Genomic DNA, 57,671 nt, shown 5'->3' with positions numbered 1-57,671 from the left:
TCGCGTCGAGTACTTCGTCCTCGAGTCGCCCGCGCGCGCCCTGGTCCCGGTCCACACCGTCGTCGAGCCGGCCCACGAGGGCAAGGGCATCGCCGGCTCCCTGGCCCGCGAGCTGTACGCCGTCGCCGAGCGCGAGGGCATCCCGGTCGCCCCGCTGTGCCCGTACGTCGTGAAGTGGGCCGAGCGCCATCCCGAGGCCGCCCCGCCGGCCGACCCGGAACTGCTCGCCGCCGCCAAGGACTGGCTGCGGGCCCACCCCGGCCGGTTCTAGGGCGGGCGGACCGGACCACAGAGGCTCTGATTCCACGATGCTCGCGCTTCTGCACACCTCACCCGTGCACGTCCCGGTCTTCGACGCCCTGCGCGACACCCACCACCCGGGCCTGGAGCTACGGCACTTCGTCGACGCGGAGTTGCTGGAGCGGGCCCGGCGGGACGGGCCCGAGGCGGTCGGCGGCGACGTACGCCAGGCCCTCGGCCGCGCCGTGGGCGCCGGGGCGCGGGCGGTGCTGTGCACCTGCTCCACCATCGGCGGCGTCGCGGAGGCCCAGGCGGCCGCGGCCGGTGTGCCGGTGCTGCGGGTCGACCGGCCCATGGCGGCCGCCGCCGTGGCCGCGGGCCCGCGTGTCACCGTCCTCGCCGCCCTGCGCAGCACCCTCGGTCCCACCGCCGATCTTGTCGAGGAGGAGGCGCGCCGGGCCGGCCGCCCCGTCTCCGTCCGCACCGTGCTGGTCGACGGGGTCTGGGACCACTTCACGGCCGGAGCCACCGAGGCGTACGTACAGCGGGTCGCGGCCGCCGCCGACGCGGTCACCGGTACCGATGTGATCGTCCTCGCCCAGGCCTCCATGGCCCCGGCGCAGCGGCTGACCTCGACGGCGGTTCCGGTGCTGTCCAGCCCCCGGCCAGGACTGGCCGCCGGGGCCGCGGCTGTCGCGGCGGCGGCGGTGGTGCGAGAGCGCGCGGCGCCGGGGCAGCGGTTACCGCAGTTGTGGTGCGGGACCGCTGAGCACGGGGCTCCGCCAGGACAGAGGCTGTCGTCGCGGCGGCGGTGCGGGACCGCTGAGCGCGGTGCGGCGCCGGGGCAGCGGCTGCCGCGGCCGTGGTGCGGGACCGGCTGGGCGCGGTGCGGTGCCCCGCGCCTCCACCTGGGCGCGTTCCGTGCCGCCGTCGGGTGAGTGGCCGGGCGGGCCTCGGGTAGGCGGGGGAGTAGTCCAGAGGCGACGACGTACAGCGACCGCCGGAGGCCATCCATGACGAGCCCGCACCCCGACCCCGTACCTCCCGGCCCGACCCCGGGGCCGGGTCCCACCCCGCCGGATCCCTACCCGAGTCCGGTCCCGCCCCCCGCGCCGGGGCCCGAGCCGACGCCGCCGGGCCCGGGACCCGGTCCCACACCGCCTCCGGCGCCACCGGCTCCCGGGCCGCCGGCTCCCGGGCCGCCGGAGCCCTCACCGTCCCCGATCCCCCCGGGCCCTGAGCCGACCCCCAGCCCGGAACCCGGCCCGCCCCTCACGACCGGGACCTGAAGGAACTCAGAGCCCGAGGGACTCGGGACCTGAGAGGGGCGTACCAGGGGCGTAGATGTGGGGCGGGGGACGGCGCGCGCCCGTGGCGCCACCGTCCCCCGCCCCACAGGCGCGGAGCGCTACGCGCCGACCTCCGACCGGTCCCCGCCCCACAGCGTGTGGAACGAGCCGTCCTGGTCTACCCGCCGATAGGTGTGCGCTCCGAAGAAGTCCCGCTGCCCCTGCGTCAGGGCCGCCGGCAGGCGCTCCGCGCGCAGCGCGTCGTAGTAGGCGAGTGCCGCCGCGAAGCCGGGCGTCGGCACGCCCTGCCGGGTGGCCGCGATGATCACCTCGCGCCAGTCGTCCTGCGCCTCGGCGATCTCCCGCGCGAACGTCTCGTCCGACAGCAGGCTGGGCAGGTCGGGCCGGGCGTCGTACGCGGCGCGGATGCGGTCGAGGAAGGCCGCGCGGATGATGCAGCCGCCGCGCCAGATCGCCGAGACCGCGCCGAGATCGATGTCCCAGTCGTACTCCTCGCTGCCCGCGGCGATCTCGTGGAAGCCCTGCGTGTACGACACGATCTTGGACGCGTACAGCGCCTGCTCCACCCGGTCCGCGAAGGCGGCGGCCTCCGCCTCGCCGAGCGGCGACGGCTTCGGCCCGGCCAGACCCCGGGACGCCTCGCGCAGCGCCGCGTGACCGGACAGGGACCGGGCGAACACCGCCTCGGCGATGCCCGACACCGGCACGCCCAGGTCCAGCGCGATCTGCACGGTCCAGCGGCCGGTGCCCTTCTGCTCGGCCTGGTCCACGACCACGTCCACGAACGGCTTGCCGGTGGCCGGGTCCACGTGGGACAGCACCTCGGCCGTGATCTCGATCAGGTACGAGTCCAGGCGCCCGGTGTTCCAGGTGCGGAAGATCTCCGCGATCTGCGCGGGGGAGTACCCGGCGACATCGCGCAGCAGCTGGTAGGCCTCGCCGATGAGCTGCATGTCGGCGTACTCGATGCCGTTGTGGACCATCTTCACGAAGTGACCGGCGCCGTCGGGGCCGACGTGCGTCACACAGGGCGTCCCGTCCTTCGCCTTCGCGGAGATCTTCTCCAGCATCGGGCCCAGCGAGTCATAGGACTCCTTCGGGCCGCCCGGCATGATGCTCGGCCCGTGCAGCGCGCCCTCCTCGCCGCCGGAGACGCCCATGCCCACGAAGTGGATGCCCTGCTCGCGCAGCGCCTTCTCCCGGCGCCGGGTGTCCGCGAAGTGCGCGTTGCCACCGTCGATGATCATGTCACCGGGCTCCAGCAGCGGCGCGAACTCCTCGATCACCGCGTCCGTCGGCTCACCGGCCTTGACCATCACGACCAGCCGGCGCGGGCGCTCCAGCGCCGCCACGAACTCCTTGGCCGTCTCGGCCGCGATGAAGTCGCCCTCGTCCCCGAACTCCTTCACCAGCGCGTGCGTCCGCGACGACGTACGGTTGTGCACGGCGACCGTGTAGCCGTTGCGCGCGAAGTTCCGGGCGAGATTGCGGCCCATGACCGCGAGCCCGGTGACGCCGATCTGCGCTGAAGTGCTCATACCGCCTGCTCCCTAGCTGCCTCGTGACTACGGCTCCGTCGATGCGGACCCTCGCCCATCCTGACGTGCCGCTTCGGCGATCGCACATCCGACCCGCCACGCTTGTTTACGCACAGGACGCGCCGGTCGGCTCACCGTGGTTGCCGATGCCGTCAAGGAGGGTCCGTTCCCGGCCACTTGAGGCGGACAGGAGGCCGATTTCCCGTCTTGTCATGGCCTGTTCGCAGCGTTTACTTTTGCCGCTCCTGACGCATGCCGAGGGGATTTCGGACATGGCCGTACGCGGCCGGCATCGCCGGTACCAGCCGAACAGGATCAACCGCGCCTCACTCACCGTCACGGCGGGGGGCGCCGGACTCGCGATCCCGCTGGTCGCCGCGGGTACCGCCGACGCGGCCGACGCGGCCACCTGGAACAAGGTCGCCGCCTGCGAGTCCAGCGGGAACTGGCACATCAACACCGGCAACGGCTACTACGGCGGACTGCAGTTCACCCAGTCCACCTGGGAGGCCTACGGCGGCGCCCGGTACGCGCCGCGCGACCTCGGCACCAGGGACCAGCAGATCGCCGTCGCCGAACACGTCCTCGACGGCCAGGGGCCCGGCGCGTGGCCGGTGTGCTCGGTACGGGCCGGGCTGAACCAGGGCGGCGCCGCCCCGGACGTGCGCACGGACGGTGCCGCGAGCCGCCCGGCGAAGACCGGGCCGACGCGGGACACCCGGGACGTCCGGGACGTGAAGCCGCAGACGACACCGCAGTCCCGCGCGGGCCGGGCCGAGATGTACACGGTGGTGCGGGGCGACACCCTGTCCGGCATCGCGGGCGAGCACCACGTCCGGGGCGGCTGGCGGCAGCTCTACGAGGGCAACCGGGCCGTCATCGGCTCCGACCCCGACCTGATCATGCCGGGCCAGCGGCTCGGTCTGCGCGCCACCGCCCCACCGGCGTCCGACACCCGCCCGCACCCCGGCACCACGCCCGGGTCCAAGTCCCCGAAGAAGAAGGAACCTTCGAGGAAGAGACCCGCGGAGCAGAAGCCTGCCGAGCAGCGCGAACACCCGGGCAGGTCCGAGCACGCGGAGAAGAAGACCTCCCGGCATCCGGCGCCGGCCGGCGGGCACTCGCTCGTCGCCCCGGTGCACGCCGGTATCGGCACCGGCTACCGCGTGGCCGGGTCGCACTGGTCGAAGGGCTATCACACCGGCGTCGACTTCCTGGTGCCGACCGGCACCAGCGTCGAGGCGGCGGGGGCCGGGCAGGTGGTGTCCGCGGGCTGGGGCGGCTCCTACGGCTATCAGGTGGTGATCCGGCACGCGGACGGGCATTACACCCAGTACGCCCACCTGTCGGCGATCTCCGTGCGGGCCGGGCAGAGCGTCGCCATGGGCCGGCGCATCGGCCGGTCCGGCTCGACCGGGAACGTCACGGGCCCGCATCTGCACTTCGAGGTGCGCACCGGGCCCGGCTTCGGCTCCGACGTCGACCCGATCGCCTATCTCCGGGCCGGTGGTGTCAGGATGTGACCCGCGAGCGGTACGCGTTCAGGACGGGCAGCGGGGCGTAGATGTTCGCGCACAGCGGGACGTACGGCGTGCCGTCGAAGGCGGCGCCCTCGGGCACCCGTACGTCTTCCAGGGCGGCCGGCGTCAAGTCGCCCTCCGGCAGACCCGCGTGAGCTGAGTCCACGTGAGCCGGGCCCGCCTGCGCCGGGCCCGCCCGCGTCAGGCCCGCCTGCCTCAGGCCCTCCTCGTCCAGGCCCGTCTCCGCCGGCCCGGCGCCGGCGGCGGCCGGGGTGTGCTCCAGCCGCTCGGTGGTGAGCAGGATCAGGCCACCCGCGGCCACCACCGCGCAGCCGAGCGCCAGCACGGTGCCGGTGCTGCCGTGGCGGAACGTCTCGCCGAACATCAGGATGCCGACCGCCGCGGCCAGCATCGGATTCACCACGGTGGCCGTGGCCAGCGGCGCGGCGAGGCCGCCGCCCCGGTAGGAGGCCTGGGACAGCAGGACCCCGGCGGTCGCGAACACGCCGATCACGGCGAGGGAAGGCAGATCGCCGAGGTCGATCCCGTCGCTCCAGTCGACCGCGACGGTCTTGGTGAACACCGACGACATGCCGAACGCCGTGCCGGAGGCGGTGGCGAGCAGCACGCTCCGCACGGCAGGGTTCCGGTGCACGGCCAGACCCGCGCACGTCAGCGCCACGACCCCCCCACCGGTGACCAGCGCCACGGCCACCCGCTGGGCCGAGTCGAGAGACCGCGCGTCCGCCGAGCCGACCAGGGACAGCAGGCCCGCGAGGCCCACCGTGGCCATGACCGCGCCCCGCCAGGCGGCCGCCCCGGCCCTGCGGCCGACGAACAGCGCCGCCATGGGCAGGGCGAAGACGATGGTCAGCGCGCCCAGCGGCTGCACCAGGCTGAGCGGGCCGCAGGCCAGCGCCACGACGTGCAGCAGGCCGCCGAGGCCGTTCAGCGCCAGCGCCGCCCACCAGCCGGCCCGGCGCAGCGGCATGTACGACCCGTCCGGGCACGACACCGCGACCTGCTCCTGCACGATGGCTCCGCCCGCGTACGCGACGGCGGAGACGAACGACAGCAGCACGGACAGCGCGAGGGCGCTCATCTTCGGCTCCTTCGCGCGGGGCGGGCCCCCTGGGCCCGGCGCGGCGTACGTTCGGCGGTCATGGCGAACACTCTGCCCGCCCGGGCCCGTCCCCGTCGTCGTACCTGAGCACGCAATGGGTCCTACTGCCGATGGAGTACACCACCGCCCCGATCATCCCCAAGACGGGTGTGAACGGGGGGCGGACCCGGGCTCCGGAGCGGCGTCCGGGGCTGGTAGTAGTGCTGTCCGTGGACCTCGACGCCGATCTCGCCGCACTCCGCCCGCTGGGCGGCTTCTTCGTCCTGCGCACCCGCGCGGACCCGGCCGGGCCGGCACCGGAGGCCCTCGCGACCCTCGCGGAGACGTACGCGGCGTCGGCGCCGGAGGTTCACCGCGACGCGCTGGCCCTCCGCGTCGCGAACGTCGCCGGCCGGCTGCGCGCCGCTGAGCCGCGGGTTTCCGCCTCCATCAGCCAGCAGGGCCTGGCCGCCCGGCTGTGGTCCGTGGCCCTCGCCTGTGCCGCGCTGTACGGCCGGCTGCCCGGCCTCGACCCGCGGCTGCTGCGCTGGGACCCCGTCGCCACCGCCCCCGACGACCTGTGGCTGACCGAGGTGCGCCCGCTGCCCGGGGACGCGGCCACGCTCGCGGACACCGTGCTGCACGGCCATCTGGAACCCCTAGGGGTGGCCCTGAGAGCCCGTTACGGGATCGCGGCCGGACTGCTGCGGGGCAACGCCGGCTCGGCGCTCGCCGGCGCGGCACGGGAACTGGACCGCTGGGCCGGGGCCAACGGCCGTACCGACGTGGCGGAGCGGGCCCGCGCCCTCACCGGCGAGCTCTTCGCCCATCCCCTCCTGCGCGGCACCGGCACCCGCACGGCGACGGCCTTCCGCCGCCGGAGCTGCTGCCTGTACTACAGGGTGCCCGGCGGCGGAGTCTGCGGCGACTGCTGCTTCACCCGGCCGCCGCGCTCTTCCCCGCGCGCCGTATCTGGGTGACCATGAAGTCAACGTACGGACGAGACCAGGGGGTTGTCGGGTGCGAGTGGGACTGCTGACCCGGGAGTACCCCCCGGACGTGTACGGCGGCGCGGGCGTCCATGTGGAGTTCCTCGCCCGCGAACTGGCCTCGCTGGTGGACCTCGAGGTGCACTGCTGGGGCGAGGGCCGCGGCGTGGGCGTCGTACGGCACCGACCCTGGTCCGCGCTCGACGGCTCCAACGACGCGCTGCGCACCTTCTCCGTGGACCTCTCCATCGCCGCCGCCCTCGAGGGCCGCGAACTCGTGCACTCCCACACCTGGTACGCCAATCTCGCCGGGCACCTCGCCAAGCTCCAGTACGGCGTCCCGCACGTGGTCACCGCGCACTCGCTGGAGCCCCTGCGCCCCTGGAAGGCCGAGCAACTGGGCGGCGGGTACGCGCTGTCGAGCTGGACCGAGCGCACCGCGATCGAGGCCGCCGACGCGGTGATCGCCGTGTCCGGGGCCATGCGCGAGGACATCCTCGCCTGCTACCCCGCGCTCGACCCGGCCCGGGTGCACGTCGTGCACAACGGCATCGACACCGCCCTGTACCGCCCGGACCACGGCATCGACGCCCTGCTCCGGCACGGTGTCGACCCCACCCGCCCGTACGTCCTGTTCGTCGGCCGGATCACCCGCCAGAAGGGCGTGCCCCATCTGCTGCGGGCGGTACGGGACATCGACCCCGGCACCCAGGTGGTGCTGTGCGCGGGCGCGCCCGACACCCCGGAGATCGACCGGGAGTTCCGGGAGCTGTACCAGGAGCTGAGCCGGGTCCGTGCGGGCGTGCTCTGGATCCCGCAGATGCTGCCGCGCCCCGAGGTGATCCAACTCCTCACGCGGGCCGCGGTGTTCGTCTGCCCCTCGGTGTACGAACCACTCGGCATCGTCAACCTGGAGGCGATGGCCTGCGGAACGCCGGTCGTGGCCTCCCGGGTCGGCGGCATCCCGGAGGTGGTGGACGACGGCCGCACCGGCCTGCTGGTCGACGTCGACGACGACTTCGAGGCCGGCCTCGCCCGGGCGCTGGACACCGTACTCGGCGACCCGGAGGCCGCCGAGCGGATGGGAGAGGCCGGACGGCTGCGCGCGGTGGGCGAGTTCGGCTGGGACGCGGTGGCCCGGCGGACCGCCGGACTCTACGAGGAGATCCTCAAGCAGGCTTAGTCCGGCCCCCTCGGGGCATCCATGGTGGAACCAGGGTGAGGGGAGCCGTCATGAGGCGATGGGGGTACCCCCGTTCGAGCGAAGTCGAGAACGGGGGAGGGCCTTCGGTACTCGGGATCGTGCTGGCGGGCGGGGAGGGCAAACGCCTGATGCCGCTCACCGCCGACCGCGCCAAACCGGCGGTAACCTTCGGCGGCACCTACCGGCTCGTCGACTTCGTCCTGTCCAACCTCGTCAACGCCGACGTCCTGCGCATCTGCGTGCTGACCCAGTACAAGTCGCACTCGCTGGACCGGCACATCACCACCACCTGGCGGATGTCCAGCCTGCTCGGGAACTACGTCACGCCGGTCCCCGCCCAGCAGCGCCTCGGCCCGCGCTGGTACCTGGGCAGCGCCGACGCGATCCTGCAGTCGCTGAACCTCGTGTACGACGAACAGCCCGAGTACGTGGCCGTGTTCGGCGCCGACCACGTCTACCGGATGGACCCGCGGCAGATGCTCCGCCAGCACATCGAGGGCGGCGCGGGCGTGACGGTGGCCGGCATCCGGGTGCCGCGCTCGGAGTCCTCCTCCTTCGGGGTGATCACGCCGGGCTCGGACGGCCGCACCGTGCGGCGCTTCCTGGAGAAGCCGGCCGACCCGCCCGGCCTCGCCGACGACCCCGAGTGCGTGTTCGCATCCATGGGCAACTACGTCTTCACCACCAAGGCCCTCATCGAGGCGCTGCAACGGGACGCCGAGGACAGCCAGTCCGTGCACGACATGGGCGGCTCGATCCTGCCCCAGCTCACCGTCCGCGGCGAGGCGCAGCTCTACGACTTCAGCGAGAACCACGTCCCCGGCGAGACCACCCGGGACCAGGGCTACTGGCGGGACGTCGGCACGCTCGACGCCTACTACGAGGCCCACATGGACCTGATAGCCGAGCGCCCCGCCTTCAACCTCTACAACCGCCAGTGGCCCATCTACACCCACTCGGGCCAGCTCTCCCCGGCGCGCTTCAACGCGGGCGGCATCGCGAGCGAGTCCATCATCAGCGCCGGGTGCCTGATCCGCGGTCAGGTCACCCGCTCCGTGCTGTCGCCCGGGGTGCGCGTCGACCCGGGAGCGGTCGTACAGGGCTCGGTGCTGCACGACAACGTGCGCGTCGGCCGGGGCGCGGTGGTGCGCGGCGCCGTCCTCGACAAGAACGTCGAGGTCCCGCCCGGCGCGACGATCGGCGTCAACCCCGAGCGGGACGCCGAGCTGTACACCGTCTCCCAGGGCGGCGTGATCGCCCTGGGCAAGGGGCAGCGGGTCGACTGACCGACGCCCCGTCAGGCCGCCCGTCGCCGCGACGCGTTCCGTATCACCCTCCCGGAATGCCCGGGTTCGCCTCGTTCGCCCGCCACGATGCAGGCAACGATGTCGAACCTTCGGAGGTCATCCGACATGAGAGGGACCCGGCGCACACGGCTGTGCCTGGCCGGAGTGATGGCAGCGTCCACGCTGATCGCCACCCCCGCCGCACGCGCCGCCGAGCGGACCGACGGCCACCTCGCCGACCTGGTCAACCCCTTCATCGGGACCCAGGACGAGGGCAACACCTTCCCCGGCGCCGCCGTGCCCTTCGGCATGGTGCAGCTCTCCCCGGACACCGGGCACAACACCGGCTACGACTACACGCAGGACCGCGTCCGCGGTTTCTCGCTGGTCCACCTCTCCGGCGTCGGCTGCCGGATCGGCGGCGACCTGCCCGTACTGCCCACCACCGGCGACGTCACGCGGACGGACTACACCAAGTACGCCGCGGGGTTCCGGCACGCGGACGAGGAGGCGACCCCGGGCTACTACCGCGTCGGCCTCGGCTCCGGCATCCGCGCCGAACTCACCGCGACCACGCGCACCGGGGTGCAGCGCTACACCTTCCCCGCCACCGGCCGGGCCAACGTCCTGCTGAACGCCGCCCAGGCGCTGCACCGGCCGGGCGGCAGCAAGGTCGAGATCCTCGACGACCGCACCGTGCGCACGGAGATCACCGGCCACGGATTCTGCCGGGACACCGGCCCGTACACCGTCCACACCATCACCCGCTTCAGCCGCCCGTTCACGGCCTACGGCACCTGGGACGGACCGACGGTCACCGCCGGCGCGCGCACCGGCCGCGGCGGCGCCTACGTCCGCTTCGACACGACGCGGGACCGTACCGTCGAGGCGACCACCGCCCTGTCGTACGTCGACGCGGACGGAGCCGCCGCCAACCTGCGGGCCGAGGGCGGCCGGTCCTTCGACGCCGTGCGGCACCGGGCCCGCGAGGAGTGGGAGCGGCGGCTCGCCACCGTCCGTGTCCAGGGCGGCGCCCCGGTGCTGCGCCGCACCTTCTACTCCTCGCTCTACCGCTCGTTCCTCGCGCCGAACGTCGGCAGCGACGCCGACGGCCGCTACCTCGGCTGGGACCGCCGCGTCCACCGCGCGCGGGGCTTCACCTACTACCAGAACTGGTCCCTGTGGGACACCTACCGCACCCAGGCCCAGCTCCTCGCCCTGCTCGCGCCCCGCGAGGCACGCGACATGGCCCGGTCGGTGGTGCAGGTGGACGAGGACGGCGGCTGGCTGCCCAAGTGGGGCTACGGGCCGGTCGAGACGAACGTCATGAGCGGCGACCCGGTCACCCCGTTCCTGACCACCGCGTACCAGATGGGCCTGCTCAAGGGCTTCGAGGAGCGGGCCTACCGGGCGCTCAGGAAGAACGCCGACGGCGTGCCGCCCGCCGGCTATCCGGGCATCGGCCGGGAGGCGAACGCCGAGTACATCGCGCACGGCTTCGCGCCCTACGTCTGGAACCGCCCGCTCGCCAAGATGGGCGACTCCGACTACCACCACGGCGCCTCCGTCACCCTCGAGTACGCCCTCGCCGACGCCGTGCTCGCGCAGATGGCCCGCGGCCTCGGACACCGGGCGGACGCCGCCCGCTACGCCGCCCGCGCCCGGAACTACCGGACCGTCTTCGACCCCGCGACCGGCTTCTTCCGCCCCCGCGACGCCTCCGGCGCCTTCACCGGTACGCTCGACCCGGCCCGCGCCCCCGGCTTCCACGAGGGCACGGCCTGGCAGTACCAGTGGCTGGTCCCGCACGACCTGCCCGGCGTGGTCGGCCTGATCGGCGGCGAGCGCGCGGCCAACGACCGCCTGGACGCCTTCTTCGCCTACGACCGACTGCTGGCCGACCCCGGGCGCACCGCCCGCGAGGTGTGGGTGCACGGCGACGCGTACGCCTACTACAACGCCGACAAGTACAACCCGATGAACGAGCCCGACCTCATCGCGCCCTACACGTACCTGTCCACCGGACAGCCCTGGAAGACCACGGACGTGGTGCACGCGGCGCTGACCCTGTTCACCGACGGACCCACCGGCATGACCGGCAACGACGACCTGGGCACCATGTCCGCCTGGAACGTCCTGTCCTCCATCGGGCTCTTCCCGATCCAGCCCGGCTACGACACCTGGGGCCTGTCCACCCCGGTGTTCGACCGGGTCGACCTCACCCTGGACCGCCGCTACTGGCCCGGCGGGCGGCTCACCGTGACCGCTCCCGGCACCTCGGCCGCCGACCACTACATCCAGGGCGTCCGCACGGACGGGACACCGCACGCGCGGACCTATCTGCGCACGGATGCGCTGCGCTCCCTGCGCACGCTCGCGTTCACGGTCGGCCCGCGCCCGTCGGAGTGGGGTACGGCGCCCTCGGCCGCGCCCCCCGTCCTGAGATGACCTCGGCCGACCTCGGCCGTCTCATGAGTCCCGCCCCTCTCGGCGAGCGGGACTTAATCCGCCGTTAACTGTCCGTAGCACGATCGTACTTGACCGTAATCACCTCTCGGGGATTGACTTCTGGTTCACCCCGTCGTCGACGTGCGAGGCAAGCCTTGACCTCCGACCCGCTCGCTCCCCTCGACCTGGCCTTCTGGAACATCGAGTCCGAACGGCACCCGATGCACCTGGGAGCGCTCGGCGTGTTCGCCGCGCACTCGCCCACCGCGGGCGCGCACGCGGCCGACCTGCTGGCCGCCCGCGCCGCCGCCGTGCCCGGCCTGCGCATGCGCATCCGGGACACCTGGCAGCCGCTCGCGTTCGGCGGCGCCACCCGCGAACCCGCCCCGGACTTCGACCCGCTGGACCACGTACGCCTGCACGCGCCGACCGCCGACTTCCACGCGGTCGCGGGCCGGCTGATGGAACGGCCGCTGGAGCGCGACCGCCCGCCGTGGGAGGCACATGTGCTGCCCGGCGAGGACGGCGTCTCCTTCGCCGTGCTGTTCAAGTTCCACCACGCCCTCGCCGACGGGCTGCGCGCGCTGAAGCTGGCCGCCGGTGTGCTCGACCCGGTCGACCTGCCCGAGCGCGCCCCGCGGGCCGTCGAGCCGCCGCGCGGCCCGCTCTCCGACGTCCTGTCCGACGTGCGCAGACTGCCCGGCATGATGCCCGGTCTGGTCAGAGGCGCGCTGTCCGACGTGGGCCGGGCCCTGGACATCGGCGCCTCGCTCGCCCGCTCCACCCTCGGCATGCGCCCCTCGTCCGCGCTGACCTCGGCGCCCAGCGGCACCCGCCGCACGGCCGGGGTCGTCCTCGACATCGACGACGTGCACCGGGTCCGCAAGAGCGCCGGCGGCACCGTCAACGACGTGCTCATCGCCGTGGTCGCCGGTGCGCTGCGCCGCTGGCTGGACGCGCGCGGAGAGGACACCGAGGGGGTGGCGCCGCGCGCCCTCATCCCGGTCTCGCGGCGCCGTCCGCGCACCGCGCAACCACAGGGCAACCGGCTCTCCGGGTACCTGACACGGCTTCCGGTCGACGACCCCGATCCGCTGCGCCGGCTCGACACCGTCCGCGCCGCGATGGTCCGCAACAAGGACGCGGGGCCGAACCGGGGCGCCGGCGCGGTCGCGCTGCTCGCCGACCACGTACCGGCCCTCGGCCACCGGCTCGGCGGGCCGCTGGTCGGCCAGGCCGCGCGGCTGTGGTTCGACATCCTGGTCACCAGCGTGCCGCTGCCGGGGTTCGGGCTGCGGCTGGGCGGTCAGGAGCTGACGGAGGTGTATCCGCTGGCCCCGCTCGCGCCCGGGCAGTCGCTGGCGGTCGCGATCTCGACGTACCGCGGGCACGTGCACTACGGGCTGGTGGCCGACGCCCAGGCCGTCCCTGACCTGGACGTGTTCGCCCGCGCGGTGTCGGAGGAGGTGCGGGACCTGCTCACGGTGTGCGAGGCCTGAGGACCGGCCTCCGGCCGGGCCCCGGGTTCGGCTTCGCCTCCGGGTTCGTACCGGCCGTGCGGCCGAGCCCCGCCCCGGCCCGCCTCCGCGGCGGGCCGGGGCGCAGCCGTGCCGGGATCGGTCGTCGGTGGGGCCCGCGGCGGAGACGGTCGTCGGTGCGGTCGGACCGCGGGGCGGGCGAAGGGGCGTTGTCGCACTTCAGCGGCTTGGGGCGGTGGGCGAGGGCGGGGGCCGGGGGAGCGGTTTGGTCGTAGGGTGTGCCGCTACGTAAAATTCCCCGTTCGATAGCGGGCGCGAGTCGGAGCGCTGCGCGGGTGATCAGGGAAGCGGCAGCGCGATGACGGTGACAGAGGACGGTTCCGTGTCCATGGAGGCAGCCATGGCCGTCCCCACGGACGCATCCATGGAAGAGGTGGTCCACGGACCCGGTATCGACCCCGAGCGGCTGGCCGTCTGCCTGAGCGTGCTCGAGGAGCTCGACCGGCTCGACGTCGACCACCCCGACGCGATCACGGTGCGCCGGGCCACTTCGCAGATCTACCGCACGGTCAAGCAGCGCCGCCGCCAGGAGCGCCGCGCCGCCAAGACCGCGCACGACCGCTTCGTCACCGAGGCCACCGCCACCGGCTCCGCAGAGCGCATCGACGACGAGACCGAGGGCATCCTGCCCTCCTCCAAGATCGACGAGGGCAGGATCGCGGGTATTCTGCAGCGCCCCCGCTCCTGCTACGTCTGCAAGCAGCGGTACGTCGAGGTCGACTACTTCTACCACCAGCTCTGCCAGAAGTGCGCCGACGAGAACCGGGCCAAGCGGGACGCCCGCGCCGACCTCACCGGCAAGCGCGCCCTGCTCACCGGCGGCCGCGCCAAGATCGGCATGTACATCGCGCTCCGGCTGCTGCGGGACGGCGCGCACACGACCGTCACCACCCGCTTCCCCAAGGACGCCATCCGCCGCTTCAAGGCGATGGAGGACTCGGCGGACTGGCTGCACCGGCTGGAGGTCGTCGGCATCGACCTGCGCGACCCGGCGCAGGCCGTGGCCCTGGCCGAGCAGGTCGCCGAGGCGGGCCCGCTCGACATCCTGATCAACAACGCCACGCAGACCGTGCGCCGGCTGCCCTCCGCGTACGCAGCCCTGGTGGACGGCGAGAGCGCGCCGCTGCCCGCCGGTGAACTGCCCTCCCACCACGTCATCGGCGCCTTCAACTCCGGTGCCGTCGACGGCATGGCCGCGCTGTCCGTCGGCAGCAGCGGCCTGGACGCGCAGAAGGTCGCCGACCTCGCCCTCGTCGCGGGCAACGCCAGCGTCGCCCGGCACCTCGAGGGCACGGCCATCGACGCGGGCGGCCTCGTCCCCGACGTGGTCGACAGCAACACCTGGGTGCAGACCATCGAGCAGATCTCCCCGGTGGAGCTGCTGGAGACCCAGCTCTGCAACTACACGGCGCCGTTCATCCTCATCAGCAAGCTGCGCCCGGCCATGGCGGAGGCGGCGCGGCGGGCGGGCCGCGGGCGTGCCTACGTCGTCAACGTCTCCGCGATGGAGGGCGTCTTCAGCCGCGGCTACAAGGGCGCCGGGCACCCGAACACCAACGCCGCGAAAGCGGCCATGAACATGGTGACGCGGACCAGCGCCCAGGAGATGTTCGACACCGACGGCATCCTCATGACCGCCGTCGACACCGGCTGGATCACCGACGAGCGTCCGCACTACGAGAAGCTGCGGCTGGCCGAGGCCGGCTTCCACGCACCCCTCGACCTGGTCGACGGCGCGGCCCGTGTATACGACCCGATCGTGCGCGGCGAGGCGGGCGAGGACCTGTACGGCGTCTTCATGAAGGACTACGCGCCCGGCAAGTGGTGAGCCTGCGCGCTCGGCAACCGAAGAGCCCACTCGGATTCGAAGGCGTGTTCGCCTGGTAGGCCGAGTGGGTGATTCGTTTGGGTCATCGAGTGATGCGCTTTGTGGCAAATAGCTGCATATTGAGAGGCATTGGGGGGTCGGGCGACTCCCGATAGTTACACCTTGTTTGCACTCCCTATCGAGCGGCTGCCCGCTCATTTGGTTAATCTGGAGGGCGCGGACAGCAGTACCGGGTCCCACCCACACCCATCGTCCGTACCGGCGCCACCGCGTCCGAACTGGCCTTCCATCCAGACCCGAGCGGGCACGAGTGCCGGAGCGCAGCTGTGCGGTATGCCCCGAGGGTGAGCCCGACACATAAGGAGTGCGCGGTGACACCGGAGAAGACGAATCTCGACGAACGCCCCAAGGAACGCGGCGAGCGAGCCGGCCGGCGGCACGGTGAGCTCGGCAGCCTCGACGTGTGGGCCCGGTCCGCCCCCATCCGCCTCGCGGGGTACGAGGAAGACCTCGCCGAACCCCACATCCTGCCCAGCGTGGACTGACCGCCGGGCCGGACCAGCCAGGTCACCGCCGGTATGGGCGTGACAGGCTCACGCCCATACCGGCGCTGAGGAGCAGACCCCGGCCGCACCCCGTACGGCTCGATCAGACCCCGTCCGCCGAGTCCGGCAGCGGTGCCGTCCGGGACCACGGGCGCAGCGTCTCCAGCTCCTCCGCCAGCGCCAGCAGATCCGCCTCCCGGCCCGGCCGCGCCACGAGCTGTACGGCGCAGGGGGCGCCCGAGGGCAGCGTGCCGAAGGGGACCGACATCGCCGGCCAGCCGGTCAGGTTCCACGGCGGGGTGAACGGTGAGTAGGCGGTGTTCGCCAGGATGTTGCGCAGCCAGCCGCGCTCGTGCCAGGGGCCGGCCTTGGGGGAGCGGCGGGCGAGGGCCGGGGTCAGCAGCACGTCGTGCTCGGTGAGGAACGGGGTCAGCCGGGCGCGCAGGCGTTCACGCCGGTCCCCGGAGCGGACCGACCGGACGAAGCGACGGCCCACGGCCGCGTGCACCCGGGTCCGCCGGGCCAGCAGCGCCGGGTCCAGGCCCTCCGCGTCCACCGCCGTACCCGCCGTCCAGTGCCGCAGCGTGGTCACGCCGAGGGAGAGCGGATAGGGCGCCTCCGCGCGCCGGACCCGGTGTCCGGCCCCGGCCAGCACTCCGGCCGCATCCCGGACCGCGGTCGTGTAAGGCCTGCTCACGCTCACCCCGGCGAGCGGGCTGCGCAGAGCGACGGCGATGCTGAGCGGCGCCCGTTCCGCGTGCCCCGCGAACCCGGCGTCCGCGAGGACCGACAGCATCAGCCGCAGATCCCCGACCGTGGTGGCCAGCGGGCCGTTCTCCGACATGCCGAACCAGTCGCCGTTGCCGATCCCGGCCGGCACCACCCCGTGCCCCGCCTTCAGCGTGACCAGCCCGCAGTTGGCCGCCGGGATGCGCAGCGAGCCCATGCCGTCGTTGCCGAGCGCGAGCGGCACCAGGCCCGCGGCCACCGCTGCCGCGCTGCCGCCGGAGGAGCCGCCCGCCGTGCGGGAGGGGTCCCAGGGGTTGCGGGCGGTGCCGTGGACGCCCTCCGTGGTGCCAAAGACACACAGCTCGGGCACGTTCGTCAGGCCCACGACCACGGCGCCGGCCGCCCTCAGCCGGGCCACCGTCACATGGTCCTCGGCGGCCGGTTCGTCCGGCGTCGCGGCGGAGCCGTTGCGGTGCGACTCGCCGCGCACCGCCAGGTTGTCCTTCACCGCCACCGGCACCCCCGCCAGCGGCAGCCCGGCCAGATCGGCCCGCGCCCCCACCTCGTCCGCCTCCGCCAGCGCCGCCTCGGCCCGTACGGCGCGGAAGGCCCCGATCCGGCCGTCGAGCCGCTCGATCCGCGCGAGATGCTCCGCCACCACCTGCCGCGGCGTGACGTTCTTCTCGCGTACGGCCGCTGCGATGTCGGCGGCGGTCCGGCCGGCCCAGCTGGTCACGGGCACTCCCTGGCTACTCGTCGGTATGAATCAAGCGCGCAGGGAGAACTGTGCACGCTCGGGCGCGGCGCGTCGAGAGGCCGGAGGGGGCCGTCGCCGCGGCGGCCGGTGAGCGGCTACGGAACGACCGGCCGCTCGAAGAAGGTCTCCAGGGCGACGGTGGCCTGGGTACCGCTCACGCCGGGGATCGCGTAGACGCGGCGGAGCACGTCCTGGAGCTGCTCCGTCGTCGTGGTCCTGACCTTGACCAGTACCGAAGCGCTGCCCGCGATGACATGGGCCTCCTGGATCTCCGGGATCGCGGCGAACGCGTCGCCGCTCTCCCCCATCCACCGTGTCGACGTGACCGTGACGAAGGCGAGCACGCCCCGTCCCACCGCCGCGGGGTCCACCTCCACGGAGGTACGCCGGATGACTCCCCGCTCCCGCAGCTTGCGGACCCGCTCATGGGTCGCTCCGGCGGACAGTCCGACCGCCTCCCCGAGCGCCGCGTACGACCTCGACGCGTCCTCCTGCAGGAGGACGAGCAACCGCCGGTCTGTGTCGTCCAATGGATCTCCTTCGGCAATGAGGTTGATGGACCGAATGACATTCTGCATAGTGAGGTTCTGCTGAATCAACTTCGGAACCACAGTGGGGGTTGGCGACATGCCAGAAGAGCGACCGCAGTTGTACGAGATCCTTGACGACCGCTTCCGCACCGGCAAGTGCCACGTGGGCGACTCGAAGCCGGAGATCCTCCACGAGGGCTGCCGCTGGGCCGAGGGCCCGCTGTACGTCCCGGCCGGGCGGTACCTGGTGTGGAGCGACATCCCCAACGACCGCATGCTGCGCTGGGACGAAACCACCGGGCAGGTCGGCGTCTTCCGCTCGCCCGCCGGTCACCCCAACGGCAACACCCTGGACAACGAGGGCCGCCTGATCACCTGTGAACAGGGTAACCGCCGGGTGACCCGCACCGAGCACGACGGTTCGATCACCGTCATCGCCGACCGGTTCGAGGGCAAGCGGCTGAACAGTCCGAACGACGCGGCCGTGCGGTCCGACGGCTCGATCTGGTTCTCCGACCCCGACTTCGGGATCACCAGCGACTACGAGGGCCACCGCGCCGAGAGCGAGATCGGCACCACCAACGTCTACCGGGTGGACCCGGGCACCGGGGAGGTCCGGCTGGTCGCCGACGGCTTCGGCGGCCCCAACGGCCTGGTCTTCTCCCTCGACGAGAGCCGGCTCTACGTCTCGGACAGCAGGGTCAACCACATCCGGGTCTTCGACGTCCAGGACGACGGCACCCTCACCTCCGACCGGGTCTTCGCCGAGTGCAAGGCCGGCAGATTCGACAACATCCGCTTCGACGACGGAGGCCGGCTCTGGGCCGCTGCGATGGACGGCGGAGTGCACTGCTACGACCCGGACGGCACACTCCTCGGCCGCCTCCTGATCCCCGGCGTCGTCGCCAACATCCGTTTCGGAGGCGCCAAGAGGAACCGGCTGTTCATCGCCGCCGACACCACGCTCTACTCCCTCGTCATGGGCGTCACCGGCCCTCCGCCCCTGCCGGGAGTACACCGCACCCGCTGACTTGCGCGGTGCCGGGGGCGAGCCGGTCGACGAGGCCGCCTCCGCCGCCATCGTCCGCCGCGCCGCGACACGGAACACCGGCGGCAGCCGCCGGCCGCCCCCTGATCCTGCCTCGCCGTCTCAAGTCGTCGGTACAGGAGACGAGTCGGGAGTCGAGGCGGGGCGGGAGGCGGACGCCGCCCCCGTACTGCCGCGTCCGGTGAGCCGGGGCACCGGCACCCCCACCGACCGCGCCGGCTCGCCGTCCAGCAGTGCCATCAGCTCCCGTGCGGCGGTCCGGCCGAACTCGGCGCTGTCGCGGGACAGGGCGGACAGCCGCGGCGTGACCATGCGGCACAGGGCCGAGTCCTCCCACGACACCACCGACACGTCCCGCGGGACACGGAAGCCCAGTTCGGCCGCCGCGGCCAGACCCGCCACGGCCATCACGTCGTTGTCGTAGATCAGCGCGGTCGGGGGCGGTGAACCGCCGAGGACCCGGCGGGTCACCGCGGCGCCCTCCGCGTCGGAGTAGTCGGTGGTCACCGAGCGGACCCCGGTGAGGCCACGGCGCTCCGCCTCCGCGCGCAGGGTCGCGATCCGGCGCTGGGTGTGCGCCAGGCCGGGCAGCCCCGCGATGTGCACGATCCGGCGGTGCCCGAGCGCCGCCAGCTCCTCCACCACCGACGCCATCGCGCCGGCGTCGTCCGCCCAGACCGTGGACAGGCCGGGGTGCCGTACGTCGGGCGCGCCGCCGATGACCACGGCGGGCAGGCCGAGTTCGTCCAGAAGATCGGGGCGCGGGTCCTCGGCCCGCGGGTCGACCACCAGGACGCCGTCCACCCGGTGCTCCGCCCACCAGCGCCGGTACGCCGCGCACTCGTCGGCCACGTCCGGGGCCACCTGGAAGAGCAGGCCCAGGTGACGCTCGGCCAGCACCTCCTGGATGCCGGAGACGAGGTGCAGGAAGAAGGAGTCGACGCCCAGCGTGTCCGCCGGCCTGGCCAGCACGAAACCGACCGTGGCCACCCCCTCGCCGGTCAGGGCGCGGGCCGCCGTGCTGGGACGCCAGCCCAGTTGCTCGGCGACCCGGCCAACCCGGGCGCGGGTGGTCTCCGAGACCCCGGGGCGGCCGTTGAGCGCGAACGAGACGGCGCTCTCGGAGACTCCGGCGCGGCGCGCGATGTCCTTCATCGTCGGCCGGCGCGCGGGTGATCGCTTCTCCGGCAAGGCTGCGCCCCTTCCCTCGACGGCCCGGTCCCGGCCAACTACTAATGCGCTTGAGTCCGCTTACCCTAAAGCGCATTAGTGATCGGCGGCAATAGGTTGCAAGCGCCGCTCTGAACAGGGGTTTTAAGTCACTAATGACTTTAGCGGAGTCGAATCCATTGACGCGTCCCACAAACGTTGTGCACAGTCTGGCCCGGCACCTTCTGCCACATCCCCCCTGCAAAGGAGCCCAGCCGCCGTGCGCATCTCCCGCAGAACCTTCGCCGCCGCCGCCGTCGCCCTCCTCCTGCCGCTGAGTGCCTGCGGCTCGGGCGGGGACGAGGGCGGCTCGACCGACGCATCGGGCAAGGTCGAGGGCGACATCACCTTCCAGACCTGGAACCTGCGCGCCAACTTCAAGCAGTACTTCGACGGCCTGATCGCGGACTTCGAGAAGAAGCATCCCGGTACCCATGTGAAGTGGATCGACCAGCCCGCCGAGGGCTACGCCGACAAGATCAGCGCCGACGCCGCCGGCGGCACCCTGCCCGACGTCGTCAACGTCTCCCCGGACCTGGTCGCCCCGCTCGCCAAGGCCGGTCTCGCCCTCGACCTCGACAAGTCCGCGGGCAAGTACGAGTCCGAGTACCTGCCCGCGGCCTGGGCCGGCCACCGGGTGCCGGGCCTCGACGGAACGTACGCCTTCCCCTGGTACCTGAACACCGGGCCGCTCTTCTACAACAAGGCCCTGTTCAGTAAGGCCGGACTCGACCCCAGCGCACCGCCGAAGACGTACGACGACCTCTTCACCGACGCCCGGCGGATCGCCGAGAAGACCGACGGCAAGGTCGCCACCCTCGCCAACGTGCCCACCATCGAGGACTTCGGCCGGTACGGCGTGCCGCTGATGAACAGGGAGGGGACCGGCTTCGCCTTCGACGACGCCAGGGGGGTCGAACTGCTCACCGAGTACAAGCGGCTCTACGACGCCAAGGCGCTCGACCCGCAGGCGCTGACCGCCACCCCGGAGTCCTCCGGGAAGAAGTTCCTCACCCAGGCGGTCGCCATGAACCCCGGCAGCGCCCTGGACCTCGGCAACTTCAAGAAGCAGGCGCCCGGCCTCTACAAGAACATCGGGATCACCGACCAGATCACCAGCACCGGGCACGCCAACATGTACGTGATGGGCGTGATGGTCAACTCCCGTACGAAGCACACCCCGGCCGCGGTCGCCTTCGCGCACTTCGTCACCGACGCGCGCAACCAGATGTCCTTCGCCAAGAAGGTCGCCATTTTCCCGAGCACCGCCGGCTCCCTCGACGACCCGTACTTCACCAAGGAGGACGGCACCGACGAGACCCGGGTGCGCGTCGCCGCCGCCAAGTCGCTGAAGAACGCCGTCAACTACACGCCGGTGCTGTTCAGCGAGCAGATGAAGACCGCGCTGCGCAACGAGGTCGCCAAGGCGCTGCAGGGCAAGGAGAGCCCCGAGGCGGCTCTCGACAACGCTGTCATGGCCTGCGACCAGCTTCTGAAGCAGCAGGGCTGAGCAGCATGGCCGCACCCACCACCACCTCCCGGATACGGCGGCAACTGCCCAGCAGCCCCTGGCTGTTCGCCGCCCCCGGGCTGCTGATCGCCGGGGCCTTCGTGCTCTACCCGTTCGTGTCGACCGTCGTGAACTCCTTCACCGACCGGCGCACCCTGATCCCCGGGCGCTTCGTGGGCCTCGCCAACTTCCGCGAGCTCCTCCACGACGACATGTTCTGGACCGGCCTGCGCAACAGCTTCCTGTACATCGTCGGAGTCGTACCCGCCCTGGTGGTCCTGCCGCTGCTGCTCGCGCTGCTGGTGCAGCGCAACATCCCCGGCATCACCTTCTTCCGGTCCGCCTTCTACACCCCGGTGGTCGCCTCCATCGTGGTCGTCGGGCTGATCTGGGTGTGGCTGCTGGACGAACGCGGCCTGGTGAACTCCCTGCTGGAGACCGTCGGCATCGGGCGGGTCGGCTTCCTCAGCGACCAGTGGCTGCTCCTGCTCAGCGCCATGGCGGTGACGGTGTGGAAGGGCCTCGGCTACTACATGGTCATTTACCTGGCGGCGCTCGCCAACGTCCCGCGCGAACTGCACGAGGCCGCCGCCGTGGACGGCGCGGGACCGGTCCGCCGCTTCCTCGAAGTCACGGTGCCCGCCGTGCGTTCCACCATGGTGCTGGTCGCCGCGCTCTCCTCTGTCGCCGCGTTCAAGGTGTTCTCCGAGGTGTACCTGATGGCCGGCCCCAGCGGCGGCCCGGCCGGCGAGGACACCACCCTCGTCATGCTCGTCCAGCGCACCGGCACCGGGCTGACCGGCCGGGTCGGCTACGCCTCCGCCCTCTCCGTCGTGGTGTTCGCCGTCACCGTCGCGTTGATGCTCCTCGTGCTGCGCGCCGACCGGAGGGAGGAGACATGAGCGTCCTGGAGAAGGCGGCGCGCACGCCCCGCACGGCCCGCACGGCCACGGCCCGCCCGGCCGTCACCCGGGCACCCCGGGTCACCGACGAGCACGGCCGCCGGGTACGGCCCGCCGAGCTGGTCCTGCGCTACGCGCTGCTGCTCGCCGTCCTCGCCCTCACCGTCGGACCCTTCCTGTGGCAGCTGTCCACGTCCCTCAAAGGCCCCACCGAGGACATCTTCAGCTCACCGCCGAAGTTCCTGCCCGGCCATCCCACCCTGCACAACTACACGCGGGTCGCCCACACCATCCCCGTCTGGGACTACGCCCTCAACTCGCTCAAGGTCGCCGCCGCGAGCGTCGTCACCAACTGCGCCGGTTCGGCACTCGCCGGATACGCCCTGGCCCGCCTGCGCTACCGCGGCCGGAAGGCGGCGACCCTGGTCTTCGTGCTGGCGATGCTGGTGCCCGTGGAGGGCATCATCATCGCCCAGTTCACCACCATGCGGGAACTCGGCCTGAACAACACGCTCATCGGCGTCGTGCTGCCCGGGGCGGTCGCGGCGATGAACGTACTGCTGATGCGCAACGCCTTCCGCAACCTGCCGTACGAGATCGAGGAGGCCGCCTACGTCGACGGCGCCAACGTCTGGCAGCGGTTCTGTCGCATCGCGCTGCCGGCGGTGAAGGGCACCCTCGCCGTCGTCGCGATCTTCGCCTTCATGGGCGCCTGGGACGACTTCCTGTGGCCGCTCGTCGTGCTCAGCGACCCCGACAGGTTCACCCTGACCATCGGCCTCAACTACCTGCACGGCACCTTCGCGAACGACGAACGGCTGGTCGCCGCCGGCACCGTCATCGCCGTGGCCCCGCTCATCGCCCTCTTCGCCTGCCTGCAGCGGTACTTCTTCCGCGGGGTCGGCGAGGGCGCCGTCAAAGGCTGACCACACCGCCGAAGGACCGCCGCCCCGTACCCCACCGCAAGGACACCGTATGCCCCCTGCCGTGCGCTTCGGCGTCAACTACACCCCGAGCGAAGGATGGTTCCACCACTGGCTCGACTTCGACCTGGACGCCGTGCGTGCCGACCTGGACGCGATCGCGGCCCTCGGCCTCGACCACATCCGCGTCTTCCCGCTGTGGCCCTACTTCCAGCCCAACCGCACCCTGATCCGCCCCCGCGCCGTGGCGCAACTGGTGGCGCTCGCCGACGCGGCCGCCGAACGCGGCCTGGACGTCAACGTGGACGGTCTGCAGGGCCACTTGAGCAGCTTCGACTTCCTGCCCGCCTGGACCCGCACCTGGCACCGGCGCAACCTCTTCACCGACCCGGACGTGGTCGAAGGCCAGGCCGACTACCTGCGCACCCTGGCCACCGCCCTGGCCGGCCGGCCCAACTTCATCGGCATGACGATCGGCAACGAGGTCAACCAGTTCGCCGCCGGACCCCACCCCGACCCCGACCGGATCACGGCGCAGGAGGCCGAACGGTGGCTGAGCACGCTGCTCGCCGCCTGCGCCGAGGGCGCCCCCGACCGGCTCCATCTGCACGCCTCGTACGACGCCGCCTGGTACCAGGACGACCAGCCCTTCACGCCCGGGCACTCGGCCCGGCTCGGAGCCGTCACCGCCGTCCACTCCTGGGTGTTCAACGGCACCGCGCAGCGCCACGGCCGCACCTCCGTACCCGCCGAGCACCACGCCGCCTACCTGGTCGAGCTGAGCAAGGCCTGGGCCGAGGAGCCGCACCGGCCGGTCTGGCTGCAGGAGGTCGGGGCGCCGGCGCCCCTGGTGCCCGCCGAGCACGCCGCCGCCTTCGCCGAGGCCACCGTGGCCGGCGCGCTGGACTGCCCGGACCTGTGGGGCATCACCTGGTGGTGCTCGTACGACGTCTCGCGCGACCTCGCCGACTTCCCCGAACTCGAATACGGGCTCGGCCTGTTCACCAACGACCGCAGGCCCAAGGACATCGCCCGCGTGCTGGCCGAGGCCGCCCGCCGGCCCCGCACCCACCCGGCGGCGCGCACCACGGCCCTCGTCGTACCCGCCGACCCGGACCGCCGCTCCCGATGCGCACCCGGCGGACCCGTCTTCGACGCCTTCTTCCGGCTCGTCGCCGACGGGGCCCGCCCCACCACCGTCCTCGACACCCGCGCGGACGACAAGGAACACCTCGCCGCGCGCGGCATCACCGAAGTCGTCACTCCCGACCAGGTACTCCCCATCCCACAAGGAGGCACTTGCTCGTGCACCCCACCAGACGCACCGTCCTGATCGCCGGCGCCGCCGCGGCCGTGCTCCCGGCCGCCCCCGCCCTGGCCGCCCCGGGAACCAGGGCCGCCACCGCACCGTACGCCTCCTACTGGTACCCGGACTCCCTGCCCTCCGGCAGCCCGGGCACCGGCGTCACCTGGCGCAGCCTGAAGGCCTGGCGCGCCGCCGACGACCCCGACCTCGCCTTCAACGCGGCGTCCGTGCCGCTCGCCGCCCGGTTCACGCCGACCCCGGCCAACACCACCGCCCGCTCCGGCCAGGCCCGCGTCCAGGCCCTGGTCTCCTTCGGGCCCACCTCCGCCAACCCCTCCCAGGGCTCGCCCACCGCCGACCACTACGCCCTCACCCACTGGGCCTACCTGGACGAGCTGGTGTTCTGGGGCGGCTCGGCGGGGGAGGGGCTGATCCTGGCGCCGAACGCGCCGATCGTGGACGCCGCCCACCGGCACGGCGTGCCCGTCCTCGGCAACGTCTTCCTGCCGCCCACCGCCTACGGCGGGCAGCTCCGGTGGACCCGTGACCTGATCCAGAAGGACGCCTCGGGGCGTCATCCGCTCGCCGCGCAACTCGTCGCGGTGGCGGCCGCGTACGGCTTCGACGGCTGGTTCCTGAACGCCGAGACGGGCGGCGGGAACACCGCCCTCGGCACCGCGATGCTGGACTTCGTGACCGAGTTGAAGGCGCTCGCGGCGGCGAAGGGGCAGCGGGTGACCTGGTACGACGCGATGACCGTGGACGGGACGGTCAGCTGGCAGGGCGCCCTGAACGACCGGAACCAGGCCTTCTTCCAGGCCGCCCACGCCATGTTCGTCGACTTCCGGTGGAGCGCGGGCGGTCTCGCCGCCTCGGCCACCCGGGCCGGGCGACTGAGGCGCGATCCGTACGGGTTGTGGGCCGGCGTCGACGTCGAGTCGAACGGGTCGGACTCGTCGGTGGACTGGGACGCGATCGTGCCGACGAAGAAGGCGCACATCACCTCGATCGGCCTCTACCGGCCCGAGTGGACCCGCAACCACCTGCCCGCCGACCGGCGGGCCCCCGAGGACTTCCACGCGGCCGACGACCGGTTCTGGACCGGGCGGTCACTGGACCCCGCGCGGCCGGACGGCACCGATCCCTGGCGGGCGCCGGCCGTGTCGGTGGCGGACCGGTCGACGGTGACCTCGGTGCCGTTCGCGAGCGTGTTCAACACCGGGCACGGGCTGCGCTGGTACGAGGAGGGTGCCGTCACCTCGGACGCGCCCTGGAACCACCTCGGCCTTCAGGACCGGCTGCCGTCGCGGCGGTGGGTGGTGCGGACGGCGGGGCGGCGCCCGGACGTCTTCCTCGACTTCGGCGACGCGTGGCGGGGCGGCAGCAGCGTGCTGGTGGCGGGCGAGCTCGACGAGCCCGCGGTGCTGGACCTGTACGCGACCCGGCTGCCGATCACCGCCTGCACGGTTGTCGAGCTGACGCACCGGGCCGACGCTGGAGGTGTGAACGTCGAGCTGGCCGTCGCCACGGCGGAACCGGGTGGCCCCGGTGCGTCACCGCCGTACACCTACCTGCCTGTGAACCCGGTGCATCCTGTGAACCGGGTCAACCCCGTCAACCCGGCCAACCCCGTCAACCCGGTCGACACCTGGCAGACCGCGACCGTGCGGCTCACCGGGCTGTCCGGCACGATCCACGCCCTCGGAGTGCGCCTGACCGCACCCGGCGGCGGCCCCGTGCGCTGGCGGCTCGGCCGCATCGCCGTACGCGACACCGTCGAGGCCCCTGCCGCACCCGCCGGTCTGCGGATCACCGCCGCCACCGGAGGCGACCTGCGCCTCGCCTGGAACGCCGCGCCCCACCGGGTCCCGGTCCGCCACTACGAACTGCACCGTCTCCTGCCCGACGGCACCCGCCGCTTCCTCGGCGGCACCTGCCAGCGCGCCCATTTCGTCACCGGCCTGCGACCCGCACCGGGCGAGACGGCCGCGCGATTCGAACTGCGGGCGGTGGGGGAGCTGTACCACGCCTCGGCACCCGTCACCGTCACCCACTCCTGGTAACCCGCCCGTGTCCCTCACCCGGAACCCAGCAGGGAGCACCCCGCATGCATGACGACCGCAGCCTGGTCGAAGCCCGTCTCCGGCGCGTCCTCGACGAACGCGTCCGCCCCGCCGTGTACCCCGAGTCCGTGCCGCTGCGGGTCGCCGTCCGGCACGCGCCCGGCGAGCCCGTGCCGGTCGCGGAGGGGCTCGCGGCCGAGCCCGAGCCGATCGAGGTGGGTGCCCGGTGGGGTGCGCCCTGGGGCACCAGCTGGTTCCGGGTGACCGGGACCGTCCCCGAGGACTGGGCGGGCCGGACCGTCGAGGCCCTGCTCGACCTCGGCTTCGACGAGAACATGCCCGGCTTCCAGTGCGAGGGCCTGGTCTACCGGCCCGACGGCACCCCGGTGAAGGGCCTCAACCCGCGCAACCAGTGGGTGCGGATCGGGGCTCCCGTGGAGGGCGGGGAGGAGGTGTGCCTGCACATCGAGGCCGCCTCCAACCCGGTCATCCTCGATTACCACCCCTTCCGGCCCACCCGACTCGGCGACAAGGACACCGCCGGTCACGAGCCGCAGTACACGCTCACCCGCATGGACCTCGCCGTGTTCGACGAGACCGTGTGGCGGCTGGTGCTGGATCTGGAGGTGCTGGGCGAGCTGATGGCCGAGCTGCCGGAGGACTCCGCACGCCGGCACGACATCCTGCGCGCCGTCGACGGGGCCCTGGACCTGGTCGACCTCCAGGACGTGAACGGCACCGCGGAGCGCGCGCGAGCCCGGCTCGCCGGCGTGCTGGCCGCTCCGGCCGTCCCCTCCGCCCACCGGATCAGCGCCGTCGGGCACGCGCACATCGACTCGGCGTGGCTGTGGCCGCTGCGGGAGACCGTGCGCAAGGTGGCCCGTACGACCGCCAACATGACCGCGCTGATCGAGGACGAGCCGGAGTTCGTCTTCGCCATGTCCCAGGCCCAGCAGTGGGCGTGGGTGAAGGAGCACCGGCCCGAGGTGTGGGCGCGGGTGCGCAAGGCCGTGGCGGAGGGGAGGTTCGTGCCGGCCGGCGGGATGTGGGTCGAGTCGGACACCAACATGCCCGGATCGGAGGCGATGGCCCGGCAGTTCGTGCACGGCAAGCGCTTCTTCCTCGACGAGTTCGGCATCGAGAACGAGGAGGCCTGGCTGCCCGACACCTTCGGCTTCGCCGCCGGGCTCCCGCAGATCATCCGGGCGGCCGGGTCCAAGTGGCTGCTGACCCAGAAGATCTCCTGGTCGCGGACGAACACGTTCCCGCACCACACCTTCCACTGGGAGGGCATCGACGGCACCCGGATCTTCACGCACTTCCCGCCGGTCGACACCTACAACTGCTCGATGCGGGGCGGCGAGATCGCCCACGCGGCACGGAACTTCAAGGAGAAGGGCAGGGCCCGGCACTCCCTGGCGCCCACCGGCTGGGGCGACGGAGGCGGCGGCACCACTCGCGAGATGGTCGCCAAGGCGGCCCGGCTGCGCGACCTGGAGGGCTCCGCGACCGTCGTCTGGGAGACGCCCCGGGCGTTCTTCGAGAAGGCCGAGGCCGAGTATCCCGAACCGCCCGTCTGGGTCGGCGAGCTCTACCTCGAACTGCACCGCGCCACCCTCACCAGCCAGGCCAGGACCAAACAGGGCAACCGTCGCAGCGAGCACCTGCTGCGCGAGGCCGAACTGTGGGCGGCCACCGCGGCGGTCCGCACCGGATCCCCCTACCCCTACGAAGAGCTGGACCGGATCTGGAAGACGGTACTGCTGCACCAGTTCCACGACATCCTCCCGGGCTCCTCCATCGCCTGGGTGCACCGCGAGGCCCGGGCGACGTACGAGCGGGTGGCCGCCGAGCTGACCGGGATCATCGAGGCCGCGCAGCGCGCGCTGGCGGGCGAGGGGACGACGCCCCTGGTGTTCAACGCCGCCCCGCACGCCCGTGCCGGCGTCCCGGCCGCGGGGGCCGCGACCGCCCGGCCGGAGGGCACCACGACGCTCGCGCCGCGCCCGGACGGCGGGCACGTGCTGGACAACGGCCTGCTGCGGATCGGGATCGACGCCCGCGGCCTGGTCGTCTCCGCCTACGACATCGAGGCCGGCCGCGAGACCGTCGCCCCCGGCCGCGCGGCGAACCTGCTCCAGCTGCATCCCGACTTCCCGAACATGTGGGACGCCTGGGACGTCGACGAGTTCTACCGGAACACGGTCACGGACCTCACGGACGCCGACTCGGTGACGGCGGACGAGGACGGCGCCTCGGTGCGTGTCGTGCGGTCCTTCGGGGCCTCGCGGGTCACGCAGATGCTGTCGCTGTCGCCGGGGGAGCGACGGCTGGTGATCGACACCGAGGTCGACTGGCACGAGACGGAGAAGTTCCTGAAGCTGGCCTTCCCGCTCGACCTGCACGCCGAACGGTACGCGTCCGAGACCCAGTTCGGGCATGCCCACCGGCCCACGCACACCAACACCTCATGGGAGGCAGCCAAGTTCGAGGCCTGCAACCACCGCTTCGTCCACCTGGAGGAACCCGGCTGGGGCGTGGCGCTGGTGAACGACTCGACGTACGGCCACGACGTGACCCGCACGGTCCGCACCGACGGTGACCGCGGTACGACGACCACGGTCCGCGCCTCCCTCCTGCGGGCCCCGCGCTTCCCCGACCCCGAGACCGACCAGGGCGTCCACCGCTTCCGGCACGCCCTGATCCCCGGCGCCGGGATCGCGGACGCGGTCCGCGAGGGCTGGCGGATCAACCTGCCGGAGCGGCGCGTCACCGGCGCCCACGAGGTCGCCCCGCTGGTCACGGTGGACGACGACGCGGTCGTGGTCACGGCCGTGAAGCTGGCCGACGACGGCAGCGGCGATGTCGTGGTCCGCTTCCACGAGGCCCACGGAGGGCGGCCCCGCGCCACCCTCACCGCCGGCTTCGAGGTCACCGGCGTCACGGCGACGGACCTCCTGGAACGCCCGACCACCGAGACTCCCGCCCCGGACCGGGACGGCGACCGGATCACCGTGCGGCTGCGGCCGTTCGAGCTGATGACGCTGCGGCTGAGCAGGCGCTGACCGGACGCCTCGGGTCACCGCGGCTCGGCGGGCGCTGAGCACGCCCTCGGGTCGCTGGTCCGGGGGACGGTTCGGCCGCGGTGCTCCGGCTCACGAACCGAGTTCGGCCCGCAGCCACTCCTTGACCTCGCCCACGTGCGCGGCCGCCGCCGCGCGGGCCGCCTCCGGGTCGCGGGCGGCCAGGGCGCGGTGGATGGCGGCGTGTTCGCGGCGGGTGCGGACGATGGCGCCCTCCTCCTGGTAGCCGCGCCGGGCGCGGGCCCGGAAGGTGCGGGAGGACAGGCCCTCCAGGATGGCGGCCATCGTTTCGTTGCCCGCCGCCGTCGCGATCTCGCGATGGAAGGCCAGGTCGTGGGCGAGCATCTCGTCGGGGTCGTCGGTGGTGTTCATCGCCGTCAGGTGTTCGCCCAAACAGCCCAGTTGATCGTCGGTGATGCGGGCCGCGGCGAGCGCGGTGGCCGCCGACTCCAGGATCCGGCGCACCTCCAGCAGCTCCACCAGCCGCGGCCCGCGGGACAGGTCGGCGACGACGCCGAAGGTCTCCAGCAGGTCGCCGGCCTCCAGCGCGGTGACGTAGATTCCGCTGCCGTGCCGGGCCTCCAGCACGCCCATGACCGTCAGCGCGCGGATCGCCTCGCGCATCGAGCTGCGGGAGATGCCCAGTCGAGCCGCGAGGTCGCGCTCGGTGGGCAGCCGCTGGCCCGGCTCCAGCGAGCCCTCGGTGATCATCACCTTGATCCGCTCGATGGCGCGCTGGGTCACCGTGCCCTTCTGCGGGGCCGCCTCGTCCACACCGAATCTCCCGTCGCTGGTGCGTCGCAGTCTAGCCAGCACAGTGGTCGGACCACTATGCGCGGCGGATGACGGAAACAGCGTCCGGAGGGTGTTCCGGCGCCGGAGTGGTCTGATAAATGTCGAGACATCCGCCCCATGACGGAAAGGACTTCAGTGGCCCAGGCCCCCGCGCGCGTCTCTCAGCGGTCGACACCTACGACATCCGATTTCCCACCTCGCGCGAGCTGGACGGCTCCGACGCCATGAACCCGGACCCCGACTACTCGGCGGCCTACGTCGTGCTGCGCACCGATGCCGCCGACGGGCACGAGGGCCACGGGTTCGCCTTCACCATCGGGCGGGGCAACGACGTCCAGGTCGCCGCCATCGACGCACTGCGCGGCCATGTCCTCGGCCGCGGGGTGGAAGCAATGTGCGCGGATCCCGGCTCGCTCTGCCGGGACCTGGTCGCCGACAGTGCCACGTCCGCGAGGGCATCCGCGTCAACTGCGTCAACTGGACGCCCGACGACCTGCGCCCGTACACCGATGCCGCCCTGGACGCCTTCGGGCCCGGCCGGCTGATGTTCGGCTCCGACTGGCCGGTGTGCAGCCTCGCGGCCGGCTACGCCCGGGTGTGCGAGACGGCGCGGGAACTGACCCGGGAACTCGCCCCCGCGTGTACGAGGGCACCGCCCGCCGCGTCTACGGCCTCTGAGTCACCCCTGGGACCCGTGAGCCGCCCCCGCGAGCCGCGTGGGCGGCAGGTACTCCCGTACGAACGTCCGCTCCCAGCACGCCCCGGTCGCCCGCAGTTCCCGCCAGGTGGTGTAGCGGTAGCGGAAGAGGCGGGCCCGGACGAACCGGGGCGGGGTGTCCCGGGGGAAGGGGGAGCGGCGCAGCAGCCGCAGGGTGTCTCGGTCGTTCTCCAGCAGCCGTTCCACCAGCGGGCCGAACCAGTCGCCGGCGTAGCCCGGGGACAGCGCGGCGAACCACATCAGCCAGTCCAGGCGCAGATGGTAGGGCGCGAAGAGGCGCGGCCAGTGCCGTGGATCGCCGGGTTTGCCCCTGAACTCGTACTCCAGCCACCGCGAGTCCTCCCTCGGCACGTCGTCCAGCGTGCCCTCGACCACCACCTCGTACCGGACCCGGCTGACGCTGCCGAACGCGCCGTAGGTGTTCACCAGGTGCAGCGGGTCGAAGGACCGGTTCATGACCTGGCGCCGGGAGACCATGTTCACCACCGGGTGGTAGCTGAGGAACAGCAGCAGCGCGGCGACGGCCAGGACCACGACCTCGTACCAGAGCGGGGCCGGGGGCACGGACGGCGCCGTCGCCGGCAGCCGCAGCGCGGACAGCGCCAGGACGATGGTGATCCAGTTCAGCCAGGAGAAGTTACCGGACAGCACCAGCCACAGCTGGGTGACGATCATCAGCGCGGCGGCGGCGGAGGCGACCGGCTGGGGGGTGAAGAGCAGGAAGGGCACCGCGAGCTGGGTGAGGTGGTTGGCGGCCACCTCCACGCGGTGCAGCGGCTTCGGCAGATGGTGGAAGAACCAGCTCAGCGGACCCGGCATCGGCTGGGTCTCGTGGTGGTAGTCCAGACAGGTCAGCTTGCGCCAGCACGCGTCGCCCCGGAGCTTGATCAGCCCGGCCCCGAACTCGACCCGGAACAGGATCCAGCGCAGCAGGAACAGCACGACCACGGGTGGCGCGACCTCGTCGTTGCCGAGGAAGGCGGCGAGGAAGCCGGTCTCCAGCAGCAGCGACTCCCAGCCGAACGAGTACCAGGTCTGCCCAACGTTGACGATCGACAGGTACAGCGCCCACGGCACCAGCCACAGCAGGATGCCGCCCCACAGCGGCAGAGCCGAGTCCACCCCGGCGAGCAGGGCCGCCGACACCGCGCAGCCCGTCCAGGCCACGGCCGCGAAGAAGCGGTCCGAGTAGTGCAGATGGAACACGCTGGGCGCCCGCCTGAACGGCACCCGCACGGTGAAGCGGGGGATCGGCAGCATGCCGCGCTCGCCCAGCAGGGCCCGGAACTGCCGGGCGGCCACCAGGAACGCGACGAGGTACACACCGGCCAGGGCCCGCTGAAGGACCAGCCTGCTCAGCCAGTAGTCGGGTGCGGTGAACCAGTCCACAACTGCGCTCCTGCCAGGGTCGTGGCCACCGCGACAAGGGTGCCCAGTGGCGCGGGAAGGGCCCGTCACACCGTGTACCGCACGCCTCCGCCTGCGTAACACGGCCGGGTGAGACGGGCAGGCGGACCCCCACTCGAAGAATCGGGCGAATGCTGGCAAGGTGGGCCCATGGCTGATCGGGGAGCGAGCGCCCTGTCTCTCCCGGAGGACTGGCCCGCCCACCCGGACCCGATCCTGGCGCTCAACAACATGGGCAGCTTCGACTGGGACCTGGACACCGGTCTGTTCAGCATGGACGCCCAGGCGCACGAGATCTTCGACCTGCGCCCCGACGAGTACGACGGCCACCCCGAGACCCTCTCCGCACGGGTGCCCACCGCCGAGGCACACCGCCTGGACGCGCTCGTGGCCCTGGCCATCAAGGACGGCCGGGAGAACTACGGCGCGTACTTCCGTGTCCGCCGCCGTGACGGCAGCCTGCGGTGGACCCACACCCAGGGCTACATACGGCGGGACGGGACCGGCCGTCCGCGCCGGATCATCGGGATCGTCCGGGACGCCACCGAGGAGCTCAGCGAGAGCGCGAGCCGCCAGGACGCCGCCGCCCTGGACGCCGCGCGGCGCGCGCAGACCAACGTCGTCCAGGTCGCCACCGCCGCCCTCGCCCACGCCCGCACCGTGCGGGACGTCATCGACGTCGTCACCGACACCCACGGGCTGACCCTGCTCGGCTCCAGAAGCCTGGTCCTCGGGCTGGTCGAGGCGGGCCGCATCCGGCTGGTCGCCGAGGGCCCCGCGGGCAGCTTCGTACCCGGCACCCGGGTCACCCGTATAGACGAGCCGTATCCGATGAGCGAGGCGGTGCGGACCCTCAGCCCGTGCTTCATCGAGTCGCCGGAGGAGTTCGCCGAACGCTTCCCGCTGCTGTGGCCGCACATCACCGACCTGCGGATCTCCTCGGCCGCCTATCTGCCGCTGATCGCCCAGGCCCGCCCGATCGGCGCGATGGGCCTGCTCTACGACGACCGGCGCGGGTTCTCCCCGGAGGAGCGCAACGTACTCGTCGCCCTCGGCAGCAGCATCGCGCAGAGCCTGCAGCGGGCCATGCTCTACGAGCAGGAGAAGGACCTCGCCCAGGGCCTGCAGCAGGCCATGCTGCCCCGCACCATCCCCAGCGTGCGCGGCGCCGACGTCGCCGTCCGCTACCGCGCCGCCGCCGTCGGCGGCACCCTGGGCCGGGACATCGGCGGCGACTGGTACGACCTGATCCCGCTGCCTGGGGGTACCCCACCTGGGGGAGGCCGGGTCGGCGCGGTCATCGGCGACGTCCAGGGCCACGACACCCACGCGGCCGCCGTGATGGGCCAGCTCCGGATCGTGCTGCGCGCCTACGCCGCCGAGGGCCACACCCCGGCCACCGTCATGGCCCGCGCCTCCGTCTTCCTGCGCGAACTCGACACCGACCGCTTCGCCACCTGCCTGTACGCCGAGGCCGACCTGTCCACCGGGGTCGTCCAGGTGGTCCGCGCCGGGCACATCGACCCGCTCGTCCGGCACGCCGACGGCACCTGTCGTCGCGTCCCGGTCGAGGGCGGTCTGCCGCTCGGGCTGTCCGCCGAGTTCGGCCGGCTGGAGTACCCCGTCTCCACCCTCGAACTCGATCCCGGCGACACCCTGCTGCTGTGCACCGACGGGCTCGTCGAGCAGCCCGGCACCGATCTCGACGACGGCGTGCGCACCCTGACGGACCTCATCGCCGAGGGTCCCGAGGACGTGCGCGCGCTGGCCAACCGGCTGATAGCGGCGGCCGAGGAACGCGGCGGCGACGACGACGTGGCCCTGCTCCTGCTGCGCCGCCGCGCCCTGGAGGCCCCGCGGGCCGGCGGCCGGTTCCAGCAGCACGTGGCGCCCGGCGACCCCGAGGCGCTCACCCAGGCCCGGCACCTGATCCGCGCCGCCGTCCGCGGCTGGGGCGCACGGGACCGGGCCGACGAGATCGAACTGGTGGCCGACGAACTGATCACCAACGCGCTGATGCACACCGAGGGCGCCGCGATCGTCACCCTGCGGGTCCTCGAGGGCAGTGACCGGCGGCTGCGGGTCGAGGTCGAGGACTCCTCCAGTGCTCTGCCGCGCCGCCGCGACGCGGGGGAGAACGGCGTCTCCGGCCGCGGGCTGCTCCTCGTCGACCGGCTCGCCGACGTGTGGGGCGTGGAGGCGCGCGGCGGCGGCAAGGCCGTGTGGAGCGAGTTCCAGGTGCCGCGGCGGCCGGCCGCGTGACCGGCGAGGCGTTGTCGGTGCCGAATGGCACTCTGGAACCATGCCGGAACTGCCCGAGGTAGAAGCGCTGAAGGACTTCCTCACCGAGCACCTGGTCGGCCGACGGGTGGTGCGGGTGCTGCCGGTCGCCATCAGCGTCCTGAAGACGTACGACCCCCCGGTCACCGCGATCGAGAACAGCGAGGTCACCGCCGTGCGGCGGCACGGCAAGTTCCTCGACCTGGCGACGGGCGACGGGCTGCACCTGGTGACCCACCTGGCCCGCGCGGGCTGGCTGCAGTGGCGGGACCGGCTGCCCGACGGTCCGCCCCGGCCCGGCAAGGGCCCGCTCGCGCTGCGCGTCGCACTGGAGACGGGCGAGGGCTTCGACCTCACCGAGGCGGGCACCCAGAAGCGTCTCGCGGTGTACGTGGTCCACGATCCGGAGGAGGTCCCGGGCGTCGCCCGGCTCGGCCCCGACCCGCTCGCCGCGGACTTCGACGCGGACCGTCTCGCCGCCCTGCTGAAGGACGAGAGACGGCGGCTGAAGGGCGCGCTGCGGGACCAGTCCCTGATCGCGGGCGTCGGCAACGCCTACAGCGACGAGATCCTGCACGCCGCGAAGATGTCCCCGTTCAAGCTCGCCGCGTCCCTGACCCCGGAGGAGAACGGGCGGCTCCACGTGGCCCTGCGCGGCACCCTCACCGAGGCGGTCGAGCGCTCGCGCGGCCTTGCCGCGGGACGGCTGAAGGCGGAGAAGAAGAGCGGTCTGCGGGTCCACGGCCGCACCGGTGAGCCCTGCCCGGTCTGCGGCGACACCATCCGGGAGGTCTCCTTCAGCGACTCCTCGCTCCAGTACTGCCCGACCTGCCAGACGGGCGGCAAGCCACTGGCCGACCGCAGGCTCTCCCGGCTGCTGAAATGAGGCGGTCCACTCGCCGAGGGGGGTGCCGGCCGTCGCCGGGACGGCTGTCCGTGCCGTGGCCGGAAAGGTGTGCCGGGCGTCGCGAGCCGGTGAACCTTTCCGGTCGCGGAACTAGCGGGGCGTGAGCGACACCAGCGGCTGTCCGTCCGTGGTGCGCACGTCGTAGCGGGCGATCTGCTCCGGATGCATCGAGGAGCCGGCCATGGTCGTGGTCGTCCCGCTGTCGTGGGTGCCCACCGTCCAGCCGGAGACCGTCTGCTCCGAGCCGTCGCGGCCGACGACCACGAGCCGGCAGGAGTGCGGCCCCGAGCCGTCCTTCACGTCCAGCCGCATCCGGCTGCCCAGGTCCCCGTCCTCCGTGGTCACCTGCGCCCACACCCCGGTGCCCGGATCGGTCGCCGCGGTCACCCGGGCGGCCGGATCCCCGTGTGCGGAGTGCAGTACGACCCCCGGCCCGGCCACCGCCAGCACCACCGAGGCCGCCAGGCCGTACAGGAAGCGGCGGCGCCGGGCGCGGTGCCGGAGCGTCAGTTCGCCCAGGAGCCGGTCCAGCAGCCGGGCACCGGGCTGGGCCATGGGGTGCACGAAGCGCGGCGTGGCCCGGCGGTACAGCATCAACTGCCGTGCCGCGGGACCGAATTCGGTCACCTGTGCCGCGCACCGGGGGCACTCCATGAGGTGGTCCTCGAAGCGGAAGGCCTCCGCCTCGTCCAGCACGCCGAGCGCGTACGCGCCGACGTCGCGATGCCTTTCCAGGGACCTCATGCCGAATCCTCGTGCCGATGGGTGCGGGTGGGGTTACTCCGTGCTCCCATCCGTACGCACCCGACAACCGAATCACTCAAGGCGCACACCGAATCGTGACCAAGAGATTCGGAGCGGCCCGCCCCGCGGATTGGTGCGATTTTCAGAAAACCTCGAGAACCCGCCATCGAAGAGGTCAGGGCGGTGCCGGGGCCTCAGAACAGGTGGATGGCGAGATGGCCGAGGGGCAGTCCGAGCCGCCAGGCGGGGGTCCACACCTTGGGTCCGTCGTCCTCGCCGGACACCGCGGCGCCGCCCGGCACCGCGTCCAGATCGGGCGCGAGCAGCTCGGTCTCCGCCAGCCAGCGCCAGGCCTCCGCGGCCAGCGCCAGGTCGGGTGAGGGCGCGGCGGCCGCGGACTCCTCGGCGGCCAGCTCGGCCATCCGCATGCCCACCCACTCCTGCCACGGCTGGTCGTACGCCGTCAGCGACAGCCAGTTCTCCAGCTGCGAGATCACCCGGATGCCGGAGAGCTCGCCGTCGGTGTCGGAGAGGAAGACGGTCAGCGCCAGGGCGTCCCGCCCGGCCCGGAACTCGAAGGACGTCGGCGGCATCAGATCGCCGGTGCGCAGCAGCTCGTCGGCGATGTACTCGGCGTACAACCAGGCCATCGGGACGGCCAGTTCACCACCGCCGACGCCGTCGCTGCCGTCGGTGCTCTCATGACCTCTGTGCGGCATCCCTTCCTGCCTTCCTCCGGTGCGTGCGCCTCGCCCGAACCTCCGGGCCCGGTTACGGGCCCGGCCCCCGTCCGGAAACACGGATGAGGACAGCTGATGGCCCGAACGGGGTTCTCAGCAAGGCGCTTTACCGAGGTTTGACCTGGCGGTCGGTTTCACCGCAGGTCGGCCGCATAACCCGGAAGGACCCCGCGCAGGGCGCGCAGCGCGTAGTACGCGCGGGATTTCACGGTACCGGGTGGAATGCCGAGGATCCGCGCGGCCTCCGCCACACTGGCCCCGCGGAAGTACACGAGTACCAGCACGTCACGGTGGGCCGGCGTGAGTGTCTTCACAGCCTCCCGGACGTCCAGCGTCGCGGCGGCCCGCTCGGCGTGGTCGGCGGTCACCCGCGCGTTCTCCGGCACCTCGTCGACGACCTCCGGCGGCCGCGCCTGGCGGGCCCGCCGCGCGTCGATCGCGAGCCTGCGGGCGACGGTCAGCAGCCAGGGCCGCACCGAGTCGAAGTCGGCCGCGTGCAGGGCCTCCGGATGCTGCCAGGCGCGCACCAGGGTCTCCTGTACGAGGTCCTCGGCGCGCTGCCGGTCCCCGTCGCTCAGCCTCAGCAGCAGTGCGAAGAGGGGGCCGCCGTGCTCGCGCTGGAGTGCGGCGAGCTCGTGCTTGGCGGTCGTCGTCCCGTGGGGAATTGCGGTTCCGGCCGTCATGGCCGTATGGCAGCGCAGGGCGCCGCCGGGGGACAGGGGGCGCGCGCCGCTGTGCGACGGACGGTCCGATCGCGTCGGTGAGCGGTCGCGCGAGCGGTGTGCGCACCGGCGCGGGTGGCACGGATGGGCTAATTCCGGTGCCCCGTTTGTTTGCGCCGGGAGCCGGATTCATACCCATATGCCGTCAAAGCTCTGTCGGTAAATAAGACGTCCGCAGTGACGACGATGCTGGGGTGAACCGATGATCGCACGCAGGCATCAGGTGGCGCTGGCGCTGACCGCCCTGCTCGCCGCCGGGGCCGCCTGCCTGAACCAGGAGCGGCAGGAGCCCGTCGCGGCCGGCCGCCCGGCACCGCCGGCCGCCCGCGCTGTCACGCTCGTCGCCTCCGGTGACGTGCTCCCGGACCGCTCCGTCGCCGAACGGGCGGGCTACGACGCCGGCGGCCACGGCCTCGACTACCGCCCGATGCTCTCCGGTGTGGAACCCCTCGTGCACGGGGCCGATCTGGCGCTGTGCCACCTGGAGTCCATCACCGGCGACGGCACCGCGGACCCCGACGCGATGTCTCCGCCGCAGCTCGCCGCCGGCCTCGCCGCGACCGGCTACGACGGCTGCGCCACCGCCTCCGATCACGCCCTGGACGACGGTGCCCCCGGCATCCGGCGCACCCTGGACACCCTGGACCGGGCCGGTCTGCGGCACACCGGGACCGCCCGCACCGAGGCCGAGTCCCGCTCGGTCACCCTGTACCGGGCGGGCCTGGCCAGGATCGCGCACCTGTCGTACACCTACGGCACCAACGGCCGGCCGCTCCCGCCCGGGCAGCCCTGGGCCGTCAACCCGCTCGACGCCGACCGGATCGTCTCCGACGCCCGCGCCGCCCGGCTGGCGGGCGCCGACCTGGTCGTCGTCTCCGTGCACTGGGGCACCGAGTGGCAGGACGCGCCCGACCGGACCCAGCTCGGCCTGGCCAGGGCCCTGACGGCCGCGACGACCAACGGCCGCCCGGACATCGACCTGCTTCTCGGCACCCGCGCGCACGTCCCGCAGGCGTACCAGAAGGTCAACGGCACCTGGGTGGTCTACGGCCTGGGCGACCAGATCGCCGGCGAGATGTTCAACGACAGAGGCGTCCGGGACTCGCGCGGCAACGAGTCCACCACCGGCCGTTTCACCTTCGCCCCGCCCGCCGCCCCCGGCGACCGCTGGCGGGTCATCAAGGCCGAGTTCGTCCCGCAGCTGTACGACGTCGACGCCGGGCGGGTGGTCGACCTCAACCGGGCCATCGCCGGCGGTGCCGAGCTGGAAGGGGTGCGCGACCGCATCCGGGACGTGGTCCTCAGCCGCGGAGCCGCCGGGGACGGGCTGGTCATGGCGGACTGATCAGTCGGCCGGCCGGCGCTCGGCCAGCACCGAGCGCCGGTAGGAGTAGCCGAAGTAGATCACGCAGCCGATCAGGAACCACACCGCGAACCGCACCCAGGTCTGCCACTGCAGGAACGTGATCAGCCAGATGGAGAAGACGACTCCGAGCGCCGGCAGGAACGGCATCCACGGCGTGCGGAAGCCGCGCGGCAGGTCCGGCTGCCGGTAGCGCAGCACGATCACCGCCGTGCACACCACCACGAACGCCAGCAGGATGCCGATGTTGGTCAGCTCGGCCGCCTCACCGATCGGGATGAACCCGGCGATGAGCGCCGACGCCGCTCCGACGATCCAGGTCACCCGGGTCGGCACGTGCCGGGTCGGGTGGGTCTTGGCGAACCACCGGGGCAGCAGCCCGTCCCGGGACATCGAGAACCACACGCGGGTCACGCCCAGCATGAACGTGAACATCACGGTGAGGATGCCGATGATCGCTCCCACCGCGATCACGTCGGCCAGCCCGCTCAGCCCGACCGACTTGAACGCCGTGGAGAAGCCGCTCTCCGGGTCGATGTCCGTGTAGTTCTGCATGCCGGTCAGCACCAGGCAGGCGGCGACGTACAGCACCATCGAGATCGCCAGCGAGTAGATGATCGCCTTCGGCATGTGCCGCTGCGCGTCCTTGGACTCCTCGGCGGCGGTCGACATGGCGTCGTAGCCGAACACCGCGAAGAACACGGTCGCCGCGCCGGTGAAGGCCCCGCTGATGCCGAACGGGAAGAACGGGTGGTAGTTCGCCGTGGTGATGTGGAACACGCCCACCCCGATCACCAGCAGCACCACCAGCACCTTCAGCGTGACCACGAACGTCTCGAACCGGGCCGCGCTGCGGATGCCCTGGGTGAGCAGCCAGGCGATCAGCAGGCACAGCACGGCCGCGAAGAGGTCCACCCGGTGCCCGTGGCCGGTCCCGGGCGCGCCCAGCATCCAGGCGGGCAGGTCGGCGCCCATCTCCTCGACCAGGAAGCTGAAGTAGCCGGAGATGCCGATGGCGACCACCGCCACGATGGCCGTGTACTCCAGCAGCAGGTCCCAGCCGATGAACCAGCCCGCGAACTCGCCGAGCACCGCGTACCCGTAGGTGTACGCCGAGCCCGCCTTCGGGATCATCCCCGCGAACTCCGCGTACGACAGGGCGGCGCAGGCGCTCGCGACACCGGCGATGAGGAACGACACCAGCACCGCGGGCCCGGCCGTCTCGTTGGCCACCGTTCCGGCCAGCGTGAAGATGCCGGCGCCGATGATGCCGCCCACCCCGATCGCGGTGAGCTGCCACAGGCCGAGCGACCGCTCGAGCCCGCCGCCCTCGCCGACCTCGGTCTCCTCGATGTGCTCGATGGGTTTGCGGCGGAGAATTCCTTCGCCCATCCGGAGCTTGGCCATACGTTCCACCTCTTCGCCGACGGCAAACGGCTGACGGCGGATCATGATGGCTCAGCGGCGCCCCTTACGGAAGACGCCACGCACGGGCGGTCCGGCCCCGGCCCGGGCCGGGTTTTGATTCGCGGGGCCTCCATTCGCTTTGATGGCGGGGATCAACGGGAGGTTCTGCATGGGGCGGCGGTTCGGGTGGCTGTGGGCCGCCTACGCGGTGAGTGCGCTGGGCACCTATCTGGCCTTCGACGCGTTCTCGGTGATCGCGGTCCTCGCGCTGCACGCCGGGCCCGCCGAGGTGGCGCTGCTCGCCGCGACCGGTCCTGCCGTGGGTGCCGTGGCGGCGGTGCCGCTCGGACCATGGGTCGATTTCCGGCTGAAGCGGCCGGTGATGATCGGCATGGACCTGATCAGGTTCGCCGCGCTGCTCACCATCCCCGCCGCCTACGCGCTCGGCGGCCTCGGGTTCGGCCAGATGCTGCTCGTGTCCGTCGTCGTGGCGGCCGCCGACATCACCTTCAACGCGGCCTCCGGCGCCTTCCTGAAGACGCTCCTTCCGGCCGACCGGCTGCTCGGCGCGAACGCCCGCTTCGAGTCCGCCAACTGGACCGCCCTCGTCCTCGGGCCACCCCTCGGCGGCGCCGCGATCGGCCTGTTCGGCCCGGTCACCACGGTCGTGGCGAACGCGGTCAGCTTCCTGCTGTCGGCGCTCGGCATCCGGGCCGTCGGCGCCGGCGAGCCACGCCCCGAGCGCCGGAAGACGGAACGCCTGCGGGCCGGCGACCTGCTCGAGGGCTGGCGGCACATCCTGTCCAGCCCGGATCTGCGGCCGCTGTTCTTCAACAACCTCGCGGCCAACGCCCTGATCATGGTCGCCGCGCCGCCACTGGCCGTGCTCATGCTCGGCCCGCTCGGCTTTTCCCCCTGGCAGTACGGTCTCGCCTTCGCCGTGCCCTGCCTGGGCGGCCTCCTCGGCTCCCGGCTGGCCCGGCCGCTCGTCACCCGGTACGGGCAGTGGCGGGTCCTGCGCACCGCGAGCATCCTGCGCGCCGTCTGGCCGCTGGGGCTGGCGTTCGTCGGGCCCGGGCTGCCCGGGCTGCTGCTGGTGATGGCCCTGGAGCTCGGCGTGATCACCTGCTCGAGCGTCTACAGCCCCGTGTACGCCACCCGGCGCCTGGAGTGCACGCCGAACGACCGGGTCGCCCGTACCCTGTCCGCCTGGTCGATCACCGGCAAGGCCACGACGGCCGCCCTGACCGCCCTCTGGGGCCTGCTGGCGACGTTCACCGGCCCCCGTACGGCCATCGCCCTGGCGGGCGTGCTGCTCCTCGCGACCCCGCTGCTGCTGAGGGAACCCGCTACGGAACGACCGTCACCGGCCAGCGCCCCGCCTTCACCAGCCGCACCGCCACCGAGCCGATGATGCGGTGCCCGGCCTGCTCCGAGGCGCCCACCACCACCGCGTCGGCCTTGAGTTCGTCGGCCGCCTTCACCAGGCCGTTGTAGGGGTCGCCGCGGAAGGTGTGGAACTCCCACCGGATGTCGAATATCCCCCGGACCCGCTCGGCCGCCTCCCGGATGTAGGTGGCCAGGTCCTCGGCGATCTCGTCGGTCGTCTCCGCGACCGGCGCCCCGAGCGCGGCCCCGGCCGCGAGCACCGGCTGCACGTACACGACGGCCAGCAGCGCGTGCTGCCGGCGGGCCAGACCGCCCGCGTACGCGGCGGCGCGCAGCGAGGAGTCGGAGCCGTCCACCCCGACCACGATGACCTTCGGCCCGTCGGTACCCCGCTCGAACTGGTGCGCGTGCTGTTCGTGCTGTTCCGTCACGGCCCGAGGCTATCGGAAGCACCCCCTCCGTCCGAAGCACGGGTTCACGGGCCCGGTGGGCGCCACCCCGCACGCGTCCTGCGGCCGCTTCCCGAGCGGCCACCGGTTCGCACCGCCGTGCGGCCACGGGTCCACGAGGACGAGCGGCCGGCGCTTCGCACGGCCGGCCCACGCCGCCGCACGACCCACGGGTCACCTGTCGGCAGCATCCCGTGCGCCCTCCGGCAGTCGGCACGCCCGTAGCCCGAACGCCCGGCGGCCCGTACTCCTGGTCCCCGAGCGGCCGCTGGTTGGCACGGCCGCTCCGCCACCGGTCCACGGGGCCGAGCGGACGGCGGATCGTATGGCCGGCGGCCGCTGTGGCTCCTGCCCCCCGGCAGTCGGCGTGCCCGTGGCCCGAGCGTCCGGCGGTCCGTTCTCCTGGGCTGGTCCGTGCGGCCGGCGGTTCACGCGGTCATGCGGCCGGCGGTTCCGCGTGATCGGTCCATGCCACGGCCCATGCGCCCAGCGTCCCGCGCCGCCACCGGTCACGCGGCTGTGCGGCGCCGTTCGCTCGACGGGCGGCCCGACCGGGGCCTTCTTACAGTCGGAACCATGACTGCCACCGCCGGGCCGGCCGCACGGAGGGCTGCCGGTGAGCCGGGGCACCCGTCCGCCGACGGGCACCTCGGACGGGTGCCCGCAGCCTTCGCGGCCTTCTTCGCCGCGCTCGGCCTGCTGTGCGCCCTGCTCGCGTTCGTCGCTCCGCTGCGCCGCGTCCTGCGCCCGGTCGTCCGGGCCCTCGACCTGCTCCTGGTCCCGATCAGCGCCAACCTCGCCTACGCGGTCTTCCTGTTCCTGCTGGCCGGCGCCACCGCCGCCCGCAAGAAGGTCGCCTGGTGGCTGGTCGTCGTCTATCTGGGCCTGCTGGTCGTCAGCGACGCCGTCGGTCTCGCCCTCGGCCTGTACCGCCAGTCGCTGCCGTCCCTGGTGCTGTGCGCCCTGCTGCTGCTCGTGCTGGTGGCGGCCCGGGGGGAGTTCTGCGCCGCCTCCCGGCGCGGTGCCGTGTGGCGGGCCCTGGGCGTGCTGCTGGGCGGCCTCGCGGTGGCGATCCTGCTCGGCTGGGGCCTGGTCTCGCTGTTCCCCGGCACCCTGCCGCAGGGCCAGCACCTGGCCTGGGCGGCGGACCGGGTGTGCGGCGGGCTGGTCTCCAACAGCGCCTACGACGGCCGACCGCCGCGCCGGGTCACCTTCGTGCTCGGTCTGCTCGGCGCGCTCGCCCTGCTGAACGCGGCGGCCGCCCTGTTCCGTTCGCAGCGTCTGGAGGCGGCCCTGCACGGCGACGAGGAGGACCGTATCCGGGCGCTGCTGAGGGCCTACGGTGAGCGGGACTCGCTCGGCTACTTCGCCACCCGCCGCGACAAGGCCGTCGTCTTCTCCACCAGCGGCAAGGCCGCCGTCACCTACCGCGTCGAGGTGGGCGTGTGCCTCGCCAGCGGCGACCCGGTCGGCGACCCCGAGGCGTGGCCGCACGCCATCGCCGCCTGGCTGGACGTGGCCCGCCGGCACGCCTGGGCGCCCGCCGTGATGGGAGCCTCCGAGGACGGCGCCCGCGCCTACGCCCGCGCCGGACTCGGTGCCCTCCAGCTCGGCGACGAGGCGATCCTCCACGTACCCGGGTTCGACCTGAACGGCCGGGACATGCGCGTCACCCGGCAGGCCGTGCACCGCGTCCGCCGCACCGGCGCCACCTGCCGGGTCCGCCGCCACGCCCAGCTCACCGACCGGGAGACGGGGGAGATCGTCGCGAAGGCCGACGCCTGGCGGGACACCGAGACCGAGCGCGGCTTCTCCATGGCCCTGGACCGGCTCGGCGACGCCGCGGACGGCGACTGCCTGCTGGTGGAGGCCCTCGGCGACGACGGCCGGCTCCTCGCGCTGCTCTCCTTCGTGCCCTGGGGCCGCGACGGCGTCTCCCTGGACCTGATGCGCCGTGACCGCGCCGCGCCCAACGGCGTGATGGAGTTCATGGTCACCGAACTCTGCGCGGCCGCCCCCAAGCTGGGGGTGCACCGGATCTCGCTCAACTTCGCCGCCTTCCGGTCCGCCTTCGAGGAGGGCGCCCGCATCGGCGCCGGACCGGTCCTGCGGCTCTGGCGCCGGCTGCTGCTGTTCTTCTCCCGGTGGTGGCAACTGGAGGCCCTGTACCGCTCCAACGCCAAGTACCACCCGCAGTGGTATCCGCGCTTCATCTGCTACGGCGACGCCGCCTCCCTCGCCCGCATCGGCCTCGCCTCCGGCATCGCCGAAGGATTCGTCTCCGTACCGTCCTTGCGCAAACTCCGCCGAAAGGGGCACCCGAAGACAGGGCGGCGGCCCGCCACTACCGAGGGGCCGCCGTCCTCGACGGCGCTCGGCCTCGACGGAGGGGACCAGGCCGGAGCCGTCGCCCCGGACGCGGGCCTGCCCGACCAGGTCCGCGTCCGGCACCGCACCCTCGACCGGCTGCGCGCCACCGGCACCGACCCGTACCCGGTCGGCACGCTCCTGCCCACGCACGCCCTCGCCGACGTCCCGCAGGGGCAGGACGTCACGGTCGCCGGCCGCGTCATGCTGGTCCGCGACTTCGGCGGCATCGTCTTCGCGGTACTGCGCGACTGGTCCGGGGACCACCAACTCGCCCTCGCCCGGGACCACTGCGGGCCCGCCCTGGACCGCTTCCGGGCCGACACCGACATCGGCGACCACATCACCGCCACCGGTCGCGCGGGACGCAGCGACAAGGGCGAGCCCACCGTCTTCGTCCGCTCCTGGCAGCTCACCGGAAAGTGCCTGCACCCGCTGCCCGACAAGCGCCACGGCCTCACCGACCCCGAGGCCAGGGTCCGCCGCCGGCACCTCGACCTGCTCACGAGCCCCGACGCCCGGCGAGTGGTCCGCGCCCGCTCGGCAGCCGTACAGGCGCTGCGCCAGGGCCTGCTGGACCGCGGCTACCTAGAGGTCGAGACGCCGATGCTCCAGCAGATCCACGGCGGCGCGATCGCCCGCCCCTTCACCACCCACATCAACGCCTACGACCTCGACCTGTACTTGCGCATCGCCCCCGAGCTGTACCTGAAGCGGCTGTGCGTAGGCGGCCTGGAAAAGGTGTTCGAACTGGGCCGCACCTTCCGCAACGAGGGCGTCTCCTACAAGCACAACCCCGAGTTCACGATGCTGGAGGCCTATCAGGCGCACGCCGACTACGACGTGATGCTCGACCTGACCCGGGAACTGGTCCAGGGTGCAGCGACCGCCGCCTTCGGCGCCCCGGTCGCGCACAAGGGCGGCCGGGAGTACGACATCTCCGGGGACTGGCCGGTCAGGACGGTGTACGGCGCGCTCTCCGAGGCGCTGGACGAGGAGATCGGTCCCGGCACCGAACTCCTGCGGCTGCACCGGCTGTGCGACCGCGCCGGAGTGCCGTACACCGCCGACGACGGGCCCGGCGACGTCGTCCTGGAGATGTACGAGCGGCTCGTCGAGGAACGCACCCTGCTGCCCACCTTCTACAAGGACTTCCCGACCGACGTCTCCCCGCTCACCCGGCAGCACCGCACCGACCCCCGGCTCGCCGAACGCTGGGACCTGGTCGCCTTCGGCACCGAACTGGGCACCGCCTACTCCGAGCTGACCGACCCCGTCGAACAGCGCCGCCGGCTCACCGCACAGTCCCTGCTGGCCGCTGGGGGAGACCCCGAGGCGATGGAACTCGACGAGGACTTCCTCGACGCCCTCGAGTACGCGATGCCGCCCACCGGAGGCCTCGGCATCGGCGTCGACCGGCTCGTCATGTTCCTCACGGGCCTCACCATCCGAGAGACCCTGCCCTTCCCGCTGGTGCGCCACGGCCGGCGGCCCTCCTGAAGATCGTTCGCCGGGCGTCCGGCGTTGCGCCGTACGGGTGTATTACCGCCGCCGCACCGGTGTCGTTGGGGTGCGCCGGAGGGGTGCCGGGCGACTGATGAGTCATGCAGAAGGATCAGTTGTTCACACGGCGCCGCATGCTGCTCGCCGGGACCGCCGCGCTGGGCGCCGCGGGCACCGCGGGAATCGTCCTGGCCGGCGGCGAGGAGCCGGCCCGCACCGCCGCACCCGTCGCCGGTCCCCAGGCCCGCCAGCAGCTCAAGTCCTCGGCCTTCCGGCTCCAGCCGCTCACCGGATACGGCCCGCCGCGCGCCGCGCCCCGCAAGCCCAAGGTCCGGCACGAGCCCATCCTGCGCATCTCCGGACGCGGCCGGCAGATGATGCTGACGTTCGACGACGGCCCCAACCCTGCCTACACCCCGCACATCCTGGACACCCTCGCCAAGTACGACGTACGGGCGATGTTCTTCGTCTGCGGGGAGTGCGTCGTGGACAACCGGGAACTGCTGGCCCGGATGGCCGACGAGGGGCACGTCGTCGGCAACCACACCTGGACGCATCCCCTGCTGACCAGCCTCAACCGCAAGGAGATCCGCTCCGAGATGGAGCGGACCAGCGACGTCATCGAGGACAGCTACGGCGAGCGCCCCCAGTGGTTCCGCGCGCCCTACGGCGCCTGGAACCGCGCCGCCTTCCAGATCGGCTCCGATCTGGGCATGGAGCCGATGGCCTGGACGGTCGACACGACCGACTGGATGACGCCCGGCACCGGCACCATCATCGACCGGGTGGAGGGCGGCGCCGCCCCCGGAGTCGTGGTGCTCTCCCACGACGCCGGGGGCGACCGTTCGCAGAGCGTCAAGGCGATCCGGGAGTACCTGCCCCATCTGCTCGACTCCGGCTACCACCTCACCGTGCCGCCCCGGCGCGTCACCTGAGGGGGCGTCCGCCCGCCCGGCGGCGGCTCACTCGACCGCGACCAGGCGGGCGAAGACGACGACGTTGCCGTCGTAGCCGTGCTGCTTGGTGAAACCGCCGCCGCAGGTGATCACCCGCAGCTCCGGGGTGCCCTTCGAGCCGTACACCCGGTTGCCGGGGAAGCTGCTCTTCGCGAAGACCTCCACGCCGTAGATCTCGAACACGGGGGTCTTCCCGTCCTGGCGCCGGACCTCGATCCGGTTGCCCTTCTTCAGGGCCCCGAGCCCGAAGAACACGGCGGGGCCCCGCTGGTTGTCGACGTGCCCGACGATCACCGCGGTGCCCTTCTCCCCGGGGGACACGGCACCGGTGAACCAGCCCGCCAGGTTGGGGTCCTCCGGCGGCGGAGCGCCGACCCAGCCCTGGGTGTCCAGGCCGACGGGCTGGACGGGCGCGTCGACGTGGATCGCCGGGATCCGGACCTGCTCGACCGGGGAGAACGCCAGCGGGGTGATGGCGGCCGCCGCCGCGGCCGGGTCCGTCTCCGGCGTGGCACGGCTGTCCGCGGCCGCCGCCGACGCGGGCTGCGGCGGTCCGACGTCGAACTCACCCGAGCCATTGCGGATGAGCGCCAGACCAGTCAGCAGAACAAGCGCTATCACGCCCCAGGGGGCACGCTTGCGCCGCCGCTCCTCCTCTTCGGCCAGCTCGGCCAGCTCGGACGCAGACATTCGCCATCCCCTCTCGACGCGGCGGTCACCACGTCTTCGCGCATGGGAAAACGCTAAGTCCCGCGCGAGGGGCGGGCGACGGGGCGACGGGCGAACGGGTGGCCCGTCACCTCGTCGGTGCGCCATCCGAGTTGCAGAGGAAAGGATTTTTCTGATGGGCCGTGACCTGCACGAATATCCGATTGTGTGGTTGTCCGTCGGCGTGTCCGCTCACCAGAACGGACCATTCTCGATGTGCGGGCGTGTTCCGGGCGCCTGAGGGTCTTGTCGGGAGGTGCTTTCTCGCCGATCGCCCGGGAACCGGACCCGGGGTGCCTCCCGCGGAGGATCACATGCGAAACCAACGTGCCCTGGGGGCCGCGTGCGCTGCGGTCGCCGTACTGGGGCTTGCAACCGCCCCCGTGGCCGTCGCGGACGGCATGGGCAACGGGGGCGGCCCGTCGGACACCACCGGGACCGGGAACACCGGGGCGGTGGTGATCCCCGGAACCGGCAACGGAAACTTCAACGGAATCCTCCCAGGGAACGGACTCCTCCCCGGGAACGGGACTTTCCCGGGGAACGGCAACTTCCCCGGCAACGGCAACTTCCCCGGCAACGGCAACTTCCCGGGGAACGGGAACTTCCCCGGGAACGGGAACGCCAATTTCAACGGCAACATCAACGGCAACTTCAACGGTCACATCAACGGCAACATCGGCGGTGGCCGGGGCAACGGCAACTTCAACAACGGCCGGGGCAACGACAACTTCGGCAACGGTCGCGGCGACATCTTCGGAGACGGCAACTTCGGGGGCGACGGGAACTTCGGTGACGACTTCGGCCAGGGCGGCGACTTCGGCAACCACCGCGACATCATCGTCTCGCCCGACGTCCTCCCGGCCGGCGGCCGGCTCACCGTGACCGTGAACGGCTGCCGCGGTGGCACAGCGTCCTCGCGCGCCTTCGGCACCATCCGGCTCACGCCGGTCCGCGACAGCGTCTCGCGCGGTGTCGCCCACGTCGACCGTGACGCCCGGCCCGGGCGGTACGAGATCACGGTCAACTGCAACGGCCGCACCCTGACCCGCCCGGCGGCCTTCACCGTGCTCGGCGGTGTCCAGGGCGGCCTAGGCGGCAGCAGGTCCACCGGCGCCACGTCGACCGACATGGCCATCGGCGGCGGGCTGGTGGCCGCGGCCGTGTTCGGGGGCGGCACGTTCTGGCTGCGCCGCCGGCCCGGCAAGCGCGTCTGACCGGCCCCGGCTCCCGCCCCGCCGGAGCCCGGCCCCCTTCGACGGCCCTCACCTCGCCCCGGTCCCGTTACGTGACCGGGGCGAAGTCCTGCGGCGGCCCGATCCAGACGAAGGACCCTAGTTCCCGGCGCCCGGGATCAGGGTGAGGAACGGCTCGGCGGTCGCCGCGATGCCCCGGCTGTAGGGGGCGTCGAAGTCCCAGATGAGGAAGAGCATGAAGGCGATGGTCGCGGAGAACAGTCCGGCCAGCACCAACTCACGTGCGGTGCGCCGGATCTGCAGGGCGAAGACCATGCCGATGGTGATCACCGCCCCGCTGAGCAGCCCCCACCACACCACGGACGGCATGGTCGGGCCGGTCGAGTCGGCGCGCGCGTTGCGCGCCTGGTCGGCGGCGGCCATCTGGTCCAGCACCGGCTGGTACGCCTGCGCCTCGAAGTCGTTCCCGGGCCGATAGTCGGTCACGTCGTGGCGGACCCGCGCCAGCAGCGCGCCGCCGTGCTCGGTGACCTGGCCGCGCTCGGTCATCGACCTCCACTCGGTGGTCACCACGTATCGGGCGTACGCGTCGACGTCGGCCCGGATCCGGCCGCGGACGTCGGGCGGATACACCCGGACCCGCTCGGAGATCTCGTGCAGCGCCTGGGCCTCGGCCTGCACATGGTCCTGGGCGGCGCTGCGCGCCTCCCACACGCCCGCGATGGCCAGGCCCAGGACGATCGCGTACACCACGCCGATCCACATGGTCATGTACTCGATGACGTCCGGGGTCTCATTGGGGTCCTCGTCCTCGGGAGCCCTCTTGTGCCGTACGAGGGTGATGACGACCACGACGGCACAGGCCCCCAGCATGGCGAGGACGAGAACAAGCCAATCCGACAACGGTGCCTCCAGAGGTGAGCGGCCGGCGCGTCAGCGCGGGCGCAGCGCCGCGACGGCGACGATCGCGGGCACGGTGATGAGCAGGACGTAGGTGACCGGTGAGGTGGGGGAGGGGGCTGTGTGGTGGGCCGGCCGCGGGCGGTACGCCGGGTAGCTCACCGGGGTCGCGGCGGGCCGTGGGGCGGGCTTGGCGGACGGGGTGGGCTTCGGCGCCGGAGGTGGGGCGGGCGGGGGAGTGGGCCTGGGCCTGGGCCGGGGCACGGGCGCTGCCGGGGCGAGCCGGGCGGGGGGCCGTGGCTTCGGAGGGGGTTTGGGCGCCGGGGTCGGCCTCGGCTTCGGCGCCGGGGTCGGGGTCGGCGTAGGGGTGGGCGTCGGGGTGGGCGTGGGCGTCGGGGTGGGGGTCGGTGGGCACGGGGGCGGGGTGGGTTCCGGGCACGGCGGGGCGGTGGGCCAGTGGCCGCCGCCTCCCGCCACGGCCACCGCCACCGTGCCGTCCGGGCCTGTCGAGGCGTACGCACAGGCGTCGGCCGACGCGGTCCCGGCCGGGCAGCCCACCAGGGTCCAGGTCAGTGCCACCAGGGCCAACACCCGTGTGACGGGCGCGCATCGGGTCGCTTCGGGTCCTTGCACGACGAAGATCATGAGGCGCGGAGCGGGGCCGTAGTCCGAGGTGCCCGGGGATTGATCCGAAGGGATGACAAAACGCCATCAATGGTTTGACAGGGTGAAACACATCAACTGGCCTGTTTGATCCGCTTTGTGCTCCCTCTCTCCGGGGCCGCGTCACAGGAAGCGAAAAGAATTTCGCGCCCGGGTTGAACGCTCCCGCCCCTTCGCCGCGTACCCATGGCCGTGCGGCGGCGCAGCAGGGCGCTGCAATATGCAGGCGAATTATGGGAGTTGACGATGAGGACCTCCTGGCGGACCGCCTCACTGGTGGCTACGGCCGCTTCGGTGCTGGCACTGACGACGGCGTGCGGTCAGGACAACACCACGACCCCCGCGTCGGCGGCCCAGAACGTGGGGGCCACGGCGGCGGCGGGCGACTACGGCAGCCCGGCCGGTACGGATACGGGCGCCGGCAACGGGTACGGCGCCGACGGCAACCAGAGCTCCAGCTCCCCGAGCCCGGCCACCCCAGCGGGCAAGCTGACCGTGGCCGCCAACCCCGACCTGGGCAATGTGCTGACGGACGGCTCCGGCCTCACCCTCTACCGGTTCGACAAGGACACCGCCAACCCGCCCAAGTCGAACTGCTCCGGCGACTGCGCCACCACGTGGCCGCCGGTGCCCGCGGACGACGCCACCGCCGGCGCCGGGATCGACAAGGCGCTGCTGGGCGAGGTCACCCGGGCCGACGGCGGCAAGCAGCTGACCGTGGGCGGCTGGCCCGCCTACCGCTACGCCAAGGACGTCAACTCCGGTGACGTCAACGGCCAGGGCGTGGGCGGCAAGTGGTTCGCGCTCGCCCCCGACGGCAAGAAGGCCAAGGTGTCCGACCTGCCCGGTCTGTCCGTGCACAAGGACCCCAAACTGGGCGACATCGTCGTGGACAAGAACGGCATGACGGTCTACCGCTTCCTGAAGGACCAGGCCTGGCCGAAGTCCGTCTCGAACTGCACCGGCGCCTGCCTGGAGAAGTGGCCGGCCGTCGGCCCGGTGAAGGCCGACGACACCGAGGGCGTGAAGAAGAAGGGGCTCATGCCCTTCACCCGGCCCGACGGCGTCAAGCAGATGTCGGTCAACTGCTGGCCGATCTACACCTTCTCCGGTGACAAGGCCCCCGGAGACACCAACGGTCAGGGCGTGGGCGGCACTTGGTACGCCGTCTCGCCCGACGGCAAGCCGGTCGGCGCGCCGGGCAAGTAAGGATCACCTCCCCAGGGTCGATCGCCCCGCCCACGGCGCGTGACCGAAGGTCCGCCCCCTCCGCACCGCACGGAGGGGGCGGACCGTTCGTGTGCCGTGCGAATCACCGGAACGGCCGGAGCGTCGTGACACAGCGGGGTCGCACGGGCACTTGCCGCAGGCAGTGACCGGGAACGGATGGTCAATTTCCGGTTCGGGTCGCTCCGTTGGCGGGCGATCAGTAGCCTCTGCTCGAACACCGGATCGCCTTCCCCGTCAGCCACCCCTGGGAGAGATACATGGAGCGTCCCGCCTGGGCCCCCCGGAGCATCGACATCTCGGTGCCGAGCGTTTCGCGTATCTACGACTACTACCTGGGCGGATCGCACAACTTCGAGGTCGACCGGGAAGCGGCCCGCAGGGCCATGGAGTTCATGCCGGGGCTGCCGAAGATCATGCAGGCCAACCGGGCGTTCATGCGCCGCGCGGTGCGCTTCGCGGCGGGCGAGGGCATCACCCAGTTCCTGGACATCGGCTCCGGCATCCCCACCTTCGGCAACGTCCACGAGGTGGCCCGGTCCGCGGCGCCGGACGCCCGGGTGATGTACGTCGACCACGACCCGGTCGCGGTGGCGCACAGCCAGGCCGTACTCCAGGGCGACGAGGGCACGGACGTGATCGCCGCCGACCTGCGCAAGCCCCGGGAAATCCTCGCGAGCCCCCAACTGAGCCGTCTCATCGACCTGAATCGGCCAGTGGCGCTGCTTCTCGTTGCGATACTTCACTTCGTGGAAGACGTGGACGACCCCTGCGGGGCGATGGCCGAGCTGCGCGAGGCACTCGCGCCCGGCAGCCTGCTGATCCTCACCCATGCCTCGTACGAGGGAATCCCCCTGACGGCGGAGCGGGCCGAGGGCACGGTGGACGTGTACAGGGACATTCGCAACCCGCTGATCATGCGCTCGCACGACGACATCGCGCGGTTCTTCGAGGGGTACGACATGGTGGAACCCGGGCTGGTGCCGATGCCGCACTGGCGGCCGGAGTCGGCGCCGGAGGACGAGGATCCCTATGCCTTCTCCGGGTTCGCCGGCGTGGGGCGCAAGGCGTGAGCGCGGAGCCGGACGGGCCGGAGGACAGACTGCGCCGGTTCGCGACGATCTGGAGCCGGGCGGTCTTCCCGGTCACCTCCACCTCACTGACCCGCGCGGAGTTCGAGCAGCGGCTCCTGCCCCTCGCGGGCCGGTTGCGCGACCTGCTGCACACCCGCGGCTTCGTCGCCGAGGAGGCGAAAGCCATCGGCTCCGCGCTGGTCGGGGCGCACTGCACCGACCCCGAGGCGCTCGCCCGCACCCTGGACTGCGTAGACGCCTACCTGGTGCTCTACTGCGGCGACGACAGCCCGCGGGACGAACTGCGTGCACGCTCCTCGCGGTTGCAGCACGCGATGGCCGCCGGATACGCGCAGGCGCTGCGCGAGCGCACCCTCGCCGAACAGGAGGCCATCGCCCAGGCCGCGCTGCGGGCCCAGGGCGTGGTGGCCCAGGCGCTGCACGCGAGCGAGGCCCGGTTCCGCGCCGTGTTCGAGGGCGCGGCCATAGGTATCGGCATCGCCGACCTGGACGGCAACATCCTGCAGGTCAACAAGGCGCTGCTGCGCATGTTCGGCCTCCCCGAACCGGGCCTGCGCGGCCGCCGGGTGCTGGAGTGGACCCACCCGGAGGACGCGCCGCAGATCTGGAAGCTCTACGAGGAACTGGTCCGCGGCGAGCGTGAGCACTACCACGTCGAGAAGGCCTTCAACCGCCCCGACGGAACGGCTCTGTGGACCAACCTGACGGTCTCCCTGCTCCGGGACGCCGACGGAAACCCGCAGTACCAGCTCGCGCTCATGGAGGACACCACCGAGCGCCGCCTGCTCAATCTCCGGCTGCGCTACGAGGCCACGCACGACGCCCTCACCGGCCTGCCCAACCGCACGCTGTTCTTCGAACGCCTGGAGAAGGCCCTCGGCGCGGGCGAGGGCCAGCGCTTCGGCCTGTGCTACCTCGACCTGGACGGCTTCAAGACCATCAACGACAGCCTCGGCCACGCGGCCGGCGACCGGCTGCTGGTGGAGGTCGCCGACCGGCTCCAGTCCTGCGCCACCGCGCCCGGCGAGATGGTCGCCCGGCTCGGCGGCGACGAGTTCGTGGCGCTGACCACCGGCACCGACACCGAGAGCGAGGTCGACGAACTCGCCGAGCGCATCATGAGCGCCCTGGTCACCCCCGTCAGCATCGACGGCCGGGATCTGCTGGTGCGCGGCAGCCTCGGCATCGTGGAGGGCCCGGCGGGCGAGCGCACCGCGGCGGAGGTGCTGCGCAGCGCGGACATCACCATGTACCGGGCCAAGTCGGCGGGCGGCAACCGCTCAGAACTGGCCGACCCGGAGGCGGACGCCCGCGCCATCACCCGCCACGGCCTCACCACCGCCCTGCCGACGGCCCTGGAGCGCGGCGAGTTCTTCATCGAGTACCAGCCGCTCGTCCACCTCGGCGACGGCAGCGTCCGCGGCGCCGAGGCCCTGGTCCGCTGGCTGCACCCGCAGCACGGCGTGCTCGGCCCCGACCGGTTCATCCCGCTCGCCGAGCACACCGGCCTGATCGTGCCGCTAGGCCGCTGGGTCCTGGAGGAGTCCATCCGGCAGGCCCGCGAATGGCGGGAACGGCAGGCCGGCCAGGGCGCCGCGGGCCCGCTGCGCATCAACGTCAACCTGTCCCCGTGCCAGCTCGGCCATCCCGGCCTGGTCCAGGACACGGTCGACATCCTCGAACGCGCGGGCGTCACGCCGGACGCCCTCTGCCTGGAGGTCACCGAGTCGGCGCTGATCGGCGCCGACGACGACCTCCTCAAACCGCTGCGCCGGCTCGCCGAGATGGGCGTCGACATCGCCCTGGACGACTTCGGCACCGGCTACTCCAACCTCGCCAACCTGCGCCGGCTCCCGGTGAGCGTCCTGAAACTGGACCGCTCCTTCACCCGGGGCATGCAGCAGTTCCCGGCCGACCCGGTCGACCTGAAGATCGTCGAGGGCATCGTCTCCCTGGCCCACAGCCTCGACCTCGCGGTCACCGTCGAGGGCGTGGAGACCGGCGCCCAGGCCGAGCAACTGCGCATCCTGGGCTGCGACACGGCCCAGGGCTGGTACTACGCCAGGCCGGGTCCGCCGGAGCGGCTGCACGAGCTGGCGCTCGTGGACGCGGCCGGCTGACGGCCGCCCCGCCGGGGTACGACTACGACGGGCGGGCCGTGTCCGCGCCCGCCACCGCGTCGTTCACCGTACCCGAGGACGGAGGACCGGATGACGGATCGCTCGGTGAATGAACTGCGCGTACGAGTAGCCCAGTTGGAGGCGAGCCAGGGACCGCGGGAACTGGAGACCACGGCGGCCCGCCACGGTCTGGCGGGGGCCCTGCACGAGTCCGGGCAGCTGATCGAGGCGGTGGAGCAGTACGCGCTGGCCTGGGACGGGTTCGCGCGGCGATTCGGCTCGTCGCATCTGTTCACCCTCACCTGCCTGAACAATTTCGCCCTGGTGCTGCGGGACCTGCGCCGCTGGGACGAGGCGCTGAACCTCTTCCGACAGGTGCACACGGAGCGCGCCGCCTCGCTGGGGTCGGCGCACCCGCTGACCCTGAACGCCGCGAACAACTTCCTCAGCGTGCTGGTGAGGAAGGGCGACCTGGCCGCGGCGGCCGAGGAGTACCCGGCGTTCGTGGACGCCTGCGAGCACACCTTCGGTCCCGAGGACGGCACGACGCAGGCCGTCCGGCGGGACTACGCCGACGTCCTGCGCCGGCTCGGCCGGCACGATGAGGTCGTCCGGGTCCTCGGCACGTCCGCGATGTGGCCGGTCGGCCAGGTGCTCATCGGCTGCGCCCGGCTGCTGCGCTACACGGGACTGTTCCCGGTGGCGATGACCGCGAGCCGCTACGGTGCCGAACTGACGCTCAGTCTGCACGGGGGCGCCCGCACGGATCTCGGCGCCGGACGCGAGCTGCGCGACGACGACCTCGGCATCCGCTGCGCCGTGGTCGCCCCACGGGACCTCCCCGAGCCGTACGACCCCGCCGAGGATCTGCGGACGACGGCCGACCAGGTCGCGGACGCGCTGGGCGCGCTGGGCGAACACCTGGCCGAGGCGGACCGGGAGCTGGGCGAGGGACGGCTGAGGGTGCGGGTCCTCGTGCACCACGCCCACTGGCCGCGGCTGAGCGCGCCCCCGTCACTGACGGTGGACCGCAGGCTGATGTCCGCGCGCGACCGCACCCGGCACGACCGCGTGATGCGGTCGACCCCGCACCACCCGGCACCGGAACCGGCCGGCCGCCGCGGCCTCCTGGGCTCCCGGGGCGGCTTCTCGGTACGCCTGACCTCAGCACCACACGTCACCGTGTCCACGGCCATCGGGCTGGACGCCCTTCCACCGCCGTCACCGGCCGGGGCGTGAGGGCGCCGGCGCGGGCCCGTTCACGGCGGACTGGAGGCGGCTCCCGGTCCGATCCGGCCAGTGAGCCGTGCCGCTCGGCGGCTGCCCTGCAGCTCACCGGTCGGTCAGGACCGGGGATGCCGGCCCGCTGCTCCGGGCTATCGCCGGCCGGGCGTGAGGTGTCCTGTGCGGTGGCCGCCGGCTGCCCCTGCGCCCCGACCGGCCGGCCGTGATGGATGACGTGCGGTGCCCGCCGGCCGGATCGCGTCGTCAGCGGGCGGGAGCGGGCGGGCGCGAGGGGAGGCGGCCGCACCGGCGACCCGGTGCCTCATCCGTCGAGGCGCGACAGGTCCGTGCGGTCCTTGCGCAGCAGGGTGGTCGCCGTACCGCCCTCCTCCGGGCCGAGCCGGCCCGGGCAGTCGATCCCCAACTGCACCACCAGCTCGCGGCCGTAGAGGTCGACCGTCGCCTCCACGAGGTCGGCCTGCACGCCGACGGCGAGCCGGGCCCGGTGGCGGGCGGCGACCAGCACGCCGGCGGCGAGCACGGCGGCGGGCCACCACACCACGGTGAGCGGCAGATAGAGCAGCCCCCAGCCCATGAGCCGCGCGCTCGCGCCGACGCCGGACCGGGCCTCGGCGAGTTCGGCCCGCGCCGCGTCCGGAACCAGCAGCCACAGCCGCGGCCAGGCGGCCGTCAGATCCAGGTGGTACGTGTCGTGCACCCGCTCGTCCACGGCGTACAGGCGATCCCCCATCCAGGTCGGCCGGGACGAGGGCTCGGGGCAGATCGCGTCGCGGCGCACGATCGCCGCCCGGAGCGCCTGCGCCGTGCGCGGAGTGCCGCCGGACGCCGTGAACTCCCGCAGCGCGGCGGTCACCTGCTCCTCGGCCCGCTGCCAGCGCCGTCCGCGCGAGGCGGCCAGCGCCCGCAGCACGGGCTCCTCGCCGGACGCCCACCACACGCGCTCCACGAGCTGGGCGGCACCCGAGGCGGCCAGTCCGGCGGCGGCCGAGGCGGCGGTGAACCCGGCGGTGCCGATCAGCACCGTCCCGAAGCGGCCGCTGGCCGGAGCGGCGGCGACCGAGTCCAGCCAGGCGGTCAGCACCCCCGGGTCGAGCGCGTGCCCGTGGCCGAGCAGCACCGCGACGGCCGCGGTGGACACGTAGAAGGCGCCCGGCAGGACGAGC

43 protein-coding genes and 3 pseudogenes (2 of these 46 running past the window's edge) are annotated in these 57,671 nt (G+C 72.7%); 30 read left to right on the top strand and 16 right to left on the bottom strand.

The annotated features are described in order from the left end of the window. Positions 1 to 271: the 3' portion of a GNAT family N-acetyltransferase gene (locus ACFVVO_RS17355; protein ID WP_390055756.1), read on the top strand. It extends 74 nt beyond the left edge of the window; 271 of the gene's 345 nt are visible here — the last part of the coding sequence; the start codon falls outside the window, past its left edge; the stop codon is at positions 269 to 271. Between the two features lie 37 nt (positions 272 to 308). After that, a pseudogene (locus tag ACFVVO_RS17350) lies at positions 309 to 932 on the top strand (aspartate/glutamate racemase family protein); the annotation flags it as partial. A gap of 716 nt (positions 933 to 1,648) precedes the next feature. Here the strand turns inward: ACFVVO_RS17350 and gndA are convergent. Next, complete coding sequence (gene gndA, locus ACFVVO_RS17345; RefSeq protein ID WP_390055754.1) at positions 1,649 to 3,088, bottom strand: NADP-dependent phosphogluconate dehydrogenase; 1,440 nt, start codon at positions 3,086 to 3,088, stop codon at positions 1,649 to 1,651. Positions 3,089 to 3,360: 272 nt separating this feature from the next. Here gndA and ACFVVO_RS17340 point away from each other — a divergent pair, with 272 nt between their 5' ends. Then, positions 3,361 to 4,611, top strand: coding sequence for a transglycosylase family protein (locus ACFVVO_RS17340; protein WP_390055753.1), 1,251 nt, complete (start codon positions 3,361 to 3,363; stop codon positions 4,609 to 4,611). Here the strand turns inward: ACFVVO_RS17340 and ACFVVO_RS17335 are convergent. Next, positions 4,601 to 5,710, bottom strand: a complete 1,110-nt coding sequence (locus tag ACFVVO_RS17335) for a DMT family transporter (RefSeq protein WP_390055751.1) — start codon at positions 5,708 to 5,710, stop codon at positions 4,601 to 4,603. The two genes, ACFVVO_RS17340 and ACFVVO_RS17335, sit on opposite strands and share 11 nt — an antisense overlap. Before the next feature lie 230 nt (positions 5,711 to 5,940). On the opposite strand from ACFVVO_RS17335, the gene ACFVVO_RS17330 reads away from it, so the two are divergent. The 7 genes from ACFVVO_RS17330 to ACFVVO_RS17300 all read left to right on the top strand — a co-directional run bounded on the left by ACFVVO_RS17330 (position 5,941) and on the right by ACFVVO_RS17300 (position 15,548). Next, positions 5,941 to 6,690 (top strand): (2Fe-2S)-binding protein, encoded by a 750-nt coding sequence (locus tag ACFVVO_RS17330; protein ID WP_390056253.1) that lies wholly within the window; start codon positions 5,941 to 5,943, stop codon positions 6,688 to 6,690. A 40-nt stretch (positions 6,691 to 6,730) separates the two neighbouring features. Then, positions 6,731 to 7,882, top strand: a complete 1,152-nt coding sequence (gene glgA, locus ACFVVO_RS17325; RefSeq protein WP_390055749.1) for a glycogen synthase — start codon at positions 6,731 to 6,733, stop codon at positions 7,880 to 7,882. A gap of 50 nt (positions 7,883 to 7,932) precedes the next feature. Further along, entirely contained in the window at positions 7,933 to 9,189 is a 1,257-nt protein-coding gene (glgC, locus tag ACFVVO_RS17320) for a glucose-1-phosphate adenylyltransferase (protein ID WP_390055747.1), read from the top strand. A 126-nt stretch (positions 9,190 to 9,315) separates the two neighbouring features. After that, the gene (locus tag ACFVVO_RS17315) at positions 9,316 to 11,637 is read left to right on the top strand and encodes a GH92 family glycosyl hydrolase (RefSeq protein ID WP_390055745.1); all 2,322 of its coding nucleotides are present in this window, start codon (positions 9,316 to 9,318) and stop codon (positions 11,635 to 11,637) included. A gap of 155 nt (positions 11,638 to 11,792) precedes the next feature. Next, entirely contained in the window at positions 11,793 to 13,136 is a 1,344-nt protein-coding gene (locus tag ACFVVO_RS17310; protein WP_390055743.1) for a wax ester/triacylglycerol synthase family O-acyltransferase, read from the top strand. Between the two features lie 337 nt (positions 13,137 to 13,473). Next, a complete protein-coding gene (locus ACFVVO_RS17305; protein WP_390055741.1) occupies positions 13,474 to 15,003 on the top strand; it encodes an SDR family NAD(P)-dependent oxidoreductase in 1,530 nt (509 codons plus the stop codon). 371 nt (positions 15,004 to 15,374) lie between these two features. Next, positions 15,375 to 15,548 carry a hypothetical protein gene (locus ACFVVO_RS17300; RefSeq protein ID WP_358937041.1) on the top strand — a complete coding sequence of 58 codons (174 nt, stop codon included), beginning with the start codon at positions 15,375 to 15,377 and terminating at the stop codon, positions 15,546 to 15,548. A 103-nt stretch (positions 15,549 to 15,651) separates the two neighbouring features. Here ACFVVO_RS17300 and ACFVVO_RS17295 read toward each other — a convergent pair whose 3' ends face one another. Further along, complete coding sequence (locus tag ACFVVO_RS17295) at positions 15,652 to 17,013, bottom strand: amidase (protein WP_390055739.1); 1,362 nt, start codon at positions 17,011 to 17,013, stop codon at positions 15,652 to 15,654. 116 nt (positions 17,014 to 17,129) lie between these two features. Continuing rightward, positions 17,130 to 17,564 carry an Lrp/AsnC family transcriptional regulator gene (locus tag ACFVVO_RS17290; RefSeq protein ID WP_390055737.1) on the bottom strand — a complete coding sequence of 145 codons (435 nt, stop codon included), beginning with the start codon at positions 17,562 to 17,564 and terminating at the stop codon, positions 17,130 to 17,132. Between the two features lie 97 nt (positions 17,565 to 17,661). Here ACFVVO_RS17290 and ACFVVO_RS17285 point away from each other — a divergent pair, with 97 nt between their 5' ends. After that, positions 17,662 to 18,594 carry an SMP-30/gluconolactonase/LRE family protein gene (locus tag ACFVVO_RS17285; protein ID WP_390055735.1) on the top strand — a complete coding sequence of 311 codons (933 nt, stop codon included), beginning with the start codon at positions 17,662 to 17,664 and terminating at the stop codon, positions 18,592 to 18,594. Positions 18,595 to 18,714: 120 nt separating this feature from the next. Here the strand turns inward: ACFVVO_RS17285 and ACFVVO_RS17280 are convergent, their stop codons facing one another. Further along, a complete protein-coding gene (locus ACFVVO_RS17280) occupies positions 18,715 to 19,803 on the bottom strand; it encodes a LacI family DNA-binding transcriptional regulator (protein ID WP_390055733.1) in 1,089 nt (362 codons plus the stop codon). 238 nt (positions 19,804 to 20,041) lie between these two features. Between ACFVVO_RS17280 and ACFVVO_RS17275 the strand changes: the two genes are divergently transcribed. Genes ACFVVO_RS17275 through ACFVVO_RS17250 form a run of 6 tightly spaced genes read left to right on the top strand, consistent with a single transcriptional unit; the run spans position 20,042 to position 29,590 of the window. Then, entirely contained in the window at positions 20,042 to 21,331 is a 1,290-nt protein-coding gene (locus tag ACFVVO_RS17275; RefSeq protein WP_390055731.1) for an ABC transporter substrate-binding protein, read from the top strand. A 5-nt stretch (positions 21,332 to 21,336) separates the two neighbouring features. Continuing rightward, on the top strand, positions 21,337 to 22,233 hold the full coding sequence (locus tag ACFVVO_RS17270; protein ID WP_390055729.1) for a carbohydrate ABC transporter permease: 897 nt from the start codon (positions 21,337 to 21,339) through the stop codon (positions 22,231 to 22,233). Continuing rightward, positions 22,230 to 23,159 carry a carbohydrate ABC transporter permease gene (locus ACFVVO_RS17265; RefSeq protein WP_390055727.1) on the top strand — a complete coding sequence of 310 codons (930 nt, stop codon included), beginning with the start codon at positions 22,230 to 22,232 and terminating at the stop codon, positions 23,157 to 23,159. Before ACFVVO_RS17270 ends, ACFVVO_RS17265 begins: the two co-directional genes overlap by 4 nt. Before the next feature lie 49 nt (positions 23,160 to 23,208). Beyond that, positions 23,209 to 24,489 (top strand): glycosyl hydrolase, encoded by a 1,281-nt coding sequence (locus tag ACFVVO_RS17260; protein WP_390055725.1) that lies wholly within the window; start codon positions 23,209 to 23,211, stop codon positions 24,487 to 24,489. Then, positions 24,462 to 26,525, top strand: a complete 2,064-nt coding sequence (locus ACFVVO_RS17255) for an endo-beta-N-acetylglucosaminidase (protein WP_390055724.1) — start codon at positions 24,462 to 24,464, stop codon at positions 26,523 to 26,525. The genes ACFVVO_RS17260 and ACFVVO_RS17255 overlap by 28 nt, the downstream gene beginning before the upstream one ends. Positions 26,526 to 26,569: 44 nt before the next feature. Further along, a complete protein-coding gene (locus ACFVVO_RS17250; RefSeq protein ID WP_390055722.1) occupies positions 26,570 to 29,590 on the top strand; it encodes an alpha-mannosidase in 3,021 nt (1,006 codons plus the stop codon). 90 nt (positions 29,591 to 29,680) lie between these two features. On the opposite strand, the gene ACFVVO_RS17245 is transcribed toward ACFVVO_RS17250, so the two are convergent. Further along, the gene (locus ACFVVO_RS17245; protein WP_390055720.1) at positions 29,681 to 30,382 is read right to left on the bottom strand and encodes a FadR/GntR family transcriptional regulator; all 702 of its coding nucleotides are present in this window, start codon (positions 30,380 to 30,382) and stop codon (positions 29,681 to 29,683) included. Positions 30,383 to 30,501: 119 nt separating this feature from the next. Here ACFVVO_RS17245 and ACFVVO_RS17240 point away from each other — a divergent pair. Both ACFVVO_RS17240 and ACFVVO_RS17235 read left to right on the top strand, forming a co-directional pair. Then, a pseudogene (locus tag ACFVVO_RS17240) lies at positions 30,502 to 30,843 on the top strand (hypothetical protein); the annotation flags it as partial. Then, a pseudogene (locus ACFVVO_RS17235) lies at positions 30,798 to 30,980 on the top strand (amidohydrolase family protein); the annotation flags it as partial. The pseudogenes ACFVVO_RS17240 and ACFVVO_RS17235, both read left to right, overlap by 46 nt. 102 nt (positions 30,981 to 31,082) lie before the next feature. Here ACFVVO_RS17235 and ACFVVO_RS17230 read toward each other — a convergent pair. After that, positions 31,083 to 32,510: a lipase maturation factor family protein gene (locus ACFVVO_RS17230; RefSeq protein WP_390055719.1), complete on the bottom strand. Its 1,428-nt coding sequence runs from the start codon at positions 32,508 to 32,510 to the stop codon at positions 31,083 to 31,085. Between the two features lie 168 nt (positions 32,511 to 32,678). On the opposite strand from ACFVVO_RS17230, the gene ACFVVO_RS17225 reads away from it, so the two are divergent. Then, complete coding sequence (locus ACFVVO_RS17225) at positions 32,679 to 34,790, top strand: SpoIIE family protein phosphatase (protein ID WP_390055717.1); 2,112 nt, start codon at positions 32,679 to 32,681, stop codon at positions 34,788 to 34,790. A gap of 40 nt (positions 34,791 to 34,830) precedes the next feature. After that, positions 34,831 to 35,694, top strand: a complete 864-nt coding sequence (locus tag ACFVVO_RS17220; RefSeq protein WP_390055715.1) for an Fpg/Nei family DNA glycosylase — start codon at positions 34,831 to 34,833, stop codon at positions 35,692 to 35,694. Positions 35,695 to 35,805: 111 nt separating this feature from the next. Here ACFVVO_RS17220 and ACFVVO_RS17215 read toward each other — a convergent pair whose 3' ends face one another. The 3 genes from ACFVVO_RS17215 to ACFVVO_RS17205 all read right to left on the bottom strand — a co-directional run bounded on the left by ACFVVO_RS17215 (position 35,806) and on the right by ACFVVO_RS17205 (position 37,882). After that, a complete protein-coding gene (locus tag ACFVVO_RS17215) occupies positions 35,806 to 36,459 on the bottom strand; it encodes a zf-HC2 domain-containing protein (RefSeq protein ID WP_390055713.1) in 654 nt (217 codons plus the stop codon). Between the two features lie 194 nt (positions 36,460 to 36,653). Further along, complete coding sequence (locus ACFVVO_RS17210) at positions 36,654 to 37,178, bottom strand: hypothetical protein (protein WP_390055712.1); 525 nt, start codon at positions 37,176 to 37,178, stop codon at positions 36,654 to 36,656. 155 nt (positions 37,179 to 37,333) lie between these two features. Next, positions 37,334 to 37,882, bottom strand: coding sequence for a sigma-70 family RNA polymerase sigma factor (locus tag ACFVVO_RS17205; protein ID WP_390055711.1), 549 nt, complete (start codon positions 37,880 to 37,882; stop codon positions 37,334 to 37,336). Between the two features lie 241 nt (positions 37,883 to 38,123). On the opposite strand from ACFVVO_RS17205, the gene ACFVVO_RS17200 reads away from it, so the two are divergent. Beyond that, positions 38,124 to 39,266: a CapA family protein gene (locus ACFVVO_RS17200; protein WP_390055710.1), complete on the top strand. Its 1,143-nt coding sequence runs from the start codon at positions 38,124 to 38,126 to the stop codon at positions 39,264 to 39,266. On the opposite strand, the gene ACFVVO_RS17195 is transcribed toward ACFVVO_RS17200, so the two are convergent. Further along, the gene (locus ACFVVO_RS17195; protein WP_390055709.1) at positions 39,267 to 40,691 is read right to left on the bottom strand and encodes an amino acid permease; all 1,425 of its coding nucleotides are present in this window, start codon (positions 40,689 to 40,691) and stop codon (positions 39,267 to 39,269) included. A gap of 142 nt (positions 40,692 to 40,833) precedes the next feature. Here ACFVVO_RS17195 and ACFVVO_RS17190 point away from each other — a divergent pair, with 142 nt between their 5' ends. After that, positions 40,834 to 42,105 carry an MFS transporter gene (locus tag ACFVVO_RS17190; protein ID WP_390055708.1) on the top strand — a complete coding sequence of 424 codons (1,272 nt, stop codon included), beginning with the start codon at positions 40,834 to 40,836 and terminating at the stop codon, positions 42,103 to 42,105. Here the strand turns inward: ACFVVO_RS17190 and ACFVVO_RS17185 are convergent. After that, positions 42,041 to 42,511, bottom strand: coding sequence for a universal stress protein (locus tag ACFVVO_RS17185; protein WP_390055706.1), 471 nt, complete (start codon positions 42,509 to 42,511; stop codon positions 42,041 to 42,043). The two genes, ACFVVO_RS17190 and ACFVVO_RS17185, sit on opposite strands and share 65 nt — an antisense overlap. Positions 42,512 to 43,105: 594 nt before the next feature. On the opposite strand from ACFVVO_RS17185, the gene lysX reads away from it, so the two are divergent. Next, positions 43,106 to 46,396 (top strand): bifunctional lysylphosphatidylglycerol synthetase/lysine--tRNA ligase LysX, encoded by a 3,291-nt coding sequence (gene lysX / locus ACFVVO_RS17180; protein ID WP_390055704.1) that lies wholly within the window; start codon positions 43,106 to 43,108, stop codon positions 46,394 to 46,396. A 104-nt stretch (positions 46,397 to 46,500) separates the two neighbouring features. Further along, positions 46,501 to 47,334, top strand: a complete 834-nt coding sequence (locus ACFVVO_RS17175) for a polysaccharide deacetylase family protein (protein ID WP_390055702.1) — start codon at positions 46,501 to 46,503, stop codon at positions 47,332 to 47,334. 27 nt (positions 47,335 to 47,361) lie between these two features. On the opposite strand, the gene ACFVVO_RS17170 is transcribed toward ACFVVO_RS17175, so the two are convergent. Beyond that, positions 47,362 to 48,045: a class F sortase gene (locus ACFVVO_RS17170; RefSeq protein WP_390055700.1), complete on the bottom strand. Its 684-nt coding sequence runs from the start codon at positions 48,043 to 48,045 to the stop codon at positions 47,362 to 47,364. Positions 48,046 to 48,377: 332 nt separating this feature from the next. On the opposite strand from ACFVVO_RS17170, the gene ACFVVO_RS17165 reads away from it, so the two are divergent. Next, positions 48,378 to 49,280 carry a hypothetical protein gene (locus tag ACFVVO_RS17165; RefSeq protein WP_390055699.1) on the top strand — a complete coding sequence of 301 codons (903 nt, stop codon included), beginning with the start codon at positions 48,378 to 48,380 and terminating at the stop codon, positions 49,278 to 49,280. Between the two features lie 117 nt (positions 49,281 to 49,397). Here the strand turns inward: ACFVVO_RS17165 and ACFVVO_RS17160 are convergent, their stop codons facing one another. Both ACFVVO_RS17160 and ACFVVO_RS17155 read right to left on the bottom strand, forming a co-directional pair. Next, positions 49,398 to 50,162, bottom strand: a complete 765-nt coding sequence (locus ACFVVO_RS17160) for a hypothetical protein (RefSeq protein ID WP_390055697.1) — start codon at positions 50,160 to 50,162, stop codon at positions 49,398 to 49,400. A 30-nt stretch (positions 50,163 to 50,192) separates the two neighbouring features. Further along, positions 50,193 to 50,321, bottom strand: a complete 129-nt coding sequence (locus ACFVVO_RS17155) for a hypothetical protein (protein ID WP_365124768.1) — start codon at positions 50,319 to 50,321, stop codon at positions 50,193 to 50,195. A 747-nt stretch (positions 50,322 to 51,068) separates the two neighbouring features. Between ACFVVO_RS17155 and ACFVVO_RS17150 the strand changes: the two genes are divergently transcribed. The 4 genes from ACFVVO_RS17150 (at position 51,069) to ACFVVO_RS17135 (ending at position 56,502) form a co-directional block, all read left to right on the top strand. Beyond that, entirely contained in the window at positions 51,069 to 52,031 is a 963-nt protein-coding gene (locus tag ACFVVO_RS17150) for an SCO0930 family lipoprotein (RefSeq protein WP_390055694.1), read from the top strand. A 278-nt stretch (positions 52,032 to 52,309) separates the two neighbouring features. Next, positions 52,310 to 53,122, top strand: coding sequence for an SAM-dependent methyltransferase (locus ACFVVO_RS17145; RefSeq protein WP_390055693.1), 813 nt, complete (start codon positions 52,310 to 52,312; stop codon positions 53,120 to 53,122). Beyond that, positions 53,119 to 55,263, top strand: a complete 2,145-nt coding sequence (locus ACFVVO_RS17140) for a putative bifunctional diguanylate cyclase/phosphodiesterase (RefSeq protein WP_390055691.1) — start codon at positions 53,119 to 53,121, stop codon at positions 55,261 to 55,263. The genes ACFVVO_RS17145 and ACFVVO_RS17140 overlap by 4 nt, the downstream gene beginning before the upstream one ends. Before the next feature lie 90 nt (positions 55,264 to 55,353). Beyond that, entirely contained in the window at positions 55,354 to 56,502 is a 1,149-nt protein-coding gene (locus ACFVVO_RS17135; RefSeq protein ID WP_390055690.1) for a tetratricopeptide repeat protein, read from the top strand. A gap of 307 nt (positions 56,503 to 56,809) precedes the next feature. Here ACFVVO_RS17135 and ACFVVO_RS17130 read toward each other — a convergent pair whose 3' ends face one another. Next, positions 56,810 to 57,671 carry the 3' portion of a hypothetical protein gene (locus tag ACFVVO_RS17130; RefSeq protein WP_390055689.1) on the bottom strand. The gene runs 56 nt beyond the window's last position, so only the last 862 of its 918 coding nucleotides appear in the window; the start codon falls outside the window, past its right edge; the stop codon is at positions 56,810 to 56,812.

It is taken from the genome of Streptomyces sp. NPDC058145 (assembly GCF_042884245.1).
In the GTDB taxonomy this organism is placed as follows: Bacteria; Actinomycetota; Actinomycetes; order Streptomycetales; family Streptomycetaceae; genus Streptomyces.
This window is presented reverse-complemented; position numbering and strand designations above follow the sequence as displayed.

Bases quoted from the DNA above. Each gene is read 5' to 3' on its own strand.
- ACFVVO_RS17210 (WP_390055712.1), bottom strand. From the start codon at position 37,178: ATGCCGCACAGAGGTCATGAGAGCACCGACGGCAGCGACGGCGTCGGC.
- glgC (WP_390055747.1), top strand. From the start codon at position 7,933: ATGAGGCGATGGGGGTACCCCCGTTCGAGCGAAGTCGAGAACGGGGGA.
- ACFVVO_RS17215 (WP_390055713.1), bottom strand. From the start codon at position 36,459: ATGAGGTCCCTGGAAAGGCATCGCGACGTCGGCGCGTACGCGCTCGGC.
- ACFVVO_RS17285 (WP_390055735.1), top strand. From the start codon at position 17,662: ATGCCAGAAGAGCGACCGCAGTTGTACGAGATCCTTGACGACCGCTTC.
- lysX (WP_390055704.1), top strand. From the start codon at position 43,106: ATGACTGCCACCGCCGGGCCGGCCGCACGGAGGGCTGCCGGTGAGCCG.
- ACFVVO_RS17270 (WP_390055729.1), top strand. From the start codon at position 21,337: ATGGCCGCACCCACCACCACCTCCCGGATACGGCGGCAACTGCCCAGC.
- ACFVVO_RS17175 (WP_390055702.1), top strand. From the start codon at position 46,501: ATGCAGAAGGATCAGTTGTTCACACGGCGCCGCATGCTGCTCGCCGGG.
- ACFVVO_RS17135 (WP_390055690.1), top strand. From the start codon at position 55,354: ATGACGGATCGCTCGGTGAATGAACTGCGCGTACGAGTAGCCCAGTTG.
- ACFVVO_RS17200 (WP_390055710.1), top strand. From the start codon at position 38,124: ATGATCGCACGCAGGCATCAGGTGGCGCTGGCGCTGACCGCCCTGCTC.
- ACFVVO_RS17190 (WP_390055708.1), top strand. From the start codon at position 40,834: ATGGCGGGGATCAACGGGAGGTTCTGCATGGGGCGGCGGTTCGGGTGG.
- gndA (WP_390055754.1), bottom strand. From the start codon at position 3,088: ATGAGCACTTCAGCGCAGATCGGCGTCACCGGGCTCGCGGTCATGGGC.
- ACFVVO_RS17335 (WP_390055751.1), bottom strand. From the start codon at position 5,710: ATGAGCGCCCTCGCGCTGTCCGTGCTGCTGTCGTTCGTCTCCGCCGTC.
- ACFVVO_RS17195 (WP_390055709.1), bottom strand. From the start codon at position 40,691: ATGGCCAAGCTCCGGATGGGCGAAGGAATTCTCCGCCGCAAACCCATC.
- ACFVVO_RS17340 (WP_390055753.1), top strand. From the start codon at position 3,361: ATGGCCGTACGCGGCCGGCATCGCCGGTACCAGCCGAACAGGATCAAC.
- ACFVVO_RS17250 (WP_390055722.1), top strand. From the start codon at position 26,570: ATGCATGACGACCGCAGCCTGGTCGAAGCCCGTCTCCGGCGCGTCCTC.
- ACFVVO_RS17225 (WP_390055717.1), top strand. From the start codon at position 32,679: ATGGCTGATCGGGGAGCGAGCGCCCTGTCTCTCCCGGAGGACTGGCCC.
- ACFVVO_RS17220 (WP_390055715.1), top strand. From the start codon at position 34,831: ATGCCGGAACTGCCCGAGGTAGAAGCGCTGAAGGACTTCCTCACCGAG.
- ACFVVO_RS17265 (WP_390055727.1), top strand. From the start codon at position 22,230: ATGAGCGTCCTGGAGAAGGCGGCGCGCACGCCCCGCACGGCCCGCACG.
- ACFVVO_RS17145 (WP_390055693.1), top strand. From the start codon at position 52,310: ATGGAGCGTCCCGCCTGGGCCCCCCGGAGCATCGACATCTCGGTGCCG.
- ACFVVO_RS17150 (WP_390055694.1), top strand. From the start codon at position 51,069: ATGAGGACCTCCTGGCGGACCGCCTCACTGGTGGCTACGGCCGCTTCG.
- ACFVVO_RS17315 (WP_390055745.1), top strand. From the start codon at position 9,316: ATGAGAGGGACCCGGCGCACACGGCTGTGCCTGGCCGGAGTGATGGCA.
- ACFVVO_RS17205 (WP_390055711.1), bottom strand. From the start codon at position 37,882: ATGACGGCCGGAACCGCAATTCCCCACGGGACGACGACCGCCAAGCAC.
- ACFVVO_RS17165 (WP_390055699.1), top strand. From the start codon at position 48,378: ATGCGAAACCAACGTGCCCTGGGGGCCGCGTGCGCTGCGGTCGCCGTA.
- ACFVVO_RS17260 (WP_390055725.1), top strand. From the start codon at position 23,209: ATGCCCCCTGCCGTGCGCTTCGGCGTCAACTACACCCCGAGCGAAGGA.
- ACFVVO_RS17170 (WP_390055700.1), bottom strand. From the start codon at position 48,045: ATGTCTGCGTCCGAGCTGGCCGAGCTGGCCGAAGAGGAGGAGCGGCGG.
- ACFVVO_RS17305 (WP_390055741.1), top strand. From the start codon at position 13,474: ATGACGGTGACAGAGGACGGTTCCGTGTCCATGGAGGCAGCCATGGCC.